Below are 57671 nucleotides of genomic sequence, written 5' to 3' on the forward strand. Positions count from 1 at the left end.
TTGAACGATCCTACGACGATGTTCGCCCCTCCCGCACTGTTCGTCTCTGTCGCAGCCTTCGTGGGGTCGGATGTCGAACATCCGCCAAGCGTGACGAGGGCGCCGAGCGCTACAGCGCCCGCGAGAATACGAGTGCTTCTGCTGGCCTTGGACATCAGGGATTCCTTTCTTCGGCGGACGATACCGCGAACGCGCTCGGTCGGGAGGGCAGAGCGCGAGTCTGTGAGGTGGCATGAGTGGCACGGGTTGCCTGAGGCGGGCCGCTCCGTCTGGTGAGCCGTTGGATCAGGGCGAAGATGCCGTCGACCACGAGCGCGAGCGCTGTGACCAGAAGGGCACCCCCAAGGATCCGGTTGTTGTCATTGAGGCCGATCCCCGACGCGATGATTCTGCCGAGGCCGCCGAGCGAAATATACGACGCGATCACCGCAGTTGCGATCACCTGCAGCACGGCCGCGCGGATGCCGCCGATGATGAGCGGGAGCGACAGCGGGATCTCGACCCTGGACAGAATCTGTAGCTCGGTCATGCCCACTGCTCTCGCAGCATCCACCGTCTCCGGGTCGACAGACTCCACGCCTGCGTATGCCCCAGCGAGGATTGAAGGGATGGCGAGGACGATGAAAGCGATGATCGATGCGATGAAGGCAGTCGCGGTGAACGGCACTGTCATGCCGATGACAACAAACAATGCGCCGAGAAGACCCAGGGTGGGAACGGCACGCATCGCACCGCTGAATCCGATGACGAACTGACGACCCCTGCCCGTGTGGCCGATGTAGAAACCAAGTGGCAACGCGATGACTGCAGCGATGGCCACCGAAACGAACGTGTAAAAGAGATGCTCGACGATCCTGTCCTGAATGGGTAGCGGACTCTGAGATCCCGGCACGTAATTGGCGGGGTCAACGAGCCACGCAATGGCATTGAGGAAGAACTGCATCGTCATACACCTCGCTCAACAGTGACGAGCGCCAGCTCGCGTCTGGCCCGCTTCGTTCCGTGCGGCCACGGCATCAGCGCGCGCCCTGTTCCAACCAGGATGGCGTCGAAAACGAGAGCGATCAACAGGCTTGCCACGATGCCGACAGCGATCTCCTCGAGGAACTGCCGCTGCAGTCCGTCTGTAAATAAGTAACCAAGGTTTGCGGAGCCGACAAGCGCGCCCACCGACACGAGAGCGACAGTGCTGGCAGACACGACGCGGATGCCGGCCAGCAGAACAGGCCCGGCTAGCGGAAACTCTACGGTCCAGAACAGCGACCAGCGCGAGTGGCCGAGCCCTGTCGCCGCCGCGACGGTGTCAGTCGGAACTGCAGCGAACGCATCCGACGCTGACCGCACCATCACAGCGACCGCATAGATGGTCAGGGCGACAACGATGTTGACGGGGTCGGTGATGCGGGTGCCGAGCAGATAGGGCAGGATCACGAATAGAGGCAGCGATGGAATCGTGTAGAGCAGGCTCCCGCCGCCCACGATGATCGACCGCAACGTCGTGCGGCGACTGGCGAGCCAGCCGAGAGGCACTGCCGCGAGAAAACCGATAACAATCGGCGCAATGCTGAGCAGCACGTGGTTGATCGTGAGTTCACTGATGAGACCGAAGTTCGTAATGATCCAGTTCATACGGCCGATCCATTCGTCGTCGGAAGTGGCCCTCAACGAAGTATCTACCCAATCTGGGGTGACGGTCCCAATCGCATGTGGCATGACGCTTCCCCCTGCGCCGCCGTAAATGGCGTTGGTCGATGGCTGCGAGTTCGAGGGGGTGCCAAAGCGCAGGAACTTGCGCGGGACTCGCCTAACGGCATATAGTCGCTCTGTAAACGTTCTCGTAAACGTTTACAGAGCGACGTATCACCCCCTTCAATGTTGCATGGGAGTCAGATGGCAGAGACACGGAAGTCCACGCTTGTACTCGTGGCCGAGCGCGCGGGGGTGTCAATCGCATCAGTTTCTCGAGTGCTTAACGGGTTGCCAGCTTCAGATTCTCTTACGGATCGCGTGCGGCGGGCCGCTGACGAGCTGGGATATGTACCGGATGCGACGGCCCGATCGCTGAAGGTTGGCAAAACCGAGCAAATCGCACTGGCCGTCGCCGACGTCGGTAACCCCGTCTACGTGGCAATGATGAACGAAGTATCCCGGGTCGTTGCCGATGCCGGTTACCGACTCGTCGTGTCGTCAACGGGAAGTGACCCCGAGGACCAGATCGCCCTGCTGACTAGCCTGAATCGCGGCTTTGCCGACGGCCTCATTCTCAGCCCGCTCCGTGTCACGGAAGCGCTTATCAGCCACTTGAAGTCGAGCCGGTTACCGATTGTTGTCATTGGTTCGCTTCCCGACGGGGTCGAACTCGACAGTGTTCGCGCCGATTCTGTGGCTGGCATGGGTCTGGCGATCAAACATCTCTCGAAGCAAAATCGCCAGCGCATCGCATTTATCAATGGTCCGGTCGATACTGTGCCCGGCGCTGCTCGACTGAGCGGATACACCGTAGCCATGACGAAGCGCGGCGTCACTATGCACGGCGATCTCCAAGTCAACGCTGAAGACTTCACCTTCAAAGCAGGAATCGCCGCCACCGAAGCACTTCTTGACCAAGCATCTCCTGATGCAATCGTCTGCGCAAACGACCTGCTCGCAGTGGCGGCACTGAAGGTTTTGACTCGCCGTGGCTACTCGGTTCCGGACGACGTGGCACTTGTCGGAATGGACGACACTGATATTGCGGAGCTCACCACTCCATCAATTACGAGTGTGAACCTTGGGTCGGTTAAGCGCGCACGTACAGCGGCAAAGCTTCTGGTCAGACGCCTCAATGAACCAGATGCCCCTGTAAAACAGGTTGTCATCGAACCGAAGCTGACCATTCGAGAGTCCTCCGTGGCGAGCACCGCCACGATGCGTCTGGCCGAATCCGGTGCGTTAGGGGGCGATCCCGTATGACAACGACACTGACCTCACGAACGCGGCCAGTGGATTCCCGTCCACTCAACCTCAAACAGAAACGCAAGCGCGCAAGCGGTGCACCGGGCCAAGGCGGGCGTGAAGCCTGGCTGCTCGTGCTGCCGGCGATGATCCCGGTCGTCTTGTTCAGCGTCTACCCGCTCGTGCAGGGCATCCTGCTTGGGTTCACCGATGCCAAGGCCGGCCTCGGAGTCGTCACCTCGTTCAACGGCGTCGATAACTACGTGCGTTTAGCCAGCAACGAACTGTTCTGGAACTCGTTCCGGATTGGTCTGATTTGGGCATTCAGCGTCACCATCTTGCAGTTCCTCGCATCGCTCGGGCTCGCGCTGCTCCTCAACCTCGACCTCAAGCTGCGCTGGCTGGCTCGCACCCTGGCGCTGGTCCCGTGGGCGATGCCTCCGGTGGTCATCGCGATCATGTGGCGGCTGATGCTCAACCCGAACTCGGGTCCTATCAACCAGTCGCTGCGTGCACTTGGCCTTCCGGGGGACGTCAACTGGCTCGGTGACTTCTCGACAGCACTTCCGGCCGTGATTATTGTCGGTGTCTGGGCCGGGATGCCGCAGACTACGATCACGCTGCTGGCCGGGTTGCAAAACGTGCCGACGGAACTGCATGAAGCTGCATCCATCGACGGCGCAGGCGTTCTACAGCGCTTCTGGCATGTCACACTTCCTGCTCTGCGGCCCATCATCGTGGCGATCACCACCCTCGACTTGATTTGGAACTTCAACTCGTTCGCGCTCGTCTTCGTGCTGACTGCCGGAGGACCCGGAGGACAGACCATGCTTCCGATGCTCTTCGCCTATAACGAAGCATTCCGCTATGGAAACTTTGGCTATGCCGCGGCTATGGGCAACGTCATGGTCATCGTGATCGCAGTCTTCTTGTTCGTGTATCTCCGCAGCCAGGCAAGGAGTCGACTGTCATGACCCAGGCCGTGTCTACGAAACCAACAAGGATGCCTTCAAGTGTGGCTGGCCGTCGTATCGGCCGACCGCTGCAGTATGTCGCCCTCGTCGCGTACATAATCTTTCTGGGCTTTCCGTTGCTGTTCCTGCTTTCGACGGCATTCAAGACGCCGCAAGAACTGCAGTCCCCGAATCCGACGTTCTTGCCGAACAGCCTCAACTTCGACAATTTCCTCGCCGCCATTGAGAAGGCGAACCTGGTGCAGGCGGCCGGTAACAGCCTGATTGTTGCCGTCACGACCACGATCATCGTCACGATCATCTCGCTGCCGGCGGCCTATGCCTTGGCGCGGTTTCGCACCAAGATGCGGGGGATCGCCACTGGCTGGATCCTGCTCAGCCAGGTCTTCCCCTTCATCCTGATCATCATCCCGCTGTTCCTGGTGCTCAAGCAGATCGGCCTGGTCAACAACCTGCTCGGCCTGATCCTGGTTTACACCGTCTGGTCGTTGCCGTTCGCGCTCTGGATGCTGCAGGGATATGTGGCCGGGATCCCGGTTGAACTCGAAGAGGCCGGCGCCATGGACGGCGGCTCCCGCCTTCTCATCCTGCGCACGATCGTGTTACCCCTGTTGGCTCCCGGACTCGTCGCCACGAGCCTGTTCACGTTCATCTCGAGCTGGAACGAATTCTTCTTCGCCCTCGTGCTGATCCAAGACCCGGAGCTGCAGACCTTGCCGCTCACGCTCGCCCGATTCGTGGGGGCAGAGGGTCAGGTTCAGCTCGGCCAATTGGCGGCAGCAGCATTGTTGGCCACCATCCCCAGTCTTGTCTTCTTCGCCCTCATTCAGCGTCGGCTCACCTCTGGTCTGATGAGCGGGGCGGTCAAGGGATAGCGGCGACACCAGCTATGCAGCCACACAGAGTGAATACACACAACGCAGTGCATATACACAAAGGAGTACAGACAATGAAAAGACGGGCTGCACTAGCCGCCGGCGCCATCGTGGTCGCCGGAGTCTTGACCGGTTGCGCATTCGGAAGCGGCGGAGGAAGCTCTGCCGGAGGCTCCTCCGAAGGGCCGGTGACCATCACCTTCCAGAGCCTTGCCTATCAGGATTCAACCGTTGCCGCGACGAAGGACATCGTCGACGCATGGAACGCCGACAACCCCGACATCCAGGTCAAACTGACCCAGGGCAGCTGGGACAACGTTCACGACCAGCTGGTCACCCAGTTCCAGGGCGGTACCGCACCCGACGTCATTCATGACGAGTCGTCAGACATCCTCGGGTTCGCCAACCAGGGGTACCTCGCCGACCTGAGCCCGTACCTGAGCGACGACGTCAAGAAGAGTGTTTCTGACGACGTCTGGTCGACGGTGACCACTGACGACAAGAAGATCATTGCGGCTCCGACTCTGCTGCAGACCTATGTTGTCTTCGCCAACACGGATGCCTTCGCTGCGGCGGGCGTTGACGTGCCGAGCGGCAAGGAACTAACCTGGGACAACCTGGCCACCGCGGCCAAGGGCCTCACCGCTGATGGCAAGTACGGCGTCGGCTGGGGGCTCAAGCAGCCCACTGCCGCCGTGATGAACACCGCGCTCGGCTTCGACGGCACCTTCTTCACCGGCAGCGGCGACACCGCGAAGATCACGGTGGGGGCCGACGAACTCGAGGTTCCCAACCGCATTCACGCGATGGCCTACGACGACGGTTCGATGGACCCCGTCACGCTGACGCAGAGTGGTTCCGACGTGCTTCCCGGCTTCTTGGGCGGAAAGTACGCCATGTACATCGGTGGCAACTACCTCGCTCAGCAGATCACCGAGTCCGCGCCTGAGGGCTTCAATTGGACGGTGCTTCCTGCGCTGGCCGGCAGCGCCGGAACCGTGCAGGCCGCCAACCCGCAGACCATGTCGGTTGCCGCCGAGAGCAAGCACGTTGAGCAGTCCGCGAAGTTCATCAACTACTTCATGGGCGCCTCGAACCAGGCGAAGCTCGGCGAGGGCGACTGGTTGATCCCGTCATCGAGCGAGGCACGCGCCGAGCTGGCAAAAGCCACCGCTGGTCAGACCGGGTGGAAAGAAATGCTGGCCACCGGTGAGAACCTTGCCGGCGCCCCGTTCCAGAAGACCACGAACTACCCGCAGTGGAAGGACCAGTACGCGACCCCCGGGCTTCAGCAGTACTTCGCGAACTCCATTACCAGCGAGGAACTGGCCACTCAGCTCACCGATGGCTGGGCCTCGATCGGCGGATAGCCGAACTAGGGGGACGACGAATCGGGCGAGACGGATGTTTCGCCTGGTTCGTTCCCCCTCTACTTCGCCGCACCACCGCACGACACACCACAGCGCGACCGCACCACACTCATCACCACACGATCATCACAGCATCAAGGAGATATCTGATGGACCTGCTCGAGGACAAAGCAACCGGAGCACTCGCCGGTGCAGCCATCGGCGATGCGCTCGGAGGTGCGGCAGAAGGCAACACTCCTGAAGCAATCCAGGAACGCTACAACGGATTCATCACGGGAATCGTTCCGCCCTTCCTCTCTGATTGGAAGAATGCGCGCCCTATTTCGCCGTATCACAAGGGCGATGGGCACATCACCGATGACACTCTGATGACCAACGTTCTGGTCGAGGTCTATGACACCGTGCGTGATCACCTCGACGCGTTCGATATTGCCGAACACTTAGTTCCATTGCTGTCGAGCGAGAAGCGCTGGATTCCGGAGCTGGAAACCGAATCGCTCTTGCTCCACCGCATCTTTCTCGCCGAAAAGTGGCTGGTCACACGCTTGCAGTACGGGCATATCGATCCGCGTGAAGCCGGTGTCGGAAACATCGTGAACTGCGGCGCGACGATGTATGTCGCCCCAATCGGAATCGTCAACGCCGGTTCAGCTGACGGTGCCTATGCGGAAGCCATTGACGTGGCCGGCGCCCACCAGTCCAGCTACGGTCGCGAAGCAGCCGGGGTTTATGCCGCCGCCGTCGCCGAGGCCATGCGCGTCGGTTCGTCGGTCGACCACGTGATTGCCGTGGCGTTGCGCCTGGCCAAAGACGGCACCCGCGACGCGATCGAAGCCGTTGTCGAGGCTGCATCCTCTGTGACCGATTGGCGCAGTGGCCTGGCTTCGTTGCGCGCGGCAGTGTCGCCATTCGACACCGTCGGCCCCAACTACCGAGCTCCCGCCCGAGACGCCCGGATTCCGAGCCGCACCAAGTCGATCGAAGAACTCCCGATCGCGCTCGGCATGCTCGTTGCCGCCCGAGGCGACTACTCCGAAGCCGTCCTCGGCTCGATCAACTACGGGCGCGACTCCGATTCCATCGCGGTGATGGCCGGCTCGATCGCCGGTGCGCTCGGCGGCACGGCAAGTCTTCCGAGCGAGTGGATCACGGGTGTCAACGAAGGAAGCCGGATGGACATCTGTGCCACCGGCCCGACGATGGCCGCCGTCGCCCGCGACGTGTGGGCCGCCGACCAGCGACGTTTCGACAGCCGCGCCGCCTCGATGGCCGCGCTCGCGGCACCCGTCGTAGCTGCAGATGCGCCGGCTTTGGCGGGCAGCAAGTAGTGCTGCGCCTGAGTTGGACCCAACCCGAAGACTTGCTGCCGCACGCACTCGTTGCTGCCGACCTCGACGGCGTTGACGTCGCCGACATCCGTCAACGCTGGATCGATGCCGGTGGTAGCGATGTTGCCGCGGTCAACGGTGCAACCTCGGTTCCCGCCGCCGAACCACTGCGCCTCCTCGCCCGCGAACTTCTGCGTGCGGTCGACGAGCGCTCGGTTCCACGCGAACTGAGCGTTCGCGAACCCGATCAGCTGGCCGAGCTTCTCGCATTGGCCGCGGAATCCCCGATCTTTTCGGCGGTGACCGCCGATGAACTGTCCGACCGGGTGCTCGGCGCCTGGCTGGGCCGTGCCTCCGGTTGTCTGCTCGGAAAGCCCGTCGAGAAGATCTCGCGGGAGGGCATCCGTGCCATCGCCGAGTCGACCGGGAACTGGCCGGTTTCCTCGTATTTCACCGAGATCGGTCTCGACCCAGTCGTCGCTGCGGCATTCCCCTGGAATCGTCGGAGCCGCCCGACCAGCCTGGTCGAGAACATCAACGGCATGCCAGAAGATGACGACCTCAACTTTCCGCTGATCGCCCTCGATCTTCTCGAGCGCATCGGCACCGGGTTCAGCACCGACGATGTCGCGCAATCCTGGCTCGCCAATCTTCCCGGCGGCCGCGTGTTCACGGCCGAACGGATCGTCTACCGCAACCTGCTCGACGGCTACGAGCCGGTCGACGCCGGACTGGTTCAGAACCCCTTCCGGGACTGGATCGGCGCGCAGATTCGCACGGATATCTACGGCTGGGTCTCGCCGGGCGACGCCCGCCGTGCAGCAACACTGGCCTGGACTGACGCGCGACTCAGCCACGGACGAAGCGGGCTCTACGGGGCGTTGTTCGCTGCCGCCGCCTGTTCGGCCGCGCTCGTGGCCGACACCGTCGGAGAGGTGATCGAAGCTGGATTGAGCGTCGTTCCACTCGAGAGCCGCTACGCCGCAGCAATCCGTTTCGGTGTCGCTGTTGCCGAGTCGTCCCTCGACACCGAGGCAGCGCTTGACGCGATCTACGCCGAGTACGGTCAGCTGCACTGGGTGCATGTGCTGAACAACTCAGCGCTTCTCGCCTTCGCGCTCACTCGCAGCAATGGCGATTTTGCGACGGCCATCACTCTCGCCGTGACGGGAGGTTGGGACACCGACTCGACCGGTGCCACCGTCGGCTCGATCTGTGGGGCGCTGGCCGGGGCATCCGCTCTGCCACCGACCTGGATCGATCCGTTGCACAACACGCTTGCCTCGAGCATTCCGGGGTTCAACGAATCACGCTTCGACGACCTGGCCCAGCGCACGCTCGCTCTGGCGACGGGGGCGAACCGATGAGCACGCTGCAGCAGCAGATCGACCCCGACGAGACGAACACCAACGAGATCAACCCGTTGGTGCCACGATCGATCGACCTGCCCACGTACCTGCCGGCCGATGGCCTTCTCGATTCTGCCGTCGGCGATATTGCCAAGATTTTCGCCGCACCCGACGACCCGGCGGACTGGCCGGCCTGGCGCGCATCGCTGCAGACCTGGCGTGAATCGGCGCGGGATCGGCTCGACTACAGCGGGGCGATCTACGAGTTGGAGCACTCCCGATGGACCAGGGCTTGCTACAGCGTGGCGTTGACCTGGCTCTTTGACGAGCGTCTCTTCGACCATGCCAGCCAGCGCTTCACCGTCGACGCATTTCTGGAATCGACGCGCGATCACGGCGGATTCGACGGAATCGTGCTCTGGCATGCCTACCCGATCATCGGCATCGACGACCGCAACCAGTTCGATTTCTACCGTGACGTACCCGGTCTGACCGAGGTGATCGCGACGTTGCAGCAGCGCGGTCTCAAAGTCTTCATCGACTACAACCCGTGGGACACCGGCACCCGCCGCGCCGCGCACGACGACCCAGCCGAGCTGGCGCTCATCGTGGGCGAACTCGGCGTCGACGGCGTCTTTCTCGACACGATGAAAGAGGGAGACGCCAGCCTGATCGCCGCACTCCTGAATGCCACCCCACCCCAGGTGCTCGAGGGAGAATCTCGGGTGCCCAACCAGCGCATCGAAGACCACCAGCTGAGCTGGGCCCAGTGGTTCGCCGACAGCGACGCCCCCGGCGTCATGCGTGCGCACTGGTACGAGCGACGGCACATGATGCATTCCACCCGTCGGTGGAATCATGACCACAGCGCCGAACTGCAGTCCGCCTGGATGAACGGCACGGGCATGCTGGTCTGGGACGCCGTCTTCGGCGTCTGGGTCGGCTGGAATGAACGCGACAAGGGAACACTGCGACGGATGCTCCGGGTGCAGCGGGCGCTGAACGATGTCTTGGTCGAGGGCGACTGGACCCCACTCACCGACGCCCGGTCCGAAGCGCTGGCCGCGGGCGTCTATGCGTCGCGGTACGAGCTCGGCGACCTCACCCTGTGGACGGTGATCAACCGCGGAGCGACCGACTATGTCGGGCCGGTGCTGGAAGACCACGCCCTGTACGGCCTCCTCGTCGACGTGACAATGGGCTTTCCTCTGATTGATGGGACCGCCACGGTTCCCGCCAGAGGCGTCACAGGAATCCTCGCGGTGCGGGGCCCCTCGCCTGGCTGGCTGGCCGACCTTCTCGGTGCCGCTTCGGCCGACAACGCCGGTTCTGGCGCGAGTTCGGATGCGATGTTCCCGGCCCGGGTGGCACACCGGGTCGAGGTCATTCCGACGACGAGCGCAAGCGTTCCGTCCAATGCGATCGTCGTTGCCGCCGGCGCCCGAGTGCTGCCCATCGCCCATCGTCGGCGTGAATCGGGCATGTACCAGGGTGCTCCGTATCAGGAGGAGTGGAAGCCGCTCCCGCCGCGCCTGCACGATGCGCGCCACGACACGATCGAGGTCACTCTCGGTGAGGTCGCGGTGGCGCGCCACGAAGTGACAGCCGCCCAGTTCGCTGCATTTCTGGCGGACAGCGGCTACACGCCGGCCTGCTCGAACCGATTCTTCACGGCGGATGCCTCGGCGGCTGTCGCAGGTTTCGGAGTGCAGGACGACGCACCCGCCACCCTGGTCAACCTGGCCGATGCCCGCGCCTATGCTGCCTGGGCCGGTGCGCGTCTGCCCACCGAGTTCGAGTGGCAGGTGGCCGCGGCAGATCCCGCATTCCAGCGGGCGACTCCGGTGGTCTGGAACCTGACCGAGAGCGAACACAGCGACGGCGTGACCCGTTTCGTGATGCTCAAGGGCGGCAGCGACCACCAGTCGCTCGGCTCCGATTGGTACGTCGACGGCGGGCCGAAAACCGCCGATTTCAGCCTCAAATTACTGGTGGCCGGGCTCGGCGTCGAACGCTCATCGAACATTGGTTTTCGACTGGCCTGGGACCTGGAAGCGACACATGACTGAACCGACCTCGCCGGGTGGCCCGCTGGCCGGCATCCGGGTACTCGATATTTCGACGCTTTTTGCGGGGCCGCTAGCCGCGACGTTCCTCGGCGATTTCGGGGCGGATGTGATCAAGGTTGAGCACCCGACCAAGCCCGATGCGGCCCGCGGTCACGGCCCGGCCAAGAACGGCGTGAACCTGTGGTGGAAGACGCTCGGACGCAACAAGCGCACCGTCACACTCAACCTCAGTGCACCAGACGGCGCGGCGCTGCTGCTCAAGCTGGTGGCGGAGGCCGATGTGCTCGTCGAGAACTTTCGGCCGGGCACTCTGGAACGCTGGGGCCTGGGACCGTCTCAATTGCACGCGGTCAACCCTCGTTTGGTGATCGCGCGGGTCACCGCTTTCGGTCAGTTCGGCCCGTATTCGGCCCGCCCCGGATTCGGAAGTTTGGCCGAGGCGATGAGCGGTTTTGCGGCGCTGACCGGTGAGCCGGATGGCCCCCCGACTCTTCCGCCATTCGGGCTGGCCGACGGCATCGCGGCGTTGGCGACAAGCTTCGCTATCATGGTCGCGCTACGCGGCGTGGAGCAGGGTGGCGGCAGCGGTCAAGTGGTCGATATGGCCATCATCGAACCCATTCTGATGCTGCTCGGCGGGCAAATCACGACCTTCGACCAGCTCGGGACCGTGCAAAAACGCACCGGAAACCGCTCGGTCAACAACGCTCCACGCAACGTCTACCTGACTGCTGATGGCGACTGGGTCGCCGTGTCGACAAGCTCCCAGTCGATCGCCGAACGCGTGATGCAGATGGTGGGGCGCCCCGACCTCGTGGCCGAACCCTGGTTCGCCTCGGGACACGAACGCGCGCAGCATGCCGATGTTCTCGATCACGCTGTCTCCACCTGGATTGTGAGTCGCCCGACGGATGAAGTGCTGGCGGCGTTTGAGCAGGCCCAGGCTGCCGCCGCACCGGTCTACGACGTGCGCGGAATCCTGACCGATCCGCAGTACGCGGCGCTGGGCACGGTTCAGTGTGTCGACGATGACGAGTTGGGGCCGCTGAAAATGCAGAACGTGCTATTCCGACTCTCTGACACGCCGGGAGGCATCCGTTGGGCCGGACGCCGGCATGGCCAGGACACCGACGCTGTTCTTGACGAGATCGGGGTGAGCCAGGCACAACTCACGGCACTCCGCGAACGGGGGATCGTATGACCGAGCAGCACGATCGGGGCACTCCGGCTTTTGATCCGAGCGCGGCAGCGCTCGTCACTGGGCTCTACGTGCCCGGGGATCGGCCCGACCGGTTTGAGAAGGCCGTTGCGACGGGCGCCGATCTCGTGATTCTCGATCTGGAAGATGCCGTCGCCCCCGATCAGAAGGCAGCTGCCCGGGATGCTGTGGTGCGGTGGATGACGTCGCGCAACACGTCGGAGACCGACGCGGTGATCCAGGTGCGGATCAACGCCGATCAGGGGGCAGGCGTCGATGCCGGTCGCGGGGCTGTACCGTGCGCTGATTTCCAGGCGGACTTGACCGCGCTTGCGCCGCTGCACGCGAGCTTTGAACTGCGTGTCCCCAAAGTGGAAACCACCGCGGATCTCGACGCTGTCGTCAGGCTGGCTCCCGGCCGCCCGATCACGGCCCTGATCGAAACAGCGCGTGGCGTAGAAAACGCTGTGCTTATTGCGCAGCATGAGGCGGTCACTCGGCTGGCGCTCGGGGAATCCGATCTGGCGAGCGACCTCGGAACGGCGGCGCGGGAGGCAATCGACTACGCGCGGGTGCGCATTTTGTTTGCGGCTCGTGCGGCGGGATTGCCGGCACCGATGCTCTCCGCGTTCACTGACATCCGCAATCTTGCCGCTCTGCGTGCCGATACCGAGCGAGGCCGTGCGCTCGGCTGGGTCGGTCGAACCGCGGTGCACCCGACCCAACTTGCCGTGATCGCCGAGGCATTTCGGCCCGATAGTGAGGCAGTGGCCTGGGCGAGCGCCGTCGTGAATTCGATACAGGACGGCGGGGTCTCGACCCTGACCAGTGGCGAAATGGTCGACCCGGCCATGCTTGGCCGAGCCCACTCGATTCTCGGGCTCGCTGCCCGGCTTGCAGCACAGTCACCGACTCTGAAATAGCCTCCTCGAGATATCGAGGCAACCCCCCGAGAAAGGGAACCACAATGATGTGGGAAAAATCCATTGGAGTGACGATCTCTCTGGGGCTGTTTGCAACCTCAGTTCTCATCGGTGCGGTGCCGGCTCACGCCGCTGCCGGCAGCCAGCTGGTCGCCGGCAGTGTGCCGAGCAGCGCGGTTGGCGGTGCGGTCGACTTCACCGTCTATCTGCCGGCCGGCTACGACGCGGATGCTGCGACCGAGTACCCCTCGCTCTATCTGTTGCACGGCCGGGGCGACTCTCAGGCGGCGTGGCAGCAGGAGGCCGGTGCGCTCGATGAGCTCATCGCATCCGGCGCCATCCCGCCGATGATCGTGGTGATGCCCGATGCCCCGTGGAGCAACGGCGGCAGCTATTACGTCGACTCCGAATACACCGGAACCCGCTCGGGCACGAGTCCGGGCATGAAGGTGGAGACGGCATTGACCACCGATCTCGTCGACCACATTGATACGAACTATCGCACCCTCGCTGACAGGACGGCACGAGCCGTCGGCGGCTACTCTATGGGCGGAGCGGGGGCGCTGCGCTACGCGACAGTGCATCAGGATCTCTTCTCGGCCGGAATCGTGCTGAGCCCCGCCGTCTATGCTCCGTCGACACCGATCGATTCGTCGACGCGCGAGTTCGGCGCCTACGGCGTCGGTGATGCACTCTACGACGAAGCCCGGTATCAGTCGCTTAATTACCCGGCCTCGTTCGCGGCGCTCGACCCGGCTCTTCCCGTGCATCTGTTCATCGGCGTCGGCGACGACGAGTATGCGAACCCGAAGCCGGAAGACGCAATTCACGACCTCGACTACGAGGCCGCAACCCTGTACAACCAGGCCAAGCGGGTGCCCGGCGTGAGCGCGGAGTTGCGCATCTACAACGGTGGCCACGACTGGGGAGTGTGGGACACAGGCTTTCGTGAGGGCCTCGTCGACCTGGCCGGATATCTGCAGAGCGAGCCTCCTGCTCCGTTCACCGGGGCACAGTTCGGTTCGGTCGGTGACGATCGGGCCGGGGGCGTGCTGGGGTTGACCGATGGCAGTGTCATTCACGCGGTGAACGCCGCAGACGCGCTACTCGGACAGAACGCCCAGGGCGGCTTCGACATTGTGGTGCAAAAGCTCGATGCGGATGGAAATCAGGTCTGGGCGACACCGATCGCCACTGTTTTGAACGAGCGAGCCTATGGAGTTGTGGACGGCGGAAGGGGCACGGTCGTAGCCGCAGGATTCATGCGGCAGAGCCACCCCGGTGGCGCGAATGATGACGCGTTGGCCGTCAAGCTCGACGCGAACGGAGCAGAACTCTGGCGCACGACGTTGGGGTCTGAATCGGCCGCCGACCGGGTTTACGGCGTCGCCTCTGATCTGCAGGGTGGAGCATTCCTCACCGGATACACCTCGGGCACCCTCCCGGGCGGCACGAGCGCGGGCGACAAGGATGCGATCGTCGCGCACGTGGATGCGGCGGGCACTGTGCTTTTTGCCACTCAGTTCGGCAGCACCGGTGAAGACAAGGGATTCGCGATTGCCGCGAGTTCCGACGGTGGAGTCTACGTGGGAGGCGTGGGCGGCGGCGCGATGCCGGGAGCAACAGCGGCAGGCGGATCCGATGGTTGGGTCGCGAAGTTCACTGCCGATGGAACACGCGAATGGCTCACCAGAGTCGGCACAGCAGAGAGCGATCAGGTCTCCGCGCTTGTCGCCACGGCATCCGGCGTGGCGGCTACCGGGTTCACCGGAGGCACGCTCGGCGCTGCCTCGGCCGGGGACAAGGATGTGTTCATCGTGGCGTTGGGAACCGACGGTTCGACCCAGTGGGTGTCCCAGGAGGGTTCGTCCGGCGACGACCGCGGGGCGGCACTGGGCACGGATGCGGCGGGCCGTCTTCTGGTTGTCGGCCACACCAACGGGCGCATCAGCGCCGGGGCCGGAGGTGTTGACGTCTTCACCTTGACCGTCGACCCGGCGGGAGTGGTCATCGAACGTTCGCAATTTGGTTCAGTCGAACGTGATGGTGCCGATGAATACGACGAGGCAAACCTGTACGTCTCCGGCGGAAGTAGAACAACCTGGATTCAGGGTCTGACCGCCGGACATGTTGCCGGGGCCGCCAACGTCGGTGCTGGGGATGTGTTTCTGACCGACGTCGATTTTGCCTCGGTTAGCGTCGGGGTACCGGTGGGCGCTCCGGACGTCATACCATCGGCCATGGGACCGACAGCTGCAGGTGGGGCAGTCGATTCTCGGCTGTCTTTGACCGGACTTGACGCTGTGCGGCTTGCCGCTCTCGCAGCGATGCTCGTCATGGCTGGCGCAGGCTTGATCTTTATGCGTCGCTTTCGCCGAGGGTAACTGGCGTCGCTGGCGAGGGCAGGGTCCGCTTGTCAGTCGAAGAGTGCTGCTGACCCAATCTTGCGTGACTGTCCCCAATCGCATGTGGTCATTGACAGCAGCGCTCGCCGCTGCACTTAATGGGGCAGTCGCGCGACCTCAATCGGTCGGTTCTCTTGCACCGAAAAGAAACGACGAGTAATTGATGCCTGCCACAACGATCCGAGTGTTCCTGGTCGATGACCACGAGATCGTGCGGCGCGGAATTGCAGCACACCTCGAGGCAGAGCCGGATATCGAGGTGGTGGGTGAAGCATCAACGGCGAGAGAAGCGCTGGTGAGAGTAGCGGCAACTCGACCCGATGTGGTGGTCCTCGATCTACTGCTTCCGGACGGGAGCGGACTTGATGTCTGCCGATCGATCAGACAGACGTTACCGGGGGCCACCTGCTTGATCCTGACTGCGCACGACGACGAGGATGCGCTGCGCGGTGCCGTGCTCGCCGGAGCCTCTGGATATCTCACGACTGAAGTTCGCGCTGCCACGCTGATCAACGCGGTGCGCGCGACCGCCGCCGGACACCAGCTCTTCGACACCGCCGTGGTCAGCACTGCCGTCACCCCCATGACGCATTCTCGGCACACATCCGCTCTTGAATCCCTTGGGCTGCGCGAGCAACAGATTCTGGCCCTCATTGCCGAGGGGCTGACCAACCGTCAGATTGCGACACAGCTCGGGCTTGCCGAGAAAACCGTGAAGAACTACGTGAGTTCGCTGCTGTCGAAGCTGAGATTGGCGCATCGCACCCAAGCAGCAATCCTGCATGTCACAGCGAGACAGTCTCTCGATGCGAGCGCGGGACTATCGTCCACGGCACCGACTGGTCAATGACCGTCGTCAGTGTGCTCGCCGGGGCTCCGTACAACAAGCACCGGACAGGTCGCATGTTCGACAACCTGCGAGCTGACCGAGCCGAGCAACAGGCCGGTGAAACCGCCGAGACCACGACTGCCGACGATGAGAAGATCGGCAGACGAGCCGAGGGCGATCAGCACGTCGGCGGGGGATCCTTGACGAACCGTCGCGGTGTACCAGCTCGGCCAGTCAGCCCCAAAAACCGTGTCACTGATGTGTTTCAGAGCCAGTTTGGCGTCTTCGTCCGGGCTCCAGGTGGCGGGTAGTGGCGTGTAGGAGACGGGGAAACGCCAGACGCTGACGGCTTCAACCGTCGACCCGAACTTCTGAGCGAGGCCGATGGCGTGCTGCAACGCCAGGACGGACCCGTCCGACTCGTCGATCCCGACGATGATGCGCATATACCCGTCGGTGACCTCGCTCGGCAGTGTGAACTCACTCATGATGAATAAACAATGCAGTTGGTCATGATTGTCGCTCCTGTGTCGGATTTGTGTGGGCTTCGGGCGTTTCATGATCGTACAAACCGCGGCGGGTATGGCTCAGGGCCGAAAGTCCCGTCAGTACACAGTGAAGCCCGGTGTGACTAGTCTCGCTAGCGAGGGCAGGACCCATCAGCTGAGCCGTGCCGGAGAATCGCGCCGATGCCCACGCACCGTCGCATGATCGGAAGGACACCGAGTCATGACTACTACCAGCGGAACAGGCGACGAGACGCCGTCATATTCGAGGCCAGGGGAGTCGTCGGCTACCCCGCGGCACCGCATCGAACAAGGCGAAATGCTGCCGGAGACCGCCTATCAGATCGTGCACGACGAGACCATGCTCGATGGCAACGCCCGGCTTAATCTGGCGACGTTCGTGACGACGTGGATGGACGAGTCCGCAGACAAGATCTACGCCGAGTCCTACGACAAGAACATGATCGATAAGGACGAATACCCGCAGACGGCGAAGATTGAAGACGACTGCTGGCACATGGTTGCGAACCTGTGGAACGTGCCGGATGCCGAGAAGACGATCGGGACATCCACCATCGGCTCGTCCGAAGCGTGCATGCTGGGCGGCCTCGCATTCAAGCGCCGTTGGCAGCACGCGCGGAAGGCAGCAGGTAAATCGACAGACAATCCGAACCTGGTGATGAGTTCAGCTGTGCAGGTGTGCTGGGAGAAGTTCTGCAACTACTTCGAGGTCGAGGCTCGCTATGTGCCCGTGAGCGCCGAGCACAAGATGCTCGACGGCTTTGAGCTCGACAAATATGTCGACGAGAACACCATCGGCGTCGTCGCGATCATGGGCGTGACCTATACCGGCACATACGAGCCGGTCGACAAGATCGCCACAGCCCTCGACGCGATCCAGGCGAAGACCGGATTCGACGTGCCCATTCACGTGGATGGCGCATCCGGCGCGATGATCGCGCCCTTCGTGCAACCGGAGCTGGTCTGGGACTTCCGCCTCGACCGCGTTCACTCGATCAGCACGTCTGGGCACAAATACGGCCTGGTCTACCCTGGCCTCGGCTGGGTGGTCTGGCGCGATAAGGCATCGCTGCCCGACGACCTGATCTTCAACGTCAGCTATCTGGGCGGCAGCATGCCCACCCTCGCCCTCAATTTCTCTCGCCCCGGTGCACAAGTGCTGCTGCAGTACTACCTCTTCCTCAGGCTCGGAATGTCTGGTTACGCGTCTGTGCAGAAGGAAACGCGCGATGTCGCGCTGTATCTCTCGGCAGGGGTGGCGAAGATCGGTGCATTCGACCTCTGGAGCGACGGCTCAGATATCCCGGTCTTCGCCTGGCAGCTGAAGCCGGGGCACACCGCCAACTGGAATCTCTACCATTTGTCAGACAGGCTGCGGATGCTGGGCTGGCAGGTTCCGGCGTATCCACTGCCCGACAATCTCGCCGACCAGACAGTGCAGCGAATCGTTGTTCGCAATGGACTCAGTATGGACATCGCCGCCCAGCTTCTCGCCGATATCGAGAAAGAGACTGCATTTCTCGATGCGCTCGAATCTCCGATGCCCATCGAAGGGGCGCCTCCCGGATTCCACCACTGACAAGCCCGATTCCCGTCTATGGTGAAGACGTGAGTGTGGAGGCGGAGCCGGTGGCAGAGTCAACGACGGTGCGGGTATCAACGACAGTGCGGGAATCAACGACGGTGCGGGTGCGCTACTTCGCGGCTGCGGCCGAGGCTGCTGGCTGCGAGGAAGAAACACTGAAACTCGACGATGCAACCCTCGGAGCTTTGCGCGCCGAGCTTGAGTCTCGCTACGGCGCGCCGATGCAGCGCGTGATGAGATCGGGCTCATTCCTCGTCGATACCGTCGTCAGCCGTGATCCGGCACGAGCGATTTCGGCGACAGTCGATGTGCTGCCCCCGTTCGCCGGCGGCTAGGCAGAGCAGATCACGAAGCCCCGCAGCTCAGGATTTAACGTGCTCGTCCACCGAATAGAGCACGACATCATCGGGCGAGAACGACAGGTGTATTGGCACTCCCGGTGCCAGGTCGAGATCAGCGACCTGCCGGGGTTGCAGATCGGCTGACAGCCACTCGGTACGCACACGGATGAGATCTCCGCGCGGCTCCACATCGTGCACGGTGCCGAGGATGACATTGTTGCCAGGGGTCGCATGTACCTCGGCTCCTGGCTGCACGCGGGCTACCCGCACTGCCGCCGGACGAAGTGCCGCGGCGACGAGCTCGTCGAGCTCGCCGGACAACCCGTCGGGCGCTGCAGCGATTTCAACTCCGTCGTCGGTGACCAGACCCTCAACCGTGCGGCGGCCGGTAAGTAACGTCAGACCGACGAGTTCGGCCGTGAAGGGGTTCTTCGGATGCTCAAGAACGTCACGAGTCAATCCGGTCTCCACAATGGCGCCGTCTTTCAGAACGATGACACGGTCGGCGAGCAGGAACGCATCGAGTGCGTCGTGAGTGACGATGATGGTGGTGAGGCCGGCGATCACCTGCCGCAGCATCCGCCTCACGTTCACCGTGGCGGTTACATCGAGGGCGGAGAACGGCTCGTCGAGCAGCAACAGCCGCGGATAGGCGGCCAGCGCCCTGGCGATCGCGACACGTTGTGCCTGTCCGCCCGAGAGCTCGTGCGGACGGCGGTCGGCGAACTCGAGAGTCTCGGTGTCGACCATCCAGTGCTCGGCGATCGCCGGGGCCTCAGCGCGTGAAGCTCCCGTGCTGCGGGGACCGAACTCGACGTTGGCTCGCACCGACAAGTGCGGAAACAGCAGTGGCTCCTGCGCGAGGAGCGCAACGCCTCGCCGATGAGGTGCCAGCCACTGCCGGGCACGCGGTCCGTCGTCGAACAATACTGTGCCCTCGAGCTCGGCCCGTCCGGCATCCGCTCGCAGCAAGCCGGCGATCAGACCGAGCAGTGTTGACTTGCCTGCACCGTTCGGGCCGAGCACGGCAAGCGTTTCGCCGGGCTTGAGGCGCAGCGAGATGTCGAAGCCGCGGTCGGCCAGGCGGGCATCGAATGAGAGGCTCATGACAGCAGCCGAGTCCTGCTGGGCTCACTCACACCATGAGCGAGCGCGACAACGATGACGGCGACGACGACCAGAACCAGGGCGAGCGCGACTGCGGCATCCGGATCGATTTCTCGCTGCAGGTAGATCTCGAGCGGGAGCGTGCGCGTGACGCCCTGCAGGCTCCCTGCGAAGGTGAGCGTGGCGCCGAACTCACCCAGCGCGCGCGCGAATGAAAGCACAGCCCCCGAGATCAGCGACGGCAGCACGATGGGCAGGGTCACCCGCGCCAACACTGTCGTTGGCCGCGCTCCGAGGGTGGCCGCAATTGCTTCATATCGGGTACCGGCTGTGCGCAGTGCCCCTTCGAGACTGAGCACGAGAAAGGGTAACGCGACAAATGTCTGGGCGAGAATCACTGCCGTCGTCGAGAAGGCGATCTGGATGCCGAGGATCTCAAATGTCTCGCCGAGCAGGCCGCGTCGTCCGTAGAGATAGAGGAGCGCCAAACCGCTGACCACGGGAGGCAGCACGAGCGGGAGCAGCACGAGAGACCGCGCGATGCGCTGGCCGCGGAATAAAGTGCGGGCGAGCACCACCGCCATCGGGATACCGAGAACGATGCAGAGCAGAGTGGCAACCAGGGACGTTCGAAGGCTGAGGAGCAACGCGGCAACCGATGCCTCTGATGTGATCAGCGGAATGAACTGGGCCCAGTCGACGCGGGTGACAAGTGCGACCAAGGGGAGCAGCACAAAGAGCGCGCCGACGACAGCGACGCCGACTATCCAGCGCGGCACTGTTGACGGCATTCCCCTACTGATTTTCATGATTGCTACGGCGTACCGAAACCGGCGATAGTGAGCACCTTCTGGCCATCGGGCCCCATCACGAACGCGACAAAGGCTGCAGCGAGCGCTCCGTTGCTGCTGCCCGTCAGCGCGGTGATCGGGTAGGTGTTGACTGCAGCGGATGCTTCCGGCAGGCCGACAGATTCAACGCTGGCTCCGGCCGAGGTGACGTCGGTGACGTACACGAGGCCGGCATCCGCTTCACCCGAGCTGACCTTGCCGAGAACATCTGTCACTGACGACTCCTCGCTGACGGGGGTGAGAGTGACACCGGTGGCGATCTCGATCTTGACTGTTGCGGTGCCACAGGGAACCTGAGGGGCGCACACGACGGTCTTCACGTCGGGGCTGGCCAGGTCGGCAAAACTGGTGACCTTCGCCGGGTTTCCCGGCGGAACAGCGATGGTGAGCACATTGGTGGCGAAGTCGATAGGAGCGCCGCTGGCAAGATCTGCTGTCGTTACCTTGGCCATGTTCGCTTCGTCGGCCGAGGCGAAGACATCGGCGGGTGCGCCCTCGGTCAGCTGGGTGACGAGATCGGACGAACCGGCAAAGCTGAATGTCACGTGCGTGCCCGGGTGCGCTTCTTCAAAAGCAGCGCCCAGGGCGGTGAATGTCTTGGTGAGGGATGCCGCTGCGAACACGGTAATCGAGCCCTCAAGAGCCTCTGTTGTGCTGGCAGGCGTCGTGCTCGCGTCGTTTGTGCCGCTCGGTGCGGTATCTGTCGACGCACACGCGCTGGCGCCGATGACAAGAGCTCCGGTGATGAGTGTGGCAGCCAGAATTTTCTCGAAGCGTGGCGTCTTCATCAATTGCCTGACTTCACTGTGGGCGTTTCAATGATCACTGTTGTTGCTTTGACGACGGCGATGGCGACGGATCCCAGCTCGAGTCCGAGCTCTCTGACGGCCTCGCTGCTCATGAGTGAGACGACGCGATGTGGTCCGCATTGCAGCTCGACCTGGGCCATCACGGTGTCCATGGTGATCTCGGTGACCAGGCCGACGAATTGATTGCGGGCGGATCGGCCAACGGTCGATGGATCATCGGGCAGAATCGCATTCTTCTTGGCCAGCTGTGCGAGCGAGAGCCCGTCGACGACTGTGCGCCCTGCTTCGGTACGGGAGCTCTGGAGTAGGCCCGATTCCACCCAGCGTCTGACTGTGTCGTCACTCACTCCGAGGTAGCGTGCTGCGTCCTTAATCCGAATCTGCGGCATAAACCACATCGTAGGGCACTGTTTGCGGCTAAAGCGCTACCCATTCTGATTTTCCCTCAGAAAAATGCTGGCGTTTCCAGAGGGGTACCTGGGCCTTGATTCGTTCGACAAGTTCGGCGCAGGCAGCGAATGCCTCGGCTCGATGGGGAGCAGCGATGGATGCGATCAGCGCAACGTCGCCGATGGCGAGTGGGCCGACTCGGTGCATGGCAGCCACGCGGAGGCCAGTGCCGGCAGCGACCTGTGTGCAGCATTCGAGCAGGAATCGCTCAGCGTCGGGATGCGCCTGATAGTCAAGCGCGGTGACCGACCTGTCGTCGTCGTGATCGCGCACGACACCCTGGAAGGTGACAAGTGCACCGTTCTCGGACGTCATGACAAAGGAATCGGCCAGTGCCTGGTCGAGGGGCTCGTGGGAGATCTGAGCGAAGACGTCAGGCATGCTGCGCCGATCCCGAGACCTGGTCGACCAGGTGCGGCAGCAGATCGGTGAGTACGGCGAGGCCGTCTGCAACGCCGCCGGTCGAGCCGGGAAGGTTCACGATCACCGTGCGGCCGGCGACGCCGGCCAAGCCGCGACTGAGCGCTGCCATCGGGGTTGATGCCAGTCCTCGTGCACGGAGGGCTTCGGAGATTCCGGGCAGATCCCGGTCGAGGAGGGCGGCTGTTGCCTCAGGGGTGGCGTCGGTTGAGGAGACGCCAGTGCCGCCGGTTGTGATGATGACTGCTGGCTGCTCGTGAACCGATGCCGCCAGCGCGCTCTGGATGTCGGCATCCGCTACGACGATCGGGGCAGGGGTCTCGAACCCGCGTTCGCGCAGCCACTCGGCGATGACGGGGCCGGTGGTGTCTGGGCGCTCGCCGGAGGCACCGCGGGTTGACGCGACGATGACGTGGGCGGTGTGGGCGGTGTGGGCGTGGGGAGTTGCGGGCGAGTCTGCGGGTGCAATGCCGGCAGTAGCCCGCGTCCACAGGCCGCGCTTGCCGCCGCTCTTCTCTTCAAGCCGGATGTCGGTGAGCATCGCTGCCGGATCAACAGCCTTGACCATGTCGTGCAGGGTGAGGCCCGCGATCGCCACAGCGGTGAGGGCCTCCATCTCCACTCCGGTGCGCCCGGTGGTCTTCGCCGTCGCTTCGATCTCGATGCTCGATTCGCCGAGCTCGAAGTTGATGCTCAGCGAGGACAGCGGCAGCGGATGGCAGAGGGGGATGAGGTCCGCAGTCTTCTTGGCTCCCGTGATTCCGCCGATCCGCGCGGTGGCCAGCACGTCTGCCTTGGGTAGTCCATCGGCACGCACGAGGGCTAACACCTCGGCTGTCGTGACCAGACGACCGCGGGCAACGGCGATCCTGGTGGTCACAGCCTTGTCACTCACATCGACCATGCGAGCGCGGCCGTCGCCGTCGAGATGGGTCAATTCGCTCATAGCGTCCACACTCTCACGTCGGTCCCTGCCTCAAGGGCAGTGACATCCGCGGGGACGTCGATCAGCACATCGGCCCTGGCCATCGCGGCGACGAGGTGCGAACTGGTCCCTGCCACCTGCTCGACGAGCACGTCATCGACAACGGCGCCACGCAGAAACTGGCGTTTGCCTGCCACCGACGTGATCGGCTTCGCGAGGCGGAGCGAGATCGCCTGATCGACCGAGCGCCCAGCGGCCCTGTGCAGCAGCGCACGTACAAAGACGACGAACGACACCTGGGTACTCACCGGATTGCCCGGAAAACAGACAACAGGCACCCCGTCGATCACCGCGGTCGCCTGCGGTCCGCCCGGTTGCATGTCGACATGCCCGACGGATGCCCCGAGCGGTTCGAGCACATCGCGCACCACCTCATAGGCGCCCATCGAGATGCCGCCGGAGGTGATCACCAGGTCGGATGCAGCGATCGCGTCATCGAGGATCCGACGGAAGATCGCCAAATCGTCGGTGCTCCTGGCTGCGATCGACACCTCGGCACCGGCCTCGGTGATTGCGGCAACGAGCGCGATCTGGTTCGCGTCGAAGATCTGGCCGGGACTGGGCGCAGGCGAGACCCCAATCTCAGAGTGGGCCACAAGTTCTGATCCCGTCGTGATGACGGCGACGCGAAGCTTGCGTCGCACCACCACCTCGCTGATGCCGGCGGCCGCGAGAGCTGCAAGGTGCCGAGGGGCCAGCAGGACACCGGCCGACACGAGTTGATCGCCGGCACTAAGATCGCTGCCGCGCTCGCGGACGAATTCACCGGCACCTCGGGTGCGAGTGATCGTCACGTGGGCAGGACCGGCGCCGGGCTCGGTGTCTTCGACAGGGATGATCGCATCAGCACGATCGGGAACCGGTGCGCCCGTCATGATCCTGGCAGCGGTGCCGGGCAGCAGGGGTTGCGGAGCGCCGGGGCCGGCCGGAAGTTCGTCGCTGACCGGGAGGACGACGGGAACAGTCGTCACGTCAGCGGCACGCACGGCAAAACCATCCATCTGCGAGTTGCGGAACAACGGCAGGTCGACGGCCGAGCGAACATCGACAGCGGTGACCCTGCCGAGAGCATCGAGCACGGAAACCGATTCTGCCGCCAGTGTGGCGAGTCGAGGCGCAAGCATCCGCTCGATCAGGAGGGCGTGGTCGTCAACGGTGGTCACGGGTGAGCATCCGCCGAACAGGTGAGCGTCATGACATCAGTATTGCGTGTCGCACTACCTAATAGCGGGATAGGGCGCGATCGATATCGCGGGCCCAGACGTCGATTCCGCCGGTGAGTCGCAGGGTGTTCGGCAGGCCGGCGTCGACGAGCAGCTGTTGGGCACGCTCGGCCCGCGGCCCATGGTGGCAGTACACGACGAGCGTGGTGTCGCGTAGCGCTGTCACGACGCCATCCGGATCGTCGGTCAGATCCTGCTCAAGTTCGCCGAGGGGAATGAGGGCCGCGCCGTCGATGATCGCCAGCTGGGCTTCCCACGGTTCGCGCACGTCGATCAGCGTGATGGCATCGCCGCGCGTGAGGCGTTCCTGCAACTCGGTGGCAAAAAGCGCAGACAGCGCGTCGGGGGCTGCGGCAATGCCACAGAACAGGTCGTAATCGATGAGTTCGGTGATCGGTGCTGCGAGGGGATCGGCGGCATACGATACCTCGCGGAACGTGCCGCGCAGGCTGTCGTAGGTGGTGACACGGCCGAGCAACGGCTCTCCGACGCCGGTCAGCAGCTTGATGGTCTCTGACACCAGGATGCCGCCGATGACTGAACAGACCGAGGGCAGCACACCGGCCTCAGCGCAACTCGGCACTTCACCGGGCGCTGGCGGCTCGGGAAAGAGGTCGCGGTACTGCGGTGCGTTGGCCGCCCAGCTCACGCCGGCCTGGCCGCCGAACTGGTGCACAGCGCCCCAGACGACGGGGATACCACGCAGCGCCGCAGCATCATTGCTCAGATAGCGGGTAGGAAAGTTGTCGCTGCCGTCGATGACCAGGTCGAAGTCGGCCAGGATGGCCAACGCGTTGGCCGCGCTGAGTCGCACGTCGAAGGTGATGACCGTGGTGTCCGGGTTCAGCGCGGCGATCGTTGCTGCGGCGGATGCCACCTTCGAGCCGCCGACGTCCGCAGGCAGGTGGACAGTCTGACGCGGCAGATTGCTGGTCTCAACGATGTCGTCATCGATGATGCCGATGGTGCCGATCCCCGTGGCCGCGAGACCGGGGAGCACCGCGCTGCCGAGACCACCTGCGCCGATCACGAGCACTCGAGCCGCGGCCAGGCGCTGCTGGCCGAGCTGGCCGAATCCGGGGAGCATCAGGGTGCGCGAGTTCCTGTCGCGGCTTTCGGGAGAGAGGGGCACGCCGGGCGCCACCAGGGGCGGGATGCTGTCGCGGTCGTCCATGGGGATAGCCTACGTTCGCGGCCTCGTTTACGATCGGTCCATGGCTGAGACGAGAGACTATTTCGCCGGAGATCCACGGACCAATCGCGAGCGGATGCTGGCCGGCGACAACTACATCGCAGACGATCCGGACAGCATGGTCGAGGCCCAGCGCGCCGTGCGGCTGACGAACCAGTATCTGGCCGCCTACGCCGAGGACGCAGCAGCAGCCAGGCCCATCCTGCAGGATCTGATCGGCACCTTGGGAGACGGGGCGGAGATCAAGCCTCCGTTGTTCGTCGATTACGGCAGTTACATCAGTATCGGCGCCGGGACGTTCATCAACTACAACCTCACGGCGCTTGACGTCGCCCCGATCGTCATCGGGCGGGACTGCCAGCTCGGGCCCAACGTGCAGCTACTCACGCCAACGCATCCCATCGACCCACGGATGCGGCGTGACAAGCTCGAGTCCGCGAAGCCGATCACCATCGGCGACAATGTCTGGCTGGGTGGCGGAGTGATCGTGCTGCCCGGGGTCACGATCGGCGATAACAGCATCATTGGCGCCGGTGCGGTGGTCACGAAGGACGTGCCGCCCGACGTTATCGCTGTCGGGAACCCCGCCAGGGTCATCCGCTCAGTCAGCGAGGTCAACGAGGTCATGGAAGCCGACTAGTCCATTCACGTCGCCCCGATAAGGGGTTACCGTGACACACACGATCGAACGGGAGAGTGTCGAATGAACGCCCCAGAATCCCCAGACGAAGACGGTGTCGGAACCCAGGACGAACCTGTCATGGATTTTCCGCACGCTTCGGATGCAGAGAAACTGACCGGAATCATCAGGCAGACCATCTTCGATCTGGGAGCAGACCACCCCGTTGCCCAGATGACGGCCATCGTCTTCGAACGGTCTACCGATAGCGGGCTCGATTTCACCGCAGAGCACGTGACAGCGGCCGTGCAGTCGGCGATCCGCGGACCCGAACCCGCGTAATACAGTTGTCTTTCCCCCTGATTCTGACGAGGAGGTAGTCGTGGCTCGTAAAAAGAAAGAAGCGGCACCGGCACCGGCACCGGACCATCCAGACAAGCCGGCGTCCCCGACCGACGTGTCAAAGCGTTCGTGGAAATATGCGCTGCGCAAGTCGTTTCGAGAGTTCACCGCCGATGAGTGTCCGGACTCTGCCGCGGCGCTGACCTACTACGCGGTGTTATCAGTCTTCCCTGCGGCGATTGCACTGATTTCGCTCCTGGGCATCTTTGGCCAGGGAAAGAACTCGACCGATGCCATCCTCTCCTTGGTCGAAGAGATTGCTCCCGGCGAGACCGCCGACGTCATTCGCGGCCCGCTTGAACAGATCAGCTCGTCGTCAGCAGTCGGCTTAGGGTTGGTCTTCGGAATCGTGCTGGCGGTGTGGTCGGCATCCGGTTACGTCGGTGCGTTCAGCCGGGCGATGAATAGGATCTACGACGTCCCAGAGGGCAGGCCATTCTGGAAGCTCCGGCCTGTGCAACTCGTCGTGACGATCGTTGAAATCATTCTCGTGCTGATCATGCTGCTGCTCGTGATCGTCTCAGGTCCCGTCACAACTGCGATCGGTAACGCCCTCGGCATCGGAGAGACGGCCCAGCTCGTCTGGTCGATTCTGAAATGGCCGGTGTTGGCCCTCGCGGCAGTGCTGCTCATTGCTGTGCTGTACTACGGGGCGCCAAACGTGAAGCAACCCAAGTTCCGCTGGATCAGTGTCGGAGCGACCGTGGCGTTGGTTGCTGCGCTTGTCGCCTCGTTGCTCTTCGGGCTGTATGTGGCGAATTTCTCCAACTACGACCGCACGTACGGGTCATTGGCCGGTGCAGTCGTCTTCCTCCTCTGGCTCTGGATCGTGAATCTCGCCTTGCTCTTCGGCGCTGAATTCGATGCCGAGCTTGAGCGCGGTCGGCAGCTGCAAGCCGGCATCGCAGCGGAAGAAGCCATCCAGTTGCCTCCCCGCGACAGCCGCAAGAGTGACAAGGCGGCCAAGAAGGCGCAAGCAGACATCGAGGAGGGCAGACGCTTGCGTGAAGAGAGTGCGAAAAACCTCGAGAAGAAGCAGAGCCTGGACAAGAAGAAATAGGCGGTTCAGTTCACTGAAACCGAGATGCTGTCGAGTCCGGTCGCGCCGTCAGGCACGACGTCGGCGAGCTTGGCCGTCTGAACCAAGCCGTCGGCATCCGTCGCTCGTGCTCGCAGGGTGTGTTGACCCGACGTGGCCGGCCACACCCACTTCCATTGGCGCCAGGTATCGATGTTGAGGGCTTCGGCCAGCGTCGCGTCGTGCCAGTCGCCCTCGTCAACTTGAACCTGCACCGCGCTGATGCCGGTGTGCTGGGACCAGGCGACGCCGGCGACCGTTACATCGCCGGCGGCGACTGACCCGCCCGATGGCACGTCGATACGCGACGAGAGCTTGATCGGGCCGTGCTCCGACCAGCCGCGATCGGTCCAGTACGAGGTGACCTTGTCGAACCGGGTCACGTCGAGCTGCACCACCCACTTGGTGGCTGACACATAGCCGTAGAGACCGGGAACTACCATCCGCACCGGGTAACCGTGCTCGATGGGGAGCGGCGCACCGTTCATGCCGATAGCCAAGATCGCGTTGCGATCATCCGTGAGCGCCTCGATGGGAGTACTGGCCGTCCAGCCGTCCTGGCTGCGCGACAGCACCATGTCGGCGTCAGCATGCGGCTTCGCTTGGGCCAGCAGATGACGGATGGGGTAGCCGAGCCAGGTTGCCGTGCCGATCAGATCGCCACCCACCACGTTCGATACGCAGGTCAGGGTGGTTCGGCTCTCCTCCAGGGGAAGCTTCAACAGCTCGTCGAATGAGAGTGTGACCTCGTTGTCAACCATGCCGGTGATCTTCAGAGTCCAGTTGGCCGGATCGATGCCCGGCAACTGCAGTGCGGTGTCGATGCGGTAGAAGTCGCCGTTCGGCGTGATGAGTGGTGACAATCCTGGCACGTCGAAGGATGCTGACGCGGGGATGGGCGGTGCGGGTACGGTCGCTTTCGGCAATGTGAAGATCGATCGGGCAGCGCTCGCCGCCCGGTACCCCGCTCCGACCACCTGCCCGGCGAACAGCGCAACAAGCCCGAGTCCGGCACTGGCACTTGTCGCGACCAGGAATCGCCGCCGGGTCAGCGCCTCGCGGGGAGTCGAGCCCGGTGACTGAGCGGATGTCGCGGCCTCGCGTTCGCGATCGTGCAGTCGCCGCAGCAGCAGGTTCAGCAGGAAGACGCCGACCACTGCGGCAACGATCGAGGGGACGGCATCCATGAATGACGCGCCAGAGCGGGTGAGTGCGGCGAAGATGCCGACGGCACCGCCGAGCACGATCAGCAGTCGACCGAGCGGAGGACGCCGATACTCCAGGATGCCGGCGACGGCGCCACCGATGAGCAGCACCATCGCGAGCGAGATGATGAGCACTGCCTTGTCGCCGGTCCCGAAGGCGGCGATGACTGCTTCTTTCACCCACCCGGGCACGAGATCGATCACCAGTGCGCCGACGACGAGAATCGGGCTGCCGTTCTGGGCGATGAGCGAGCTGGTGAGCTCTGCCGCGCCGACGCCCGCCACAATCGCGGCGCAGCCTGTCGCGATTTGCCACCAGACGTTTGTCAGTGGCCGGGGGGAATTTCCGGCTGCCATGACTTGAGCATACGAATTAATGCTGGGATCCGCTGCCGAATAACGGTTATGCCTCCGGGGTGACCTTCTTCACGTGTCCCAGAGCAGCGACAGCGACAGAGATGGCGGCCGCGATTCCGAGCCCGAGGGCGATGTGTATGTGTAGGGCGGCAGCGCCGGCCAGCGCTCCGAGACCGATCAGGATCACGGCGCCCGCACGACGCTTCCACTGCTGCTTCTTGTTTCCACCGAGGCGCGAATCAGCGGCCAGGCCGGTGAGCGTCGAGGTGACGACGACTGTCGTGACATCCTTCACCGCAATGTGCCTGGCGGTGCCGGCCTGCATGCCCATCGCAAAGCCCAGTGCGCCCGTCGTCACGAACTGGGCGCCGGTCGGAATCTCCGGGGGGAACAATGCCAGCACGATGGCCAGCACCGCGAGGATCGCACCGACGAAGCCGAACAGGGTTGTGGAGCGTGCGGTCCATCCGGAGGGGACGGGGCGGAGTACCCGGCCAGACACCGCTGCACCGAGCATGAAGCAGCCCAACGCAATCAACGGGCCAACGATCGGCAGGTCGTCTGCGCCGAGTAGGCCCATACCCAGGATGACGACGTTGCCCGTCATATTGCCGGTGAAGACCCGGTCAAGGCCGAGATAGCCGACAGCGTCGATCACGCCGGTCGAGAACGTCAACGCCAGCATGAGCATCAGATGGAGCGTTTCGCGCTCTGGGGTCTTCGTCATACGTTCAGTTAACACCTAGGCGCATCATCACCCCGGCAGAGTGTTAGCCGGGCAGCACCGTAGCGATCCAGTCCTGCCCGGCACGTCTGTACTCCACTCTGGTACTCGGCCCATTGGCGTCGCTCTGCCAGAACGTGATTCGGCGCATCGAAATGCGGTAGCCGATCCAGGTCGGCGGAGCAGTGAGTGAGCCTTCCGGATGTGCACGATCGAAGGCCGCCCAGCGCGCATGGCGTTCGGCAGCAGGCAGAGCGGCGGTATCGGCATCGTTCTGCCAGGCGAGCAACTGAAGATAGCGGGACTGCGCTGCGTATGCGGCGGCTTGCTGCTCGTCGGTCGTCACTTCGGCGTCGCCCTGAATCGCCACCTGGCGATCGGCTTGCGGCCAGAGCAGCACGAGTGATACCCGGGGATCAGCGGCCAGTTCCCCGGCCTTGCGGGTGCGGATATCGGTATTGAAATAGACGGCATCGCTGTCGTGTCCGCTGAGCAGCACGGTGCGGGCATCGGGGTGACCGTCAGCGTCGATGGTGCCGAGGGTCATCGGGGGCGGTCTATGGCTGCCCAGCTGCTGCAACCAGCTGTCGAACAACGTGAGCGGGTCGGCATCCGTAGTCATGATGCCTGTCTACCAGTCTTACTGGCTGCTGCTGCGATCGGTGAGCGAGGTGACGAGCGCGATGAGGTCATCCATGTCGCTCTGGCTCGGCACGATTGACCCGACGGCCGGCAGCAGGGCTGAGTTGTAATAGAGCCCGTCGCTCAACAGCATGATCACACGGGCGACAGTGGGATCCGAAACCTCGGTGCGGATGACGTCGAGCCAGATCGTCTGCATCTTCTGCAGGGCTTCCCTGACCTTCGGGTGTGATCCCTGCGCAAGGTGGGCTGCGGCAATGATCGTGCGATCAAGCGTGCTGTTGGTCGAGACCGATGTGCGGATGAAATACGAGACGACACCTTCAGGCGCTGATCTCATCTCGTCGACATCGTCGGTGACCATCGCCAGCAGGCGATCGGTCAGCCCAGCGGCGAGGGCTTCCTTTGAGGTGAAGTGGTAGAGCAGTCCGCCCTTGGATACCCCGGCCTTCGCGGCCACGGCCTCGAGGGTCGCCGCTCGTTCACCGTCCTCGATGAGGATGTCTTCGAAGGCGGTCAGCAGCCGATCGCGGGTAGAAGGTGTCACTGTCACGTCCACATCGTATCGAGAGAAATACAGGCTCGCCGTGCTACTATACCGTCCAGCCGGTACAGTAAAATTCAAACCGGAGAACCACCAACGATATGAAAGCTCGAGAACTAAGCGTGACTACGCACATGATCAACACGGATACCCGCCCCGCCGTCGACGGTCGCAGGCCAGTACCGGAGCGCGCCGGGCGCAAGCAGTGGATTGCGCTCGTGGTGCTGATGCTCCCCGTGCTGCTGGTCTCGGTCGACAACACTGTCCTGAACGTTGCCCTGCCCGCTATCTCGAAGTCTCTTGAGCCGAGTGGCGCCGGGCTGCTGTGGATCGTCGATATCTACCCGCTAGTCCTTGCCGGCCTCCTGGTTTCGATGGGTAGCCTGGCTGACAGGATCGGCCGTCGCCGCCTGCTCATGATCGGGTCGATCGGCTTCGCCATCGTCTCGGTGTTCGCTGCGTTCTCGCCGACCACTGAGCTGCTCATCCTCGCTCGTGCCCTGCTCGGCGTGTTCGGCGCAATGCTGATGCCGTCGACACTGTCACTGCTGCGCTCAATCTTCATCAACCGTGACCAGCGCCGACTTGCAATTGCGGTTTGGGCATCAGCGTTTGGCGCAGGTTCTGCACTCGGTCCGATTGTCGGTGGCGTACTGCTGGCGAACTGGTGGTGGGGCTCGGTCTTCCTGATCGCTGTTCCTGTGCTGATCCCACTCGTCATCCTCACGCCAATCCTGATTCCAGAGTCGAAGGACCCCAAGCCAGGGCGAATCGACGTTCTGAGCATCCTGCTCTCCTTCGCCGCAATGGCGCCGATCGTCTTTGGCATCAAGGAGCTGGCGACCGAGGGATTCAACGCTCTCGGCATCGCGAGTGTGCTCGTCGGTGTCGCATCCGGCATCTGGTTTGTACGTCGCCAGCTGCGGCGCGACGACCCGATGCTCGATGTGCGGTTGTTCACCCGCTCGGCGTTCAGTGGTGCAGTCCTGGTCAACCTGTTCAGCGTCATCGCCCTGGTCGGCGGACTCTTCTTCGTCGCCCAGCACCTGCAGCTGGTTCTTGGGCTGGATCCGCTTGAGGCCGGGCTCATCCTGTTGCCCGGATCAGTGGCCATGATCATTGCCGGACTTGTCATCGTGCCGATTGCTCGTCGGGTGCGCGCCAGTATCGTTGTGCCCATCGGACTGCTCATTTCAGCAGGCGGATACGCGGCCGTCGCGTTGATGTCCGACAACTTGAGCGCTGCCACGATGATGTGTGCCTTCATCGCCCTCGGTGTCGGCATCGGTGCAGCAGAGACCGTCTCGAACGAGATCATTCTGTCGTCAGCTCCGGCAAATAAGGCCGGCGCGGCCTCTGCGGTGTCTGAAACCGCCTATGAACTCGGTGCCGTTCTCGGCACGGCAATTCTCGGCACACTGATCACGGCGTCCTACCGGGCTGCCGTTGTGCTGCCGGACGGACTGGCCGCCGAGCAGGCTCGCGCAGCGGGGGAGACCCTGGGTGGTGCTGTCGCTGTGGCGGATGGACTCCCGGCATCGCAGGCCGAAGCATTGCTTGAATCGGCCAGGCACGCTTTTGACAGCGGCGTCGGTGTGACGGCCTGGATCGGCGTGGCACTGGTGCTCACCGCAGCGGTGATCGCAGCGGTCAGCCTCGGCCGCGCCAGCGAAGACGCCAGTACGCGCTAAGCCCTACAGCGAGAGCTTCTCGTTCGGCAGCAGGGGGTGGTACTCGCCGCCTGCAGCTTCAGTGACGCTCTTCAAGCGGGCGTCAGCGAGGTCTTTCCCCACTCGGGACAGCACGATGTCATGGGTGGGGAAAGCGCGCTGGGGTGCGATCGCGCTTACGAAGTCCATGGCCTCGCTGATCTTCAGCCACGGTGCACCGGCAGGAGCCGCGAGGGTGTTCACCTCGACACCCTCCGGAATCGTGAAGGAGTCTCCCGGGTAGTACAGGACATCGTTGACAAGCACGCCGACGTTGTCGATTACCGGGATCGACGGGTGGATCACCGCGTGCTTCTCTCCGAAGAACCGCAGGGTAAATGGTTCGATCTCGACGACGTCGCCGTCTGTGACGACGGTGATGTCATAACCAGGTGCGGCAGCAGCGACTCCGGCTGGTCCGAAGATCTGGACATGCTCATTCATCTCGATCACGCGGTCAAGCTGTTCTGGGGTCCAGTGGTCTGCGTGTTCGTGAGTGATGACGACGGCTACGGTTCCCGCGGTCTCGGTGAGCGGGGTCGTGAAGCTGCCTGGATCGATGAACAATTTGTGTGAGCCGATCTCGAGGAGAAGGGCAGCATGTTCAAGTTTTGTCAGTTCCATGATGCGAGCTAATACCCAAATCTGCGCGGGCGCAACATGAGATGGATGCGGTCGAGTAAGACCCGAAATGACCCATCTCAACCTGTATTTTCCTCAATTTGGTGCGGGCGCAATGCGTGTGGCATACTCATTGAGTTGCAAAAACGGCCCCATCGTTTAGCGGCCTAGGACATCGCCCTCTCACGGCGGTAACGCGGGTTCGAATCCCGCTGGGGTCACAACTGCCCGGTTTCCAGTTTTTCATTGGAAGCCGGGCTTTTTTGTTTAACTGACAATTCTCCGTCTCTGTGCCGCTGCCCACGATGGGTCGAGCTCGCGCGTGGCATCCTCAACGGAGGCGTCGATCACGTCGGTGTCTCGTCAGGTAGACTTTTCCCTTGTGAAGGGGAGTATCCCTGCGGGTCCGATTCGGGTCCTACACCGTGATCGTCAGTACGGACCGCAGAGCTGGGGTCCCGGCGCGGTGGTGCCGGCTCAGCTGGTACGGGAGAGACTTTCAGCCTCCCTTGCTGCCCACAGAGCAGCTTCTCTCTGAAAGGTCCCACGTGGAACTTCAACTTCCCATCGCTTTTGAAGTGGGATCGCTGATCCTGCTGTCCCTGATCCTGGTTGCCGATCTGCTGATCGTTTATAAGCGTCCGCACATCCCGTCGGCCAAAGAATCAACACTGTGGGTCGTCTTCTACATCGCGCTGGCGCTCATCTTCGCCGGCTGCATGCTGTACTTCAGCGATGCAGAGCACGCGGGTCAGTTCCTGGCCGGTTGGCTCACTGAATACAGCCTGAGTATCGACAACCTGTTCGTCTTCGTGATCATCATGTCCAGGTTCAGGGTGCCGCGGAAGTACCAGCAGGAAGTGCTCATGGTGGGCATCATCATCGCCCTCGTCCTGCGCGGAATCTTCATCCTTCTCGGTGCCCAGCTCATCGAGAACTTCAGCTGGATCTTCTACATCTTCGGAGCATTCCTGCTGTACACGGCAGTGCACCAGGCCGTCGCGAAGGAAGACGACGGCGACGGCGAGAACGGCTTCATCAAGTTCCTGCGCCGCCACATGCCGATCTCAGATGAGTACGACGGATCGAAGATCCGCACGCTCGTCGGCGGCAAGAAGCTCTTCACGCCGATGCTCATCGTGTTCATCGCGATCGGTACGACAGACCTGCTCTTCGCGCTGGATTCAATTCCGGCGATCTTCGGTATCACGACGAGCCCGTTCATCGTCTTCACCGCGAACATCTTCGCCCTGATGGGCCTCCGTCAGCTGTACTTCTTGCTCGGTGGTCTGCTCGAGCGGCTCGAATATCTCAAGTACGGGATTGCTTTCATCCTCGCCTTCATCGGTGTCAAGCTTGTCCTCCACGCACTGCACACCAACGAGGTTCCGTTCCTGAACGGCGGCGAGGGGTACGAAGGGGCGCCGGAGATCGGCACCTGGACGTCACTCGCGGTCATCATCGTTTCGATGTCAGTCGCGACAATCGCTAGCCTGATCAAGGCGAGGCATGACGCGCGCAAGCGCGGACACACTCTCGCCGAAGAGATTTCACACCCGATCGAGGAGTAAACGTCCGTGGCGCCCACTGGAGAGAGTCAACTCACGCTTCCTATTACGCGAGTTAACATCCAGTTCAGCGCGCGCACCGATGTCGGAAAAGTTCGCCTCGCGAACGAAGACAGTCTCATGACCCAGTCGCCGGTTTTCCTGGTGGCGGATGGCATGGGTGGTCACGCCAGGGGAGACGCAGCAAGCCAGACGGTTGTCCGGGTCTTCGACGAACACATCGCGACAGGCGAACCCTCGACGCCAGAACGCATCCTCGACGCGATTCACTCGTCGAACGATGCGGTCAGGGACTTGAGTGCGGCCGACGACTTCGGAACTGCAGTGGCAGGCACCACCCTCACCGGTGTTGCCCTTGTCGATGCCGGTGACGGTCTCGGCCACTTCTGGATGGCCTTCAATGTCGGCGACTCCCGCCTGTACCGGTGGGATGGCCGCAGTATTCAACAGATCAGCATCGACCACTCAGCCGTACAGGAGCTGGTCGACGCCGGTCTTATTTCAGCCAATGACGCCGAGCACCACCCAGAGCGAAACGTCATCACCAGGGCGATCGGGGCCGACGAATTCGTTGACCCTGATGTCTGGATGCTGCCGGTCGACGCGCACGACGCGTTCCTGCTGTGTTCGGACGGCCTCACGAAAGAACTTGACGCCCACGACATCAATCGAATCCTTGCACCTCGCATGGCGACCCCAGAATTGCGCGGCACGATTGCCGATGCCCTGGTGGATGCCGCGCTGGAGCGTGGAGCGAGCGACAACGTGAGCGTAATTTTCATCGATTCGTACTCTGCAGCACCGACAGACATTCCACCCTCCGGTTAGCATCGCCCTGGCAGTCGAAGGTGTTAGCCTGAAGCGTGCTGTTCGGTCGACTTCTTCTTCTGTGCCGCGACGAGTCCCAGTTCTGAGGCCACTCTCGTCGCGGAGTCTGTCGTTGGCTGACCACCAATTTTCTGAGGAAGACGCACCATGACTAACGCATCAATTGCGAGCGATCGCCCACGCACTCTGGCCGAAAAGGTCTGGGACAAGCACCTCGTCGCCAAGGGCGAAGACGGTACTCCCGACCTGATCTACATCGACCTGCACCTCGTGCACGAGGTGACCAGCCCACAAGCATTCGACGGACTGCGCATGGCGGGTCGACCGCTCCGGCGTCCTGACCTCACCATCGCGACCGAAGACCACAACACGCCGACTCTCGCGATCGACAAGCCGATCGCCGACCTCACCAGCCGTACCCAGATCGAGACGCTTCGCCGCAACTGCGAGGAATTCGGCGTTCGCCTGCACTCGCTCGGCGACATCGAGCAGGGCATCGTTCACGTCGTAGGACCGCAGCTCGGTCTGACGCAGCCTGGCATCACGGTCGTCTGTGGCGACTCGCACACCTCGACCCATGGAGCATTCGGGGCGATGGCATTCGGCATCGGTACGAGCGAGGTCGAGCACGTCATGGCGACGCAGACCCTGCCGCTGAAGCCGTTCAAGACGATGGCGATCACCGTCGACGGCGAACTGCGCCCCGGTGTCACGGCGAAAGACATCATCCTCGCCGTCATCGCCAAGATCGGAACCGGCGGAGGCCAGGGCTACGTACTTGAATACCGTGGCAGCGCCATCCGCTCGCTCTCGATGGAGGGCCGCATGACCATCTGCAACATGTCGATCGAAGCCGGCGCCCGCGCAGGCATGGTCGCACCAGACCAGATCACCTACGACTACCTGGAGGGCCGCGCACACGCGCCGTCAGGACAGGACTGGGATGACGCCGTCGCATACTGGGACACGCTGGCCACCGATGAGGGTGCGACGTTCGACGCAGAGGTCATCCTCGATGCAGACACGCTTGAGCCCTTCGTCACCTGGGGTACCAACCCGGGCCAGGGCGTCTCGCTCTCCGAAGCAGTGCCGAACCCCGCAGATATCCTGGACGCCAACGAGCGTTCAGCCGCCGAGCGTGCGCTCGAGTACATGGACATCCAGGCTGGAACGCCCATGAAGGATATCCGTGTCGACACCGTATTCCTCGGTTCGTGCACGAACAGCCGGGTCGAAGACCTGCGTGCTGCTGCAGAGATCATCAAGGGGCGGAAGAAGGCCGATGGCGTCCGCATGATGGTCGTACCTGGTTCTGCCCGCGTGCGGATCGAGGCAGAAGCTGAAGGCCTCGACAAGATCTTCACCGATTTCGGCGCTGAATGGCGTTTTGCCGGCTGTTCAATGTGCCTCGGCATGAACCCTGACCAGCTGGCTCCCGGTGAGCGCTGCGCGTCGACGAGTAACCGCAACTTCGAAGGCAGGCAGGGCAAGGGCGGGCGCACGCACCTGGTTTCGCCGCTGGTCGCGGCTGCGACAGCCATCAGGGGTACGCTGTCGAGTCCCTGGGATCTGACCCAGGATTCGCTTTCACCAGTCACGGCAGAGCAGGAGGCCAAGTAGCCATGCAGAAATTCACCACGGTTACCGGCGTCGGCGCTCCACTCCGTCGCTCGAATGTCGACACAGACCAGATCATTCCCGCCGTCTACCTGAAGCGCGTCACCAAGACAGGCTTCGAAGACGCCCTGTTCGCCGGCTGGCGCCAGGACCCAGAATTCGTGCTCAACCAGCAGGCGTACCAGGGTGCTCGCGTGCTCGTTGCCGGTGCCGATTTCGGTACGGGTTCCTCGCGCGAGCACGCCGTCTGGGCGCTTCGTGACTTCGGTTTCGACGTCGTGCTCAGCCCCCGTTTCGGCGACATTTTCCGCGGAAACTCAGGCAAGCAGGGACTGCTCGCCGGTGAGATTTCCGAAGCGGATGCCGAAGCGCTGTGGAGCGCGATGGAGGCAGAGCCGGGAATAGAAATGACTGTCGACCTCGTTACCAAAACTGTCCGTCTGGGTACGCTCTCAGTTAGTTTCGACATCGACGATTACACTAGATGGCGGCTGCTGGAAGGCCTCGATGACATCGGGCTGACACTGCGTGATGAAGCGCGAATTGCAGAATTCGAATCCCAACGGGAGTCATGGCGACCCCAGACACTCCCTGCAAAGTAGGTAATTAGTGAGCACAAGCACACTCGGCGAAGACGCACAGAACCACGGTGCTGCCGTCGGTCTCCTCGGCGACAAAATCACCATCCGCGGCGGTATCCCGCTCGTCGGACGCATCGAACTCAAGGGGGCTAAGAACCTCGTCACCAAGGCGATGGTTGCCGCGCTCTTGGGCGAGAGCCCCAGCATCCTGAAGGATGTCCCCAACATCAGCGACGTGCGTATCGTGCGTGGGCTGCTTGAGGTTCACGGGGTGAAGGTCACTGACGGCGCAGAAGAGGGCGATCTCATCCTCGACCCCGTCAACGTCGAGAGCGCTCACTTCGCCGACATCGATGCCCACGCGGGGTCGTCGCGCATCCCGATCCTGTTCTGCGGTCCGCTGCTGCACCGCCTCGGCGAAGCATTCATCCCCGACCTCGGTGGTTGCCGCATTGGCGACCGCCCGATCGACTACCACCTTGAGGTGCTGCGCAAGTTCGGCGCAGTTGTTGAGAAGCAGCCGAACGGCATTCGCATGTCTGCACCTAACGGCCTCAAGGGCACCAAGGTCGACCTGCCATACCCGAGCGTCGGCGCCACAGAGCAGGTGCTGCTGACTGCAGTGCGTGCCGAGGGCATCACCGAGCTCAAGGGCGCAGCGATCGAGCCCGAGATCATGGATCTCATCAACATCCTGCAGAAGATGGGCGCCATCATCACGGTCGACACCGACCGCGTGATCCGCATCGAGGGAGTTGAGCGTCTCGAGGGCTACCGCCACCGTGCACTCTTCGACCGCAACGAGGCTGCCAGCTGGGCTGCCGCCGCACTGGCGACTGATGGCGACATCTTCGTTGGCGGTGCCAAGCAGCCAGAGATGCTGACCTTCTTGAACGTGTTCCGTAAGGTCGGTGGCGCTTTCGAGATCCACGACGACGGCATCCGTTTCTACCACCCGGGCGGAGACCTGAAGCCCGTCATCATCGAGACGGATGTACACCCCGGCTTTATGACGGACTGGCAGCAGCCGCTCGTTGTAGCGCTCACCAAGGCCAAGGGCATGTCGATCGTGCACGAGACCGTCTACGAGCAGCGTTTCGGCTTCACCGACGCACTTGTCGAGATGGGTGCAACGATCCAGATCCACAAGGAGTGCCTCGGCGGCCATCCGTGCCGATTCGGTCAGCGCAACTTCAACCACTCGGCCGTCATCCTGGGACCGGCGAAGCTGCACGGTGCCGACATTGAAGTTCCCGACCTGCGTGGTGGCTTCAGCCACCTCATCGCGGCGCTCTCTGCCGAGGGAACCTCGACAGTCAGCAATGTCGGAATCATCAGCCGCGGCTATGAAAACTTCATCACCAAGCTGGCGTTGCTCGGGGCGGACTTCGATCTCGAAGGATAATGGGTCTGTGCCCGCATCGAATTCCCTTCCTGACCCTGTGACTCCTTCTACTCCCGCGCGAACGCGCTCGGAAAAGAGTAGTCCGTCGATCTTCTGGCTGCTGGCTGCGATTGCGCTCCCGATCATGAACCTCGCCGTGAAGTACGACATCAGGGACGGCAAGAAGTTTCCGCGGAGCGGTGCATTCGTCTTTGCGCCCAACCACTACAGCGAAATCGATCCTCTCGTCATGGGTGTGGCCGCCTGGAAGCTCGGCCGTCTGCCGCACTTCATGGCGAAGGGCTCACTGTTCAAGATTCCGGTCCTCGGCTACCTCTTGAGGAAGTCGGGCCAGATCCCCGTCGAGCGTGGCGGTTCAGTGCGTGGCAGCGAGCCGGTGAAGGCTGCGGAGCTCATGGTCGAGAAGGGCCAAATGGTCGTCGTCTACCCGGAGGGCTCGCTGACTCGCGATCCCGACCTGTGGCCGATGCGGGGCAAGACGGGGGCGGTGCGGGTCGCGCTTGAGCGCGGCATCCCCATCGTTCCTGCTGCCCACTGGGGTACCCAGGAGCTCATGCCGCGCTACTCCAAGAAGATCAGCATTTTTCCCCGCAAGCACATCATCGTCAAGATCGGGGATCCGCTCGACCTCGCAGAGTTCAGGGGACGCCCGCTCGACAGTGCGACGCTCACCGCAGCGACTGCAGTGGTGATGGACGCGATCACCGTTCTCCTCGAAGAAATTCGCCAGGAGAAGGCGCCGCTCGAGCGCTGGAATCCTGCAGCACACGACCAGAAAGAGACAGGCCGTTTTGAAGCCTAAAGTTCAGCCGCCGACACGCGTCGCAGTACTGGGAGCCGGCAGCTGGGGCACCACCTTCGCCAAAATTCTCGCTGACGGTGGAGCGGATGTCGTGCTGTGGGCCAGGCGCCCAGAGCTCGCCAAAGAGATTTCAGAGGCTCGCCGTAACAGCGACTACCTGCAGGGAATCAACCTTCCTGCCGGGCTGAACGCGACGTCGAGCCTTGAGCAAGCGCTGAGGGGCGCCGAGCAGGTCTTCGTTTCGGTACCGAGCCAGTCGCTGCGCGAAAACCTCATCGCCGCAGAGCCATTCCTGGCGCCAGACGCGATCATCGTGTCGCTGATGAAGGGCGTTGAGCGCTCGACCGGCCTGCGCATGAGCGAGGTCATCGCCGAGGTCCTGCCGATCTCGCTCGACAAGATCGCTGCGATCTCCGGACCCAACCTGGCGCTTGAAATCGCGAAGGAACAGCCCACGGCCGCCGTCGTCTCGTCGGCAAGCCTGGAGACAGCTCAGGCTGTTGCCATGCTGGCCAGCAACAAGTACTTCAGGTCGTACGTCAACACCGATGTGATCGGCACCGAGTTCGGTGGCGTGCTGAAGAACCTCATCGCGGTGGCCATCGGTATCGTCGACGGTGTCGGCTATGGCGAGAACACCAAGGCATCCATCATCACCAGGGGACTTGTCGAGATGACCGACTTCGCGGTGGCCTACGGCGCGCAGCCGGAGACCCTGGCCGGCCTTGCCGGGCTGGGCGACCTGATCGCGACATGCCAGTCACCGCTGTCCCGCAACAATACTGCTGGCCGACTCCTCGGTCAGGGCTACAGCTACAACGACGTGGTGAAGCAGATGCAGCAGACCACAGAGGGACTAGCCTCTGTAAAACCGATTCTGGAGCTCGCCAAGGCTCGCGGTGTCGAGATGCCGATCGTAGAGCAGGTGCGTCAGGTTCTCGACGGCACCCTCGCTCCGCGTGACATCGCACCTCACCTCACCACCGACACCGGGCAGCCACAGGGCGAAAGGACGATTGATGACGGACAAGCTCACGGTAGCGCTGCTCTTTGGGGGGCGTTCAAGCGAACATTCGATCAGCTGCGCAACAGCGGGCGGAGTACTGGCGGCAATTGACCGCGAGCGCTACAACGTGATTCCGGTCGGAATCACGCGTGATGGCGCATTCATCCTGGAAGACGACGACTCGGCAAAATTCGCGCTCGACGTCGACGCGCTTCCTCAGATCGTCGACAACGGCACCAGGGTGCACTTCCCTGAGAGCTCGCTGACACGAGAACTGACTGTTGTTGAACCAGATGGGTCGCGCCGTTCGCTCGGCGCTGTCGACCTCGTATTCCCCATCCTGCATGGGCCATTCGGTGAAGACGGAACCATCCAGGGCATGCTCGAACTGGTCGGCCTGCCCTACGTCGGATCAGGCGTGCTCGCATCGGCTCTCGGCATGGACAAGCACTTCACCAAGACAGTGTTCGCGCAAGCTGGTATCCCGGTCGCGCCCTGGCGCACGATCACGGCCGCGCAGTGGGCGAATGACGAGGGTCTTGCATATGCAGCGATCGCCTCTCTCGGCCTTCCTGCATTCGTGAAACCGGCCAGGGCCGGTTCCAGCGTCGGTGTCAGCAAGGTGCGCTCAGAGGATGAACTCGCGGCAGCAATGGAAATCGCGCTGGCCGAGGATGACAAGGTGCTCATCGAATCGACTCTCGTCGGGCGTGAGATCGAAGTTGCAGTGCTCCAGGGCCGACCGGGCGAGCCGACGCGCGCTTCGGTTGCCGGCGAGGTCGTGGTGTCAGGGCGTGAGTTCTACGACTTCGACGCCAAGTACCTCGATGCGCCTGGTATCGATCTGGTCTGCCCTGCAGTGCTGACAGACGCCGAACTCGCCGAGATGCAGGCGCTGGCAATCAGCGCCTTCGAATCGATCGATGCCGCAGGGCTTGCCAGGGTCGACTTCTTCTTCACCGCAGACGGCTGGGTGATCAATGAGATCAACACCATGCCGGGCTTCACGCCCATCTCGATGTTCCCGACCTGCTGGCTGGCCAGCGGGTACACGTATCCAGAACTCATCGACGAACTGATCGCTGTCGCGCTGTCACACGCAGCCTGATCGGCGGCTACGGCGTCGGAGTTGAAGTGGGCAACGTCACATCTTCGGCTCCGACGCACTGGCCCGTCGCCGGAATCGACGACACGGCGTTTGCCAGGTCGACGAGAACCGTAGAGCCACTGACGACCTCTGAGTCGATCACGAGTTCGACTGCAGGGTCGCGACCGTACGTCGTGTAGCGGTACGTCGGCGCCTCTGAATCGTCCTCAAGCCAGTCGATGCCGTTGACGTTCAGGCACGGCGTCGTGGTCGGCCCCGGCACCGGCACGCCGCAGTGCAGCAACACCGCAGCAGGATCACCCCACGCACCCGTCGCCTGTGCGTTCGTCTCGCGTTCGTCCTGATCGGCGACAGACGCCGGCAGGTGAACGATTACATCGGCGCATGCGGGGTTGTTGGCGTCGGCAGCGGGCTGCAGCGGCACAGCTGCGGCGCAGCCGGTGAGAAGGATGCTGGTGGCAGCGACGCTGAGTGCTGCGGCCAGGCGGATGCGGGCGGATCGGAGAGTCATCCCTTTCAGGCTACCGTTTCAAGCATGACACTTTCTGCGGAACCCGCTTCTGGCAGCGCTGACGAACTCACACTGGCCGACCTGAGCGAATCGGACGTGCTCGCCCGAATCTTTCCTCGACTGCCATCTGCTCGCGCCGAGTTGCTCGGTCCTGGCGACGATGCCGCCGTCGTCGCCGCACCTGACGGGCGCTACGTCGTGACCACAGACATGATGATCCATGGCCCTGACTTCCGCCTTGCCTGGTCGAGTCCCACCGACCTCGGTTGGAAGGCCGCTGCGACGAACCTGTCGGATGTCGCGGCGATGGGCGCGCATCCCACCGCACTGCTTCTGGCGATCGCGGCCCCGCCGGCAACACCAGTTTCCGTGCTTGAAGGCATTGCAGACGGGCTACGGGAATGCTGCGCGGCGCTGGCACCTGACTGCGGTGTCGTCGGCGGCGACCTGTCGGCATCCACCGTGCTTACCCTGGCGATCACGGCCATCGGAGACCTCGACGGCCGGACTCCCGTGCTGCGCTCCGGCGCACAGGTGGGCGACGTCGTGGCGATCTCTGGACGGATGGGACAGGCAGCCAGGGGACTGAACCTGCTCTTCACCCATGCCGTCGACGCTGACGGTGTTCCTGACGCGATGCTCGCGGCCGGCATAGCCGAGCAACATCCCGATCTCATTGCCGCCCAATTACGTCCAGAACCGCCGATCGGCGACGGCCCCCTGGCAGCGGATGCCGGCGCAACGTCCATGCTCGACGTCTCTGACGGATTGGCGATCGACGCGGGGCGTATCGCCCGTGCAAGCGGCGTCGGCATCGAGTTCAACTCCGCAGCGCTCGGAGACTCACCGGAGATCTCTGCGAACGGTGGCGAAGACCACGCACTGCTTGCCACGTTCCCGGCAGGCGCGACGCTGCCAGGCGGATTCAGTCGCATCGGAACCGTCACGGCAGATGCCGGAGTGATTTCGATCGATGGAAAGCCGCACAGCCAGGGCGGTTGGGATCCGTATCGTGGCTGGGACGGCGCTGCGGCGGGCTAGCCCAGTTGCCGCCTGGTTAGCTCTCGTCTGCCTGCACGGGCCGGGCGTACCAGACGGTCGTGTCGCCGTAGTCCTTGCGCTTCGTCATCTCAAGAACGCCGCTCCAGTCGGGCTCTGCCGACCGTGAGCTGCGTTCGACCACGACGAGTGCATCCGGCTCGAGTCGTGGGGCCAGCGCGACGAGGTTTGCGGCAAGTTCAGCATCGGTGAGTTCGTATGGTGGGTCAAGGAACACCAGGTCGTAGCTCGCCGGTGAGCCGGCGAGAAACGCCTGCACGGCTTGGCTCGAGACCTTGATCGTCGGTGCGTCGCGTTTGGGCGCTGCCTTCAGTAGCGCATCGGCGTTCTTCCTGCACATCGCTGCTGCGCCAAAGCTCTTCTCGACCAGGGTCACCGCCTTTGCACCGCGGCTTGCCGCTTCCAGTCCCAGCGCACCCGAACCCGCGTACAGATCGAGTACACGGGCGTGCCTCAGCGCATCCTGGGCGTCAAGCGCCGAGAAGATGGCCTCCCTGACCCGATCGCTGGTTGGCCGGGTTCCCGACTTCGGTACGGCCAGGGGAAGGGAGCCGGCGAATCCGGCGACAATTCGAGTCATTATGAATCGAGCCTATCGCCGCCACGCAGACGCGGTGACAGGATGAGACGGTGGATGACGGCACATCGCTCGATCAGTCTCAACTGGATTCACTGTGGGATTTCGGTGACCCGGCGGCATCGGCCGAGCGTTTTCGTGCGGCGGCAGATGAGGCCGACAACGAGGTGGTGAAGGCCGAGTACCTCACCCAGCTGGCTCGAGCCCTCGGGGCGTCGGAGGAATTCGATGACGCAGTCGCCGTGCTTGACGACGCAGCGGAAGGCCTCCCGTCTCCGTCTGCGCTCGTTGACGCGCGTATCGCACTCGAGCAGGCCAGGCTGCTGGTCGCTCGCGACCTTCCGCATGAGGCTGTGCCGTTCCTGCTGACGGCCGTGCGCAAGGCGTCGGCGGCGGGCTCAGCCTTCATCGCCCTCGATGCGCTTCACATGCTCGCTCTCGTCGACACCGGTCACGAAGAAGAGTGGGCACACGAGGGCATAGACGCTCTCGATTCAGTCGCCGATCCCCGCACGAGGCGCTGGGGAGTCGCGTTCCACAACAACCTGGGCTGGCGCTTGCTCTATGCGGGCAATCCGGATGCCGCCCTCGACCATTTCGAATCAGCACTGCACATAGCCGAAACTGTCGGAACTGAGAACCAGCGTTTCGTCGCTCGCTGGGCAAAAGCCAAATGCCTGCGTGCCCTCGGACGTACCGATGAGGCCATCGCAATCCAGCGCGAGCTGGCCGCGGAGCGCCCTGCAGAGGCATCGGTTGCCGTTGAACTCGCAGAAATGACGGGGGCCTCGCCTACCATCAAAGAATGACCGCAACACCCCCTGCTCCTCGCGCAGATCGTACAGAAGCTGACGCACCAGACAGCGATGCACCAAACAGCGATGCACCAAACAGTGATGCCATCGGCGAGGTATCGCTCGACACCAAGTTGGCGGGGGTGCTCGGCGGTCGCACGGCCAGCGCACTTGAGAAGGCATTCGGGTTCAGCACGATCAACGACCTGCTCAGTCACTACCCGAGGCGATATGCGCGCAGGGGAGAGCTGACAGTGCTCAGCGAATTGCCGCTCGACGAAAACGTCACCATCGTCGCTGAGGTGCGGTCGGTGAGCGAACGGACGATGAAGTCGAGGCGCGGCAACATCGTCGAGGTGAAGATCTCCGACGGCAAGGGCATCCTTTCGCTCACCTTCTTCAACCAGGCCTGGCGAGCGAAAGAGCTGGTGCCGGGCGTTCGGGGCATCTTCGCCGGCAAGGTCTCCGACTATCACGGCAATCTGCAGCTGGCACATCCCGACTATACGCTGTTCCCCAGTGCCACAGCCGATGGTGCCGACCTCCTTCATGATGCGACAGCTGCCGAATGGGCAGCATCGCCGATTGCCATCTACCCGGCCACTGCCGCCTTTCCGAGCTGGAAGGTGCACAAGTCGATCGAGGTTGTCCTCGACAGTCTGGGCACAGCGATGTCACACGGCGGGGTTGCCGATCCGATCCCCGCGCAGGTGCGTCGATCACGCGGGCTGCTCACGCACGGCAAAGCACTCGAGTTGGTGCACCGACCGCACACGGATGCCGAGTGGCGAACGGCCAGGGACACCCTCCGTTTCACTGAGGCGTTCGTGTTGCAGACCGCGCTGCTCGAGGCACGACTCGCTGCCAGAAAAACCAGGTCGACACCACGTGTTCCGGTGCCAGGCGGCTATTTGGAGCGCTTCGACGCTGCCCTGAAGTTCACCCTCACCGGCGACCAGAAGCAGGTCGGTGCCGAAATCTCGGCCGATCTCGCCCAGACCTGGCCGATGAACAGGCTCGTGCAAGGAGAGGTCGGCTCAGGCAAGACCCTCGTCGCGCTCAGGGCGATGCTGGCAGTGGCCGACAGCGGCGGACAGTCTGCCCTGCTCGCCCCGACAGAGGTTCTCGCTGCGCAGCACATCCGTTCGATCGCCCAGGTGCTCGGCCCCGACCTCTCTGCGGAGCTGATGCCGACGTTGCTCACCGGCCAGCTCGGCGTGGCAGAGCGCCGTAAGGCGATGCTCCGCACCGTGTCAGGGCAGTCCCGGATCGTGATCGGCACCCACGCGCTCCTCGGTGACAAAGTTGAATTCTTCGACCTTGGCCTCGTTGTCGTCGACGAGCAGCACCGCTTCGGTGTCGAACAGCGTGAGGCGCTCAGGGTGAAGGGCACGACGCCACCCCATGTGCTGGTGCTGACTGCCACGCCCATTCCGCGCACGGTCGCCATGACGGTGTTCGGCGACCTCGAAATTAGTACCATCGCCGAGTTGCCTGCCGGCAGGGCGGGCATCGAAACGTTCGTCGTGCCGCTTGCAGAGAAACCGACGTGGGTGACACGCGTGTGGATGCGCCTGGCCGAAGAGCTCGCCCTCGGCAGGCAGGCATTCGTTGTGGCCCCTGCGATCTCGCCGAAGCAGTTCGAAGACGACGCAGCACTCGAAGAATCTGGTGATGCAACGAGGCAACCCACAGCCGTCGAAACCCTGGTGCCCGAGCTGCGCCGCAATCCGGCGCTGGCCGGCGCCAGGATCGAGGCGCTGCACGGCCGGATGTCAGGTGAGGAGAAAGACCTCATCATGCGCTCATTTGCCGCGGGGCAGATCGACGTGCTCGTCGCCACGACAGTCATCGAGGTCGGCGTCGATGTGCCAAACGCCTCTGCCATGGTCGTGATGGATGCCGACCGATTTGGTGTTTCTCAGCTTCACCAGCTGCGGGGTCGTGTCGGGCGTGGATCGGTGCCTGGCCTCTGCCTGCTCGTGACAGCGGCCGAGGTGGAGTCAGTGGCCAGGGAGCGGGTCGAGGCAGTCGCAGAGACTCTCGATGGCTTCGAACTTGCCCAGGTCGACCTCGAGCTGCGCCGAGAGGGCAATGTGCTCGGCAACATGCAGTCCGGCGGCCGTTCAGCGCTGCGGCTGTTGCGGGTCGCCTCCGATAGCGATCTGATCGCAGACGCCAGAGTGGCGGCTGATGAGACCCTCAGCGACGACCCGACGCTGGCTGCAGTGCCTGCGCTGCGTGAGGCTGTCGAGCGGCGACTCAGCGACGCGGAGCGCGCGTCGCTGACACGGAACTAGCCGACACCTTCCTGTGTAGTGGCTACAGGACTTCGCGGTGGCGCTAGGGTGAAACCTATGCGCAGGATCGCCGTTGTCCCTGGTTCGTTCGACCCCGTCACCCTCGGGCATCTTGATGTCATCGAGAGGGCAGCCGGGCTCTTTGACGAACTCCACGTACTTGTCGTGCACAACCCGAACAAATCGGCCCTTCTTCCGATCACGCAGCGTGTCGCGTTGCTTGAACGGGCGATCGTCGAGGGCGGTCTGCCAGACAACATCATCGTCTCGTCATGGAGTGTCGGTCTGCTCGTCGACTACTGCACCGATGTCGGGGCGAGCGTCTTGGTGAAGGGCATCCGCTCGCAGATCGATGTGGCATACGAGACGCCGATGGCGATCGTCAACCGCAATCTGGCCGGCGTCGAAACGATTTTCCTGCTCCCAGACCCGGCACACGCGCACGTCTCAAGTTCTCTGGTGCGTCAGGTCGCTGCTCTCGGTGGCGACGTCGCTCCATACGTGCCGGCAGCAGTCGCCAGCTATTTACAGGGAGCAAAGGTATGACCAGTACACCGGTGCAGGAAGCCATCCTGCCGCCGGCAGATGTGCAAAATTATGGCGAGGCCATTGTGCGCAACATCGAGACAGTGATCGACGGAAAACACGACGCAGTGTTCACCGCGTTGACTGTGTTGCTTGCAGAGGGGCACCTGCTTCTTGAAGACGTCCCAGGCGTCGGAAAGACAATGCTGGCCAAGGCACTCGCGAAGTCCGTCGACTGCAGTGTCAGCCGCATCCAGTTCACACCAGACCTGCTGCCGTCCGACGTCACCGGCGTGTCGATGTTCAACCAGGCAGAAGGTCGTTTCGAGTTCAAGCCGGGCGCAGTGTTCGCGAACATCGTGATCGGTGACGAGATCAACCGGGCTAGTCCGAAGACGCAATCTGCGCTGTTGGAGTGCATGGAAGAGCGCCAGGTCACCGTCGATGGCACGACCTACCGCCTCGCTTCGCCGTTCACCGTCGTCGCCACCCAGAACCCGATCGAGATGGAAGGCACATACGCACTTCCAGAGGCCCAGCGAGATCGTTTTATGGCGCGCATCTCAATGGGCTATCCAGATACCGAGTCCGAGCTGACGATGCTCGATGCCCGGGATACGAGCAGTCCACTTTCGCGCATCAGTTCCGTGGTGTCAGGCGAGCAGCTGCGCGCGATGATGACAGCCGCACGCGGAGTCTTCGCCTCTCCCGCAGTGAAGGAGTACGCGGTGAACCTGGTGCGGGCGACCCGAGATGACCGCGACCTCCGTCTGGGGGCGAGTCCTCGGGCCACGCTTCAGCTTGTTCGGGCTGCCAAGGCGCAGGCAGCGCTGCACGGCCGCGAGTATGTGCTGCCGGATGACATCGACTCACTGGCAATTCCTGTGCTCGGGCACCGTCTGATGCCGACGAGTCGCGCGCTCGGGCACCACCACCAAGACAGCGCCCCCCTCGTCGAAGATATTGTGCGTCGCATAGTTGCGGCGACGCCCGTCCCGCTGGGTGTGCAGAACAGGTCATAGTCGTATGAACTCGGGGGAGGGGCAAGCGGGTGTGGCACGTCTTCCACGACTGAGCGTACGAGGTTTGTATTTCCTCGGACTCGGTGTGGCGATGTTCGTCGGTGCAGTCATCGGTGGAAGGACCGACGTGTTGTTCATCGGTGCCGTCCTGATCATGGTTCCCGTCGTCGCGGTGTTTGCCGTGCTCATCCACCCGATCAGGCTCCGCGTGACCCGGGTGTTTCGGCCGTCTATCGTCGCGGCGGGAGCGGATGCCATCGTGTCGGTTCAGCTGCGCAACCTCGGTTCTCGGCCGTTGTACGGCACCAGTTGGAGAGATGTGATCGACGACGGCCTGACGGCGCCGCCGGGGACCCTGCTCCCCGCCCTTGACCGGTACACTCCTGGCGCCGAGGGCGGCCCGGACACCGCGACCCTCGAGTACACGCTCACCCCCAGTCAACGGGGCATCTACGGCGTCGGTCCCGTGATCATCAGCCGAAGCGATCCATTCGGCATGGCCTCAAATGAACGCAGGATCGGTGAACCTCACGACCTGATCGTCACCCCCCGCATCACAATCCTGCCTGGCAATGGCATCAGTCTGGCCAGCGGTGACGGGGTGATGCATGAACTGCTCCGGCACATCAACCCGAACTCCGACGAGCTGATCGCGAGGGAATACCGCCCAGGAGATCCTCTCAGGCGAGTGAACTGGCCTGCGACGGCCAGACACGGTGAAATCATGGTGCGGCAGGAAGAACAGCGCAGCAATCCGGAGGCCCGCATCATCCTCGACACGACCTTGAGCGGCCATCAGCCTCAGGGCGAATTGGGTTTCGACCCCGATCAGCGACACATCCAAGCGTTCGAACTGGCGATCGAGATGGTCGCATCGATCGGGATCCACCTGATGTCTGCGGGGTTCCTCCTCCAGCTGATCGAGACGGGGCCCAGTCAGCTCTCGCCGTCGACCCAGGGCGAATCAGGGGGACTGGCGGGGGGGACCCCGAGCCTGTTCACGTATCCCGGCGGTGACAGGGGGCTGCTTGAAGGCCTGGCGAGTGTCGTTCCCATCGGGATTCCCGATCCCGATGGTGAATCGAACATGTCGTGGTCTGTCGCGAGCAGTGCGACACGCATCACTCCGATACCGACGTTCGCTGTGCTCGTTGATCCTGATGGTGACGAGACGGTGCGGCTCGCGGCGTTCCGCGCACGAGCGAAGCCGGCCATCGCGTTCGTCCTTGAAACGGTGAAGCGGTCAGCTGTGGAGCAATTGGAGGGCGCGGGATGGACGTGCATACCGTTGCGTTCTCCTCGCGACATTGCTGAAGCATGGGAACGCGTGCAACGGGAGCGAGGTGGCTACGGTGTCTCGTAGTGCCGCAGTTGCCGAGAGGCCCCCTCAGGGCGACCAGGCGCCGAAGCTCACGCCGCAGCGGCCGAGAGCTCGCCCGTACTGGCAACTCACCATCGCGCTGATCGCGCTGAGTGCGACAAGCAACCTGGCTCTCGACGACCTTCTTCGCGGCAGTGGGTGGTGGTGGCTGATGACAATCGTCGCAGCCATCGTTCTGGTTTCCGCTGCCCTCTTTCGGCGGTTGGGTCTGAACAGGGTCACGGCGCCGCTCGCGACCTTCGGTGTCTTCATCGTCACGCTGACACTGTTCTTCGGAGCCGGAACAGGGCTCCTCTGGCTGATTCCAATGCCTGGCACCTTCGCCCGCTTCGGTGAGCTCATCGACATCGGTACGAACTCGATCGTCCAGCAGAGCACGCCGGCCGAACCGATCGATGGCATCGTATTCCTGCTTGCCTGCGGCGCGGGGCTGCTCGCGATTGCCATGGATGTGGTGACTATCTCGTTCAGGGTGCCGGCACTCGCGGGGCTCGCCGCCCTGGTGACAGTGTTGATTCCGGGCTTTATCACGGAGGAGGGGGCCAACATACCGGTGCTCGTCCTGACCGCCTGCGCCTACCTCGTCTTGCTTCGGATCGACGTTCGCATCCGGCGTTTCGCTGGTATGCCCCGTACAACAACGCCGACGTCACAACGCCAGACGGCAACCGCTGCGCCCCAGGTCACCGTCGCCCGCACGCGGACGCCACCCGGCCCCATCTGGAGCGCTGTGTCAGTAGGAGCTATCGCCGTGACCGCTGCTCTCGTGCTCACGATCAGCACCCCACCGCTGTCGTCGGGGGATGTGGCAAGCTCACGCGGCAGCGGGCTTCTGTTCGGTGCCGGCGTCAGCCCGATGATCGACCTGGGCCAGGACCTACGGCGGCCGAAATCCACCAAGGCTCTGCACTATTCGACAACGGCTGACTCCCCGCCGTATCTCAAGCTCCTCACCCTTGACACCCTCGAGGGGGCGATCTGGACGTCGAGTGACGGCACGGAAGGCGGCAATAGCCTGGCCTTCATCGACACGCCTGAAGGTCTGGCCGACGATGTCGACAGGACCGAAAGCTCCACGTCGATCACGATCGACAACGTGCGAACGACGTGGCTTCCGTCTCCTGTCCCTGCGACCAGCGTTAGCGGTCTCGACTCGAACTGGACCTGGTTGAACGGCAACCAAACGATCGTCGGTGCTGATCCGACGGCCAGAGGACAGACCTACAACGTAACGGCGCTGCAACTGCATCCCACAGAGGGGCAGCTGCGCTCCTCGAGTACCGACTACCCGCCTAACATCCAGTTCACTCTCGCACTTCCAGAAGACATCCCCGAGATTGTGAGCACGACTGCCCGAGAGGTGACAAGCGGGTCAGCATCGCCATACGACTCGGCTCTCGCCATCCAGGACTACCTGCGCAGCAGCCTCTTCACCTACGACACGCAGTCGCCTGTCGAGAGCGGATACGACGGTGGCAGTCTTGACGTCATCGCAGCCTTCCTCGACGTCAAACGCGGGTACTGCGTGCACTTCGCCTCTGCGATGGCGGTGATGGCCAGAGATATCGGCATCCCGGCCAGGATCGCAGTCGGGTACCTGCCTGGAGGCCGCGTCACCGACGTCACCCAGGGTTATGGCCAGTACGTCGTGGACTCGCATGACTTGCACTCGTGGCCCGAACTCTATTTCCCTGGCGTGGGATGGCTCGCCTTCGAACCCACGCCTGGCCGTGGTTCCGTGCCCGACTACGCGCAGCCGCAGCAGGACTCAACCGCCAATCCGTCCCAGGCCCCTGTACAGCCGACGAACGCGCCGGCACAGAACGAAATCAAGGAACGAGCGGATTCGGGCGGGGTGGCTGCGGGGGATACCGGAGCATCTGAGCAGGGCTACGCGGCGCGGGGAACCATCGCCCTGGTGGCCTTGCTCTGTGTCTTGTTGATTCCAGCACTGATTCGACGTGCCAGACGGCGCATTCGTCTGGTGAAGATCCGTACAGGGCGAGCTCGACAAAGTGTTGCGTGGACAGAAATCGCCGATACCCTGCGCGATCATGGCATCGACGTGCGGGAGGCCTCGACTCTCCGTGAGCGTGCATCGCACCTCTGTGCGGTGCTGGGAGCCCCGTGGCCGCCCGAGCGAGCCGGGAACGAGTCGCCCGTCACCGCCGCAGTTGATCGGCTTCTGGTGGCCGAGGAGCTGCTGCGTTACAGCCAGTCACAGCAACATCCCAGCGGGCGCCCAGTTGACGTGAGCAAGCAGGTTTCAGAAGATCTGACCCTTCTCATTCGGGCGATCGAGGCCGGTGCCGCCCCAGCCGAACGGGCCAGAGCACTGTTCGCGCCCGCGTCTCTGTGGCCGACAGGTCTAGGCTGGCGGAATAAGCGACGCGCGGGCGCGTAGAATTTGTAAACGTGAGTAAGTTCAAGAAGACCCCGTACAAGATCGACGTACGCGACGTCATCAACCGACCGGGAACGATGCGCGAGTTGAACCTCGACATCGTCGTTCCTGAAGACCTGGGCGAAGCCCTGGTAGCGGTCAAGGCCGGTTCCGTACTGGAGACAGACGTGCGCCTCGAGGGCATGCACGAAGGCATTTTGGCCTCTGTTCAGGTGTCTGCAAAAGCCCAGGGAGAGTGCGGCCGATGCCTGATTGACATCGAGTTGCCTGTCCAAGTCGAGTTTCAAGAGCTTTTCGCGTATTCTCTAGACGAAGCTTTTGAGTTTGAAGTTCAAGATGACCACGTGGATCTTGAACCTCTGATCAGGGATGCGGTTGTGCTAGCACTTCCGTTCCAGCCGGTTTGCCGGCGGGATTGTCCAGGTCTCGACCCGGAGACCGGGGAGCGGCTTGCCGATTTTCCGGAGCTCAAACCGAAAGAAGTGCGTGATCCCAGATGGTCGGCACTTGCGGAATTTCAAGCTTCCGAAGACATCAGCTCGGATGAAGACATCCACGTTGAAATAGATAGAGAAGAGAAGTAGTCATGGCAGTTCCGAAGCGCAAGCAGTCACGAAGCAACACCCACGCGCGTCGTTCGCAGTGGAAGGCCGAAGCGCCAACCCTGGTCAAGACCGTTGAAAACGGCAAGATCACGTACAGCCTGCCGCACCGCGCCAAGGTCGTCGAAGATTCCGCTGGCACTCCGTTGTTCATGGAGTACAAGGGTCGCAAGGTAGCAGACGTTTAGTCGACGCATCCAGCCGGTCGCGATTTCATGACAGGCGTGGGGACCGACCGGTCGTCATTGCAAGCGATACTCGGCGTCGATATTGACGACGAGCTTCTGCAGCTTGCTTTGACGCACCGGTCGTACGCGTATGAACACGGCGGCATTCCGACGAATGAACGCCTTGAATTTTTAGGTGACTCGATCCTGGGGCAGGCCGTCACGGTCATGCTCTACCGCGAGAATCCTGATCTCGAAGAAGGCGACCTTGCCAAGCGCAGGGCCAGCCTGGTTTCAAGTGCTGCGCTCGCTCAAATCGCGCGCGGCATCGGGCTGGGCGAATATCTGCGCCTTGGCCGCGGTGAGATCCTCACCGGCGGTCGAGAAAAGGCATCGATCCTTGCCGACACCGTCGAAGCGCTAATTGGTGCTGTGTATCTCGACGCGGGCGGTGACGTTGCCACGGCTTTCGTGATGCGCCTGATCAGTCCGTTGCTCGCCGATCCGGCGCGCTTCGGTGCTGCGATGGACCCGAAGACCAGCCTGCAGGAAATGTCGGCCCACCTCGGCGTTGGCGTACCCGTTTATACGGTCTCAGAGAGCGGCCCGGATCACGCGAAGGTGTTTGTCGCGACGGTGTCTGTCGGCACGGCAGTGACGGCATCCGGCGAAGGTACGAGCAAGAAGCACGCCGAGATGGCAGCGGCGCTCTTGGCGTGGACCCAACTTTCAGAGATGAATGCCTGAGCTTCCTGAAGTAGAAGTCGTCAGGGGCGGCATCGAACCCGCCGTTGTCGGCGCTACGGTCGCCGGCGTCGAGATCTTTGACGAGCGATCCCTCAAGCGGCACGACCGCACACGGGGATCGTTCGTCGACCTCCTTGAGGGTCAACGGATGCTCGGCGCGGTTCGGCGCGGTAAGTTCTTGTGGATTCCGCTGTCCAGTGGGAACGCACTCGTCACACACCTCGGGATGAGCGGCCAGGTGCTGCTCCGTTCACCAGGTGAGGCTGCCGAGCGTCAGTTGCGCATCCGCATCCATCTCGACCAGCCTTCATTCGGAGAGGTCTGGCTGAACTTCGTCGACCAGCGGATCTTCGGCAGTATGGCAGTCGACTCCATGGCGCCGACTATCGATGGGGCTGTCGCCGGATACTCCGGCGTCACGAGCGGTTCAGATGACCCTGCGTTGTGGGCATATCTGCTGCCATCGCAGGTTGCGCACATTGCGCGTGATCCCCTCGATCCTGCGTTCTCCGACACCGCCTTCGAGGCAGCGCTCGGCCGCAAGAACACCGGGATCAAACGCGTCTTGCTCGACCAGTCGCTGATCAGCGGCATCGGGAACATCTACGCAGACGAGGCATTGTTCGCCGCCCGTCTGCACTACGACCAGCCGGCCAGGTCGTTGACGCCTGTCGACGTGGCGACGCTCCTTGCGGCCGTGCGCCGTATCTTGAACAAGGCTCTGGCCGAGGGCGGCACCAGCTTTGATTCCCAGTACGTGAACGTGAACGGCGAGTCCGGCTACTTTTCTCACAGCCTCACCGCGTACGGACAGCACGGTAAACCGTGCCAGCGATGCGGCACCATCATGGTGCGCGCCCAGTTCATGAACCGGGGCTCGCACTTCTGCCCGGAATGCCAGCAGCTTCGTCTCTAGGCAGGTCTGCCACGCTTCGAAACGGGCGAATCGGCGCTGTCCATCCGTGGAATTCGGCGGAAATCCGGTACCGTAGACGCAGCGTGGCGCCACCAATTGACCACCAATTGACCTGAGAGGGTGGCCAGTTGTATCTGAAGAGCCTCACCCTGAAGGGCTTCAAATCGTTCGCCAAGCCGACGACATTTGCCTTCGAGCCCGGTGTGACCTGTGTGGTCGGCCCCAATGGCTCCGGCAAGTCAAACGTCGTCGATGCCCTGGCCTGGGTGATGGGTGAACAAGGCGCGAAGACGCTGCGCGGCGGCAAAATGGAAGACGTCATCTTCGCCGGTACCACGACGAAGGGCCCGCTGGGTCGAGCCGAGGTCATCTTGACCATCGACAACTCTGACGGTGCGCTGCCGATCGAGTATTCAGAGGTCACCATCTCCCGCACTCTCTTTCGCAACGGCGCGAGTGAGTATGCGATCAACGGCCAGGCGTGTCGACTGCTCGATGTGCAAGAACTGCTCAGCGATTCGGGCCTCGGCCGCGAGATGCACGTCATCGTCGGGCAGGGGCAGCTCGATGCAGTCCTGCGAGCCAGCCCCGAAGACCGCCGCGGCTTTATCGAAGAAGCGGCCGGCATCCTCAAACACCGCAGGCGCAAAGAGAAGACGCTACGCAAGCTTGATGCCATGCAGGCCAATCTCACCAGGCTCAGCGACCTGGCCGGTGAGATCAGGCGTCAGCTGAAGCCACTTGGCCAGCAGGCCGAGATTGCCCGTGAGGCCCAGACGATCGCGGCTCTCGTGAGGGATGCACGGGCGCGGTTGCTGGCCGACGAGGTTGTCACACTCAGGCAGGCGCTCGACGACCACAGTCGCAACGAGAGCGAACGCCATTCAGAACGCATTGTTCTGCAAGACCAGCTTGAGCAGAAGCAGTTGCGGATAACACGCATCGAGCAGGCCCAGGTCGGTGATGTCGTCGACATCGCCAGACGTACGAGCTTCGGACTCGAGTCTGTCCAGGAGCGACTGCGAGGGCTCTTCACCCTGGCGAACCAGCGGTTGGCGCTGCTTGGATCCCAGGCGGACGGGGTTGAAAACGTCCCGAGCGTCACGCCCCAGATGTTGACTGATGCTGCAGCCGAGATTGAACGGCTTCGCGCTGGAATCGTCGCCGCAGACGCTGCCTGGCAGGCCGCGCAGATCGTCACGCAGACGGCTCGCCGCCAACTCGACGCCCTCGACGAGGAAGTCGCAGCCCAGGCTGCGCTGGTCTCCAAGCATGACCTCACGGTTTCGGCGCTACGTGGACAGGCCGACACCGCTGCCTCACGACTTGCTGCTGTGCGCGGCGAGGTACTGCGACAACAGAATGCCCTGGACGCCGCCAGAGTACGCCGAGATGCCAATGCTGCCCATTTCTCATTGGTTGAGGCGGAGGCAGCTCCGTCAGCGGCAGACACCGATCTGGACGAGATGTACGAACGCGCCCAGGCTACGGTGCGTGAGGCCGAGGCCGAGATCGAGCGCCTTCGCGAAGAACTTCACACGGCAGAACGAGAGCGAGATGCGCTTGCAGCACGCACAAGCGCACTCTCTCTCGCCCTCGACCAGCGTGATGGGTCATCGGCCCTGATCGACACGGGGATGGCCGGCATCGCGGGCCTCGTTGCAGAGCACGTCAGCGTGCTGCCCGGATACGAAGCTGCAATCGCAGCAGGACTCGGTTCGCTCGCTGATGCTGTGCTGGCACACACTCGTGAGGCGGCATTTGCCGCTATGGAGCACGCTCAGATCGACGATCTGGGTCGCGTTGAGATCATCATCGCCGACGCATCTGTATCGTCGGATTCCGGTGGTGCTGTTCCCGCAGATATGCTCGCCGGGCTGGCCGGCATCGTGATGGCGTCGTCAGTTGTTGACGCACCCGCCGGTGTGCTCGGCATCCTCGCCCACACGGTGATCGCCGACGATCTCGCTGCAGCCAGGGCTGCATTCCCCGCGCTGTCAGGCCTGGCCAGCGGTGGAAGTTTTACCGTGATCACTCGCGCGGGTGAGGTACTGACCGAGTACGTATTGCGCGGCGGGTCTGGCGCCAAACAGAGCAAGCTCGAGC

56 protein-coding genes and 1 tRNA gene (2 of these 57 cut by a window edge) are annotated in these 57671 nt (G+C 63.0%); 38 read left to right on the top strand and 19 right to left on the bottom strand.

Annotation, left to right across the window (positions count from 1 at the left end):
• The 3 genes in view from ACMT3I_RS03615 to ACMT3I_RS03625 are tightly spaced (each overlapping or abutting the next) and all read right to left on the bottom strand, a layout consistent with a single transcriptional unit that may run on beyond the window.
• Positions 1 to 155, bottom strand: partial view of an ABC transporter substrate-binding protein gene (locus tag ACMT3I_RS03615; RefSeq protein WP_414803066.1) — the start only. Its footprint begins 784 nt before the window's first position; 155 of the gene's 939 nt are visible here — the first part of the coding sequence; it begins with the start codon at positions 153 to 155; its stop codon lies off the left edge, out of view.
• Complete coding sequence (locus ACMT3I_RS03620) at positions 155 to 949, bottom strand: ABC transporter permease (RefSeq protein ID WP_414803067.1); 795 nt, start codon at positions 947 to 949, stop codon at positions 155 to 157. The genes ACMT3I_RS03615 and ACMT3I_RS03620 overlap by 1 nt, the downstream gene beginning before the upstream one ends.
• Entirely contained in the window at positions 946 to 1629 is a 684-nt protein-coding gene (locus ACMT3I_RS03625; protein ID WP_414803068.1) for an ABC transporter permease, read from the bottom strand. The genes ACMT3I_RS03620 and ACMT3I_RS03625 overlap by 4 nt, the downstream gene beginning before the upstream one ends.
• Positions 1630 to 1890: 261 nt before the next feature.
• On the opposite strand from ACMT3I_RS03625, the gene ACMT3I_RS03630 reads away from it, so the two are divergent.
• From ACMT3I_RS03630 to ACMT3I_RS03680, 11 genes are all read left to right on the top strand, one after another.
• On the top strand, positions 1891 to 2952 hold the full coding sequence (locus ACMT3I_RS03630) for a LacI family DNA-binding transcriptional regulator (protein WP_414803069.1): 1062 nt from the start codon (positions 1891 to 1893) through the stop codon (positions 2950 to 2952).
• Positions 2949 to 3908, top strand: coding sequence for a carbohydrate ABC transporter permease (locus ACMT3I_RS03635; RefSeq protein ID WP_414803070.1), 960 nt, complete (start codon positions 2949 to 2951; stop codon positions 3906 to 3908). Before ACMT3I_RS03630 ends, ACMT3I_RS03635 begins: the two co-directional genes overlap by 4 nt.
• A 29-nt stretch (positions 3909 to 3937) precedes the next feature.
• Complete coding sequence (locus ACMT3I_RS03640) at positions 3938 to 4783, top strand: carbohydrate ABC transporter permease (RefSeq protein ID WP_414803071.1); 846 nt, start codon at positions 3938 to 3940, stop codon at positions 4781 to 4783.
• A 74-nt stretch (positions 4784 to 4857) separates the two neighbouring features.
• Positions 4858 to 6153: an ABC transporter substrate-binding protein gene (locus ACMT3I_RS03645; protein ID WP_414803072.1), complete on the top strand. Its 1296-nt coding sequence runs from the start codon at positions 4858 to 4860 to the stop codon at positions 6151 to 6153.
• 149 nt (positions 6154 to 6302) lie between these two features.
• Positions 6303 to 7481 (top strand): ADP-ribosylglycohydrolase family protein, encoded by a 1179-nt coding sequence (locus tag ACMT3I_RS03650; RefSeq protein ID WP_414803073.1) that lies wholly within the window; start codon positions 6303 to 6305, stop codon positions 7479 to 7481.
• Entirely contained in the window at positions 7481 to 8848 is a 1368-nt protein-coding gene (locus ACMT3I_RS03655; protein WP_414803074.1) for an ADP-ribosylglycohydrolase family protein, read from the top strand. The genes ACMT3I_RS03650 and ACMT3I_RS03655 overlap by 1 nt, the downstream gene beginning before the upstream one ends.
• Positions 8845 to 10899 carry an SUMF1/EgtB/PvdO family nonheme iron enzyme gene (locus tag ACMT3I_RS03660; protein WP_414803075.1) on the top strand — a complete coding sequence of 685 codons (2055 nt, stop codon included), beginning with the start codon at positions 8845 to 8847 and terminating at the stop codon, positions 10897 to 10899. The genes ACMT3I_RS03655 and ACMT3I_RS03660 overlap by 4 nt, the downstream gene beginning before the upstream one ends.
• Positions 10892 to 12100 (top strand): CaiB/BaiF CoA transferase family protein, encoded by a 1209-nt coding sequence (locus ACMT3I_RS03665; protein WP_414803076.1) that lies wholly within the window; start codon positions 10892 to 10894, stop codon positions 12098 to 12100. The genes ACMT3I_RS03660 and ACMT3I_RS03665 overlap by 8 nt, the downstream gene beginning before the upstream one ends.
• Positions 12097 to 13020, top strand: a complete 924-nt coding sequence (locus ACMT3I_RS03670) for an HpcH/HpaI aldolase/citrate lyase family protein (protein WP_414803077.1) — start codon at positions 12097 to 12099, stop codon at positions 13018 to 13020. Before ACMT3I_RS03665 ends, ACMT3I_RS03670 begins: the two co-directional genes overlap by 4 nt.
• 68 nt (positions 13021 to 13088) lie before the next feature.
• Positions 13089 to 15404, top strand: a complete 2316-nt coding sequence (locus tag ACMT3I_RS03675; RefSeq protein ID WP_414803078.1) for an alpha/beta hydrolase — start codon at positions 13089 to 13091, stop codon at positions 15402 to 15404.
• A gap of 184 nt (positions 15405 to 15588) precedes the next feature.
• Positions 15589 to 16275, top strand: coding sequence for a response regulator (locus ACMT3I_RS03680; protein ID WP_414803079.1), 687 nt, complete (start codon positions 15589 to 15591; stop codon positions 16273 to 16275).
• Here ACMT3I_RS03680 and ACMT3I_RS03685 read toward each other — a convergent pair.
• Entirely contained in the window at positions 16269 to 16742 is a 474-nt protein-coding gene (locus tag ACMT3I_RS03685) for a universal stress protein (protein ID WP_414803080.1), read from the bottom strand. The genes ACMT3I_RS03680 and ACMT3I_RS03685 overlap by 7 nt on opposite strands.
• 241 nt (positions 16743 to 16983) lie before the next feature.
• Here ACMT3I_RS03685 and ACMT3I_RS03690 point away from each other — a divergent pair, with 241 nt between their 5' ends.
• Positions 16984 to 18360, top strand: a complete 1377-nt coding sequence (locus ACMT3I_RS03690; RefSeq protein WP_414803081.1) for a glutamate decarboxylase — start codon at positions 16984 to 16986, stop codon at positions 18358 to 18360.
• Positions 18361 to 18389: 29 nt separating this feature from the next.
• Entirely contained in the window at positions 18390 to 18701 is a 312-nt protein-coding gene (locus ACMT3I_RS03695) for a MoaD/ThiS family protein (RefSeq protein WP_414803082.1), read from the top strand.
• Positions 18702 to 18728: 27 nt separating this feature from the next.
• Here the strand turns inward: ACMT3I_RS03695 and ACMT3I_RS03700 are convergent, their stop codons facing one another.
• From ACMT3I_RS03700 to ACMT3I_RS03735, 8 genes are read right to left on the bottom strand one after another with little or no spacing between them, the layout of a single operon-like run.
• Positions 18729 to 19814, bottom strand: a complete 1086-nt coding sequence (locus ACMT3I_RS03700; protein ID WP_414803083.1) for a sulfate/molybdate ABC transporter ATP-binding protein — start codon at positions 19812 to 19814, stop codon at positions 18729 to 18731.
• Entirely contained in the window at positions 19811 to 20623 is an 813-nt protein-coding gene (locus ACMT3I_RS03705) for an ABC transporter permease (protein ID WP_414803084.1), read from the bottom strand. Before ACMT3I_RS03705 ends, ACMT3I_RS03700 begins: the two co-directional genes overlap by 4 nt.
• Before the next feature lie 5 nt (positions 20624 to 20628).
• Entirely contained in the window at positions 20629 to 21453 is an 825-nt protein-coding gene (gene modA, locus ACMT3I_RS03710; RefSeq protein ID WP_414803085.1) for a molybdate ABC transporter substrate-binding protein, read from the bottom strand.
• On the bottom strand, positions 21453 to 21863 hold the full coding sequence (locus ACMT3I_RS03715) for a TOBE domain-containing protein (RefSeq protein WP_414803086.1): 411 nt from the start codon (positions 21861 to 21863) through the stop codon (positions 21453 to 21455). Before ACMT3I_RS03715 ends, modA begins: the two co-directional genes overlap by 1 nt.
• Positions 21864 to 21891: 28 nt before the next feature.
• Positions 21892 to 22305: a molybdenum cofactor biosynthesis protein MoaE gene (locus tag ACMT3I_RS03720; protein ID WP_414803087.1), complete on the bottom strand. Its 414-nt coding sequence runs from the start codon at positions 22303 to 22305 to the stop codon at positions 21892 to 21894.
• A complete protein-coding gene (moaCB, locus tag ACMT3I_RS03725; RefSeq protein WP_414803088.1) occupies positions 22298 to 23290 on the bottom strand; it encodes a bifunctional molybdenum cofactor biosynthesis protein MoaC/MoaB in 993 nt (330 codons plus the stop codon). Before moaCB ends, ACMT3I_RS03720 begins: the two co-directional genes overlap by 8 nt.
• Entirely contained in the window at positions 23287 to 24492 is a 1206-nt protein-coding gene (gene glp, locus ACMT3I_RS03730; protein WP_414803089.1) for a gephyrin-like molybdotransferase Glp, read from the bottom strand. The genes moaCB and glp overlap by 4 nt, the downstream gene beginning before the upstream one ends.
• A gap of 58 nt (positions 24493 to 24550) precedes the next feature.
• Entirely contained in the window at positions 24551 to 25726 is a 1176-nt protein-coding gene (locus tag ACMT3I_RS03735) for a ThiF family adenylyltransferase (protein ID WP_414803090.1), read from the bottom strand.
• Positions 25727 to 25766: 40 nt separating this feature from the next.
• On the opposite strand from ACMT3I_RS03735, the gene ACMT3I_RS03740 reads away from it, so the two are divergent.
• The 3 genes from ACMT3I_RS03740 to ACMT3I_RS03750 all read left to right on the top strand — a co-directional run bounded on the left by ACMT3I_RS03740 (position 25767) and on the right by ACMT3I_RS03750 (position 27825).
• Positions 25767 to 26384 (top strand): sugar O-acetyltransferase, encoded by a 618-nt coding sequence (locus tag ACMT3I_RS03740; protein WP_414803091.1) that lies wholly within the window; start codon positions 25767 to 25769, stop codon positions 26382 to 26384.
• 63 nt (positions 26385 to 26447) lie between these two features.
• Complete coding sequence (locus ACMT3I_RS03745; protein ID WP_414803092.1) at positions 26448 to 26705, top strand: hypothetical protein; 258 nt, start codon at positions 26448 to 26450, stop codon at positions 26703 to 26705.
• Positions 26706 to 26745: 40 nt separating this feature from the next.
• Complete coding sequence (locus ACMT3I_RS03750; RefSeq protein WP_414803093.1) at positions 26746 to 27825, top strand: YihY/virulence factor BrkB family protein; 1080 nt, start codon at positions 26746 to 26748, stop codon at positions 27823 to 27825.
• Positions 27826 to 27830: 5 nt separating this feature from the next.
• On the opposite strand, the gene ACMT3I_RS03755 is transcribed toward ACMT3I_RS03750, so the two are convergent.
• From ACMT3I_RS03755 to ACMT3I_RS03770, 4 genes are read right to left on the bottom strand one after another with little or no spacing between them, the layout of a single operon-like run.
• On the bottom strand, positions 27831 to 29405 hold the full coding sequence (locus ACMT3I_RS03755; protein WP_414803094.1) for a molybdopterin-dependent oxidoreductase: 1575 nt from the start codon (positions 29403 to 29405) through the stop codon (positions 27831 to 27833).
• A gap of 46 nt (positions 29406 to 29451) precedes the next feature.
• The gene (locus tag ACMT3I_RS03760; protein WP_414803095.1) at positions 29452 to 30132 is read right to left on the bottom strand and encodes a YoaK family protein; all 681 of its coding nucleotides are present in this window, start codon (positions 30130 to 30132) and stop codon (positions 29452 to 29454) included.
• A gap of 43 nt (positions 30133 to 30175) precedes the next feature.
• Entirely contained in the window at positions 30176 to 30751 is a 576-nt protein-coding gene (locus tag ACMT3I_RS03765; protein WP_414803096.1) for a pyridoxal 5'-phosphate synthase, read from the bottom strand.
• An 18-nt stretch (positions 30752 to 30769) separates the two neighbouring features.
• Positions 30770 to 31324 (bottom strand): TetR/AcrR family transcriptional regulator, encoded by a 555-nt coding sequence (locus tag ACMT3I_RS03770; protein ID WP_414803097.1) that lies wholly within the window; start codon positions 31322 to 31324, stop codon positions 30770 to 30772.
• Between the two features lie 125 nt (positions 31325 to 31449).
• On the opposite strand from ACMT3I_RS03770, the gene ACMT3I_RS03775 reads away from it, so the two are divergent.
• A complete protein-coding gene (locus ACMT3I_RS03775; RefSeq protein ID WP_414803098.1) occupies positions 31450 to 33006 on the top strand; it encodes an MFS transporter in 1557 nt (518 codons plus the stop codon).
• A 3-nt stretch (positions 33007 to 33009) separates the two neighbouring features.
• Here the strand turns inward: ACMT3I_RS03775 and ACMT3I_RS03780 are convergent, their stop codons facing one another.
• Positions 33010 to 33648: an MBL fold metallo-hydrolase gene (locus ACMT3I_RS03780; protein WP_414803099.1), complete on the bottom strand. Its 639-nt coding sequence runs from the start codon at positions 33646 to 33648 to the stop codon at positions 33010 to 33012.
• Positions 33649 to 33793: 145 nt separating this feature from the next.
• Between ACMT3I_RS03780 and ACMT3I_RS03785 the strand changes: the two genes are divergently transcribed.
• The 9 genes from ACMT3I_RS03785 (at position 33794) to ACMT3I_RS03825 (ending at position 42560) form a co-directional block, all read left to right on the top strand.
• Positions 33794 to 33866, top strand: a tRNA-Glu gene (locus tag ACMT3I_RS03785).
• Positions 33867 to 34193: 327 nt separating this feature from the next.
• Positions 34194 to 35216, top strand: coding sequence for a TerC family protein (locus ACMT3I_RS03790; protein ID WP_414803100.1), 1023 nt, complete (start codon positions 34194 to 34196; stop codon positions 35214 to 35216).
• 6 nt (positions 35217 to 35222) lie between these two features.
• Complete coding sequence (locus ACMT3I_RS03795; RefSeq protein ID WP_414803101.1) at positions 35223 to 36041, top strand: PP2C family protein-serine/threonine phosphatase; 819 nt, start codon at positions 35223 to 35225, stop codon at positions 36039 to 36041.
• 147 nt (positions 36042 to 36188) lie between these two features.
• Complete coding sequence (gene leuC, locus ACMT3I_RS03800) at positions 36189 to 37661, top strand: 3-isopropylmalate dehydratase large subunit (protein WP_414803102.1); 1473 nt, start codon at positions 36189 to 36191, stop codon at positions 37659 to 37661.
• 2 nt (positions 37662 to 37663) lie between these two features.
• Entirely contained in the window at positions 37664 to 38260 is a 597-nt protein-coding gene (gene leuD, locus ACMT3I_RS03805; RefSeq protein WP_414803103.1) for a 3-isopropylmalate dehydratase small subunit, read from the top strand.
• 7 nt (positions 38261 to 38267) lie between these two features.
• Positions 38268 to 39644: a UDP-N-acetylglucosamine 1-carboxyvinyltransferase gene (gene murA / locus ACMT3I_RS03810; RefSeq protein WP_414803104.1), complete on the top strand. Its 1377-nt coding sequence runs from the start codon at positions 38268 to 38270 to the stop codon at positions 39642 to 39644.
• Between the two features lie 124 nt (positions 39645 to 39768).
• Positions 39769 to 40446 (top strand): lysophospholipid acyltransferase family protein, encoded by a 678-nt coding sequence (locus tag ACMT3I_RS03815; RefSeq protein ID WP_414803105.1) that lies wholly within the window; start codon positions 39769 to 39771, stop codon positions 40444 to 40446.
• Positions 40436 to 41563 (top strand): NAD(P)H-dependent glycerol-3-phosphate dehydrogenase, encoded by a 1128-nt coding sequence (locus tag ACMT3I_RS03820; RefSeq protein ID WP_414803106.1) that lies wholly within the window; start codon positions 40436 to 40438, stop codon positions 41561 to 41563. The genes ACMT3I_RS03815 and ACMT3I_RS03820 overlap by 11 nt, the downstream gene beginning before the upstream one ends.
• A complete protein-coding gene (locus ACMT3I_RS03825; RefSeq protein ID WP_414803107.1) occupies positions 41466 to 42560 on the top strand; it encodes a D-alanine--D-alanine ligase family protein in 1095 nt (364 codons plus the stop codon). The genes ACMT3I_RS03820 and ACMT3I_RS03825 overlap by 98 nt, the downstream gene beginning before the upstream one ends.
• A 7-nt stretch (positions 42561 to 42567) precedes the next feature.
• Here the strand turns inward: ACMT3I_RS03825 and ACMT3I_RS03830 are convergent, their stop codons facing one another.
• A complete protein-coding gene (locus tag ACMT3I_RS03830) occupies positions 42568 to 43071 on the bottom strand; it encodes a DUF3515 family protein (RefSeq protein ID WP_414803108.1) in 504 nt (167 codons plus the stop codon).
• A gap of 24 nt (positions 43072 to 43095) precedes the next feature.
• Between ACMT3I_RS03830 and thiL the strand changes: the two genes are divergently transcribed.
• A complete protein-coding gene (thiL, locus tag ACMT3I_RS03835; RefSeq protein ID WP_414803109.1) occupies positions 43096 to 44112 on the top strand; it encodes a thiamine-phosphate kinase in 1017 nt (338 codons plus the stop codon).
• 16 nt (positions 44113 to 44128) lie between these two features.
• Here the strand turns inward: thiL and rsmD are convergent, their stop codons facing one another.
• Positions 44129 to 44710 (bottom strand): 16S rRNA (guanine(966)-N(2))-methyltransferase RsmD, encoded by a 582-nt coding sequence (gene rsmD / locus ACMT3I_RS03840; protein ID WP_414803110.1) that lies wholly within the window; start codon positions 44708 to 44710, stop codon positions 44129 to 44131.
• A 50-nt stretch (positions 44711 to 44760) separates the two neighbouring features.
• Between rsmD and ACMT3I_RS03845 the strand changes: the two genes are divergently transcribed.
• The 11 genes from ACMT3I_RS03845 to smc form a co-directional block, all read left to right on the top strand.
• Positions 44761 to 45516, top strand: a complete 756-nt coding sequence (locus tag ACMT3I_RS03845) for a tetratricopeptide repeat protein (RefSeq protein ID WP_414803111.1) — start codon at positions 44761 to 44763, stop codon at positions 45514 to 45516.
• On the top strand, positions 45513 to 47801 hold the full coding sequence (locus tag ACMT3I_RS03850) for an ATP-dependent DNA helicase RecG (protein WP_414803112.1): 2289 nt from the start codon (positions 45513 to 45515) through the stop codon (positions 47799 to 47801). Before ACMT3I_RS03845 ends, ACMT3I_RS03850 begins: the two co-directional genes overlap by 4 nt.
• A 57-nt stretch (positions 47802 to 47858) precedes the next feature.
• Entirely contained in the window at positions 47859 to 48347 is a 489-nt protein-coding gene (coaD, locus tag ACMT3I_RS03855; protein WP_414803113.1) for a pantetheine-phosphate adenylyltransferase, read from the top strand.
• The gene (locus tag ACMT3I_RS03860) at positions 48344 to 49348 is read left to right on the top strand and encodes an AAA family ATPase (RefSeq protein WP_414803114.1); all 1005 of its coding nucleotides are present in this window, start codon (positions 48344 to 48346) and stop codon (positions 49346 to 49348) included. The genes coaD and ACMT3I_RS03860 overlap by 4 nt, the downstream gene beginning before the upstream one ends.
• 31 nt (positions 49349 to 49379) lie before the next feature.
• A complete protein-coding gene (locus ACMT3I_RS03865) occupies positions 49380 to 50711 on the top strand; it encodes a DUF58 domain-containing protein (protein WP_414803115.1) in 1332 nt (443 codons plus the stop codon).
• Positions 50701 to 53133, top strand: coding sequence for a transglutaminaseTgpA domain-containing protein (locus ACMT3I_RS03870; protein ID WP_414803116.1), 2433 nt, complete (start codon positions 50701 to 50703; stop codon positions 53131 to 53133). Before ACMT3I_RS03865 ends, ACMT3I_RS03870 begins: the two co-directional genes overlap by 11 nt.
• An 11-nt stretch (positions 53134 to 53144) precedes the next feature.
• A complete protein-coding gene (locus ACMT3I_RS03875; protein ID WP_414803117.1) occupies positions 53145 to 53717 on the top strand; it encodes a YceD family protein in 573 nt (190 codons plus the stop codon).
• Between the two features lie 2 nt (positions 53718 to 53719).
• The gene (rpmF, locus tag ACMT3I_RS03880; protein ID WP_414803118.1) at positions 53720 to 53923 is read left to right on the top strand and encodes a 50S ribosomal protein L32; all 204 of its coding nucleotides are present in this window, start codon (positions 53720 to 53722) and stop codon (positions 53921 to 53923) included.
• Between the two features lie 27 nt (positions 53924 to 53950).
• Positions 53951 to 54649, top strand: a complete 699-nt coding sequence (gene rnc, locus ACMT3I_RS03885) for a ribonuclease III (RefSeq protein ID WP_414803119.1) — start codon at positions 53951 to 53953, stop codon at positions 54647 to 54649.
• The gene (gene mutM / locus ACMT3I_RS03890) at positions 54642 to 55565 is read left to right on the top strand and encodes a bifunctional DNA-formamidopyrimidine glycosylase/DNA-(apurinic or apyrimidinic site) lyase (protein WP_414803120.1); all 924 of its coding nucleotides are present in this window, start codon (positions 54642 to 54644) and stop codon (positions 55563 to 55565) included. Before rnc ends, mutM begins: the two co-directional genes overlap by 8 nt.
• Positions 55566 to 55693: 128 nt before the next feature.
• Positions 55694 to 57671: the 5' portion of a chromosome segregation protein SMC gene (gene smc / locus ACMT3I_RS03895; protein WP_414803121.1), read on the top strand. The gene runs 1562 nt beyond the window's last position; 1978 of the gene's 3540 nt are visible here — the first part of the coding sequence; its start codon is at positions 55694 to 55696; its stop codon lies beyond the right edge, outside the window.

It is taken from the genome of Leifsonia sp. A12D58 (assembly GCF_047530025.1).
Classification (GTDB): domain Bacteria; phylum Actinomycetota; class Actinomycetes; order Actinomycetales; family Microbacteriaceae; genus Cryobacterium.

Coding starts and splice junctions, on each gene's coding strand:
- ACMT3I_RS03620 (WP_414803067.1), bottom strand. CDS start 949: ATGACGATGCAGTTCTTCCTCAATGCCATTGCGTGGCTCGTTGACCCC.
- ACMT3I_RS03625 (WP_414803068.1), bottom strand. CDS start 1,629: ATGAACTGGATCATTACGAACTTCGGTCTCATCAGTGAACTCACGATC.
- ACMT3I_RS03630 (WP_414803069.1), top strand. CDS start 1,891: ATGGCAGAGACACGGAAGTCCACGCTTGTACTCGTGGCCGAGCGCGCG.
- ACMT3I_RS03635 (WP_414803070.1), top strand. CDS start 2,949: ATGACAACGACACTGACCTCACGAACGCGGCCAGTGGATTCCCGTCCA.
- ACMT3I_RS03640 (WP_414803071.1), top strand. CDS start 3,938: ATGCCTTCAAGTGTGGCTGGCCGTCGTATCGGCCGACCGCTGCAGTAT.
- ACMT3I_RS03645 (WP_414803072.1), top strand. CDS start 4,858: ATGAAAAGACGGGCTGCACTAGCCGCCGGCGCCATCGTGGTCGCCGGA.
- ACMT3I_RS03650 (WP_414803073.1), top strand. CDS start 6,303: ATGGACCTGCTCGAGGACAAAGCAACCGGAGCACTCGCCGGTGCAGCC.
- ACMT3I_RS03660 (WP_414803075.1), top strand. CDS start 8,845: ATGAGCACGCTGCAGCAGCAGATCGACCCCGACGAGACGAACACCAAC.
- ACMT3I_RS03665 (WP_414803076.1), top strand. CDS start 10,892: ATGACTGAACCGACCTCGCCGGGTGGCCCGCTGGCCGGCATCCGGGTA.
- ACMT3I_RS03670 (WP_414803077.1), top strand. CDS start 12,097: ATGACCGAGCAGCACGATCGGGGCACTCCGGCTTTTGATCCGAGCGCG.
- ACMT3I_RS03680 (WP_414803079.1), top strand. CDS start 15,589: ATGCCTGCCACAACGATCCGAGTGTTCCTGGTCGATGACCACGAGATC.
- ACMT3I_RS03685 (WP_414803080.1), bottom strand. CDS start 16,742: ATGAGTGAGTTCACACTGCCGAGCGAGGTCACCGACGGGTATATGCGC.
- ACMT3I_RS03690 (WP_414803081.1), top strand. CDS start 16,984: ATGACTACTACCAGCGGAACAGGCGACGAGACGCCGTCATATTCGAGG.
- ACMT3I_RS03700 (WP_414803083.1), bottom strand. CDS start 19,814: ATGAGCCTCTCATTCGATGCCCGCCTGGCCGACCGCGGCTTCGACATC.
- ACMT3I_RS03705 (WP_414803084.1), bottom strand. CDS start 20,623: ATGAAAATCAGTAGGGGAATGCCGTCAACAGTGCCGCGCTGGATAGTC.
- modA (WP_414803085.1), bottom strand. CDS start 21,453: ATGAAGACGCCACGCTTCGAGAAAATTCTGGCTGCCACACTCATCACC.
- ACMT3I_RS03715 (WP_414803086.1), bottom strand. CDS start 21,863: ATGCCGCAGATTCGGATTAAGGACGCAGCACGCTACCTCGGAGTGAGT.
- ACMT3I_RS03720 (WP_414803087.1), bottom strand. CDS start 22,305: ATGCCTGACGTCTTCGCTCAGATCTCCCACGAGCCCCTCGACCAGGCA.
- moaCB (WP_414803088.1), bottom strand. CDS start 23,290: ATGAGCGAATTGACCCATCTCGACGGCGACGGCCGCGCTCGCATGGTC.
- ACMT3I_RS03735 (WP_414803090.1), bottom strand. CDS start 25,726: ATGGACGACCGCGACAGCATCCCGCCCCTGGTGGCGCCCGGCGTGCCC.
- ACMT3I_RS03740 (WP_414803091.1), top strand. CDS start 25,767: ATGGCTGAGACGAGAGACTATTTCGCCGGAGATCCACGGACCAATCGC.
- ACMT3I_RS03745 (WP_414803092.1), top strand. CDS start 26,448: ATGAACGCCCCAGAATCCCCAGACGAAGACGGTGTCGGAACCCAGGAC.
- ACMT3I_RS03755 (WP_414803094.1), bottom strand. CDS start 29,405: ATGGCAGCCGGAAATTCCCCCCGGCCACTGACAAACGTCTGGTGGCAA.
- ACMT3I_RS03760 (WP_414803095.1), bottom strand. CDS start 30,132: ATGACGAAGACCCCAGAGCGCGAAACGCTCCATCTGATGCTCATGCTG.
- ACMT3I_RS03765 (WP_414803096.1), bottom strand. CDS start 30,751: ATGACTACGGATGCCGACCCGCTCACGTTGTTCGACAGCTGGTTGCAG.
- ACMT3I_RS03775 (WP_414803098.1), top strand. CDS start 31,450: ATGATCAACACGGATACCCGCCCCGCCGTCGACGGTCGCAGGCCAGTA.
- ACMT3I_RS03780 (WP_414803099.1), bottom strand. CDS start 33,648: ATGGAACTGACAAAACTTGAACATGCTGCCCTTCTCCTCGAGATCGGC.
- leuC (WP_414803102.1), top strand. CDS start 36,189: ATGACTAACGCATCAATTGCGAGCGATCGCCCACGCACTCTGGCCGAA.
- leuD (WP_414803103.1), top strand. CDS start 37,664: ATGCAGAAATTCACCACGGTTACCGGCGTCGGCGCTCCACTCCGTCGC.
- ACMT3I_RS03815 (WP_414803105.1), top strand. CDS start 39,769: ATGAACCTCGCCGTGAAGTACGACATCAGGGACGGCAAGAAGTTTCCG.
- ACMT3I_RS03825 (WP_414803107.1), top strand. CDS start 41,466: ATGACGGACAAGCTCACGGTAGCGCTGCTCTTTGGGGGGCGTTCAAGC.
- ACMT3I_RS03830 (WP_414803108.1), bottom strand. CDS start 43,071: ATGACTCTCCGATCCGCCCGCATCCGCCTGGCCGCAGCACTCAGCGTC.
- thiL (WP_414803109.1), top strand. CDS start 43,096: ATGACACTTTCTGCGGAACCCGCTTCTGGCAGCGCTGACGAACTCACA.
- rsmD (WP_414803110.1), bottom strand. CDS start 44,710: ATGACTCGAATTGTCGCCGGATTCGCCGGCTCCCTTCCCCTGGCCGTA.
- ACMT3I_RS03850 (WP_414803112.1), top strand. CDS start 45,513: ATGACCGCAACACCCCCTGCTCCTCGCGCAGATCGTACAGAAGCTGAC.
- coaD (WP_414803113.1), top strand. CDS start 47,859: ATGCGCAGGATCGCCGTTGTCCCTGGTTCGTTCGACCCCGTCACCCTC.
- ACMT3I_RS03860 (WP_414803114.1), top strand. CDS start 48,344: ATGACCAGTACACCGGTGCAGGAAGCCATCCTGCCGCCGGCAGATGTG.
- rpmF (WP_414803118.1), top strand. CDS start 53,720: ATGGCAGTTCCGAAGCGCAAGCAGTCACGAAGCAACACCCACGCGCGT.
- rnc (WP_414803119.1), top strand. CDS start 53,951: ATGACAGGCGTGGGGACCGACCGGTCGTCATTGCAAGCGATACTCGGC.
- mutM (WP_414803120.1), top strand. CDS start 54,642: ATGCCTGAGCTTCCTGAAGTAGAAGTCGTCAGGGGCGGCATCGAACCC.